The following is a 57,671-nucleotide window of genomic DNA, read 5'->3' on the forward strand; positions in this document are numbered from 1 at the left end:
TCTACAGCACCCCCGCCACCGAGTTCGTCGCGACCTTCATCGGCAGCCTCAACCGCCTCCAAGGCCGCCTCCAGGACGGCCGCATCATCCCCGGCGCCGGCGTGGTCGGCATCCGCCCCGAGGACGTCGTCTTCACCCCCGGCTCCGCTCCGCCGACGCCGCCAAGCACAGCACCGGCAGCGAGGGGATCCCCGCCACAGTCCACCGCGTCGTCCCCCGCGGCCACTTCACCGAGGTCCACCTCACCCGCGACGACGCCAGCCTGCGCAGCTACGCCACCGGCAACCCGCCCCCCGTCGGGACCCGCGGCCACGCGCGGGTCACCAAATGGCTCACCTTCGAGGACGGCAGGCTTGTCACCACGGGGGACGGCGCGTGAACGACGCAACGTCGCCCACGACGGCCGCCGCGCCGCTGGTGACCGCGCACCGCGGCGACGTGGAGCAGCACCGCGAGAACACCCTGGCAGCCGTCCGGGCGGCCGTCGAAGCCGGCGCGGACTTCGTCGAGGTCGACGTCCGGCTCACCCGCGACGGGTACGCAGTGCTCCTCCACGACCCCACCCTCGAGCGGATGTGGGAGGACCCGCGGGACATCGGGGACGTGGACTGGGCAGACGTCGCGGCCCTGGGCCGGGGCGAAGGCAAGGACCACCGCATCCCGCTCCTCTCCGACGCCCTCGACCTCGTCGCGGGCACCGGCTCCGTGCTGCTCATCGACATGGACGAGCCCGGCCCCGCCCAGGCGAGCGTCGCCGTCGTCCGCAGTCATGCCCAGGACGCGCGCGCAGCGGGCACCGAACCAGCCCGCGTCGCATGGTGCGGGAACCTCGAGGCCATGACGATCGTGCGCGGCCTCGACGCGGACGCGAGCGTGTGGCTCCCCTGGAACCGCCGCGACCTGCCGCCGGCCGAGCTCCTTGCACGGCTGCGCCCGCACGCCGTGAACTCCGACTACGCCGTCCTCAGCCAGGCGCTCGTCGACGCCGCCCACGCCGCGGGCGCACTCGCGGCCTGCTGGACGGTCGACACCGAGGACGGCATGCGCTGGGCACTCGCCCTCGGGGTGGACGCGGTCACCACCAACCGCCTCTCCGTCCTCCGGACCGTCATCGCCGAGGGCCCGGCCGCCTGGGCCTCGGCACCGCACCCGAGGCACCTCCCGGGCGATGAGCTCGCGGCGGCAGCCGCCGTGGCCCACGAGCTGGCCCTCTGGGCCATCGACTACACCCGCCAAGCCAACCTCGGCCGCGTCCGCACCAAGGCCAACCCCGCCGACCACGTCACCGAAGTGGACCTCGCCGTCGAGCAGCACGTCCGCCAGGTCATCGCCGCCCGTCTCCCCGGCCACCTCGTGGTCGGCGAAGAACTCGGCGGCACCCCGGCGCCGGGGGTGCCGTGCTGGTACGTCGACCCAGTCGACGGGACCGCGAACCTCGCCAACGGCATGCCATGGACCGCCTTCTCACTCGCCCTCGCCATCGACCACGAGCCGCTCGTCGCCGTAGTAGCCGACATATGGCGCGGGAACGTCCTCGCAGCCGTCGCCGGCTACGGCGCCGAAGCCGACGGCGACCGCCTCGACCTCTCCCACGGGGCGGGGATGCACGACGTCGCGTCGCCGGGGGACGCTGTCGCGGGCCTCGCTGGCACCGTGGTCGCCACCGAGCTTCTAGGCCACCTGCCATGGCCGGGCTTCGCCGCGTTCCTTGACGAAATGTCCAGGCGGTTCTGCACGGTGCGTGTCATGGGCTCCGGGACGCTCTCGCTCGCAGGGGTTGCCGTGGGGCGGGGCGCCGGCGGTGTCGTTGTGCGGTTCAGCCCGATCGACCATCTGGCCGCGGTCCTCATCGTGCGCGAGGCCGGAGGGGTCGTCCTCGACGAGGATGGCCGCCTGACGGCGTGGCCCGAGTCCGGAGGCGTCCTCGCGGCGCGGCCCGAGCATGCTGCCGAGCTGCACGAGGCATGGACTGCGGCACTGCGCGCCGATCTCGAGCCCGCACGTGTGGACTGACCCACCGCGGGACGGGAGCCTCTCCGCGGAGGTCGCCACCTGGACGCGGCGCACACGCTTCGAGCTTGTTCGCCGCGTCTAGCTGCCGTTCGCGACTCACCATCCTCAGGTCATGACCCTGGCGGCCGGCCGGGTGTTCCTCACGACCGTTGAAGTCCTTGATCCTCCGCATCCGCTGGCCGGCGCGGATGGGGACCCGTCCCTCCGCGTAGCTGGCCACGGTCGCTCTCACCGGACCCCGCCCCGGGAACGCTTTACGGGGCAATGAGCGGATCCTCCGGACGACTCGAGCGCCCAGTCGTCGGGACCACCCCGCAGCAGGGTGGGCTCAGGGGACCCGTTGCCTGGAAGCAACGGGTCCCCGTCACACGCCCGTGACAGCCATACGTCAGGCCGCAAGCCGTGTGCCGTTCGTGGAGCCCCAGCCCTTCACGTACGGCGCGCGGCGACAGGCCAGCTTCTGGCCGTCAGCGGACGGGTCTACGCCGTCGCGGACGCCCTTGCGCGACGACGGCTCAGGGCCAACCCCGTCCCGAGGCCGGCTCCGAGGCCGAGGCTCAGGGTCAGGGCTGCCAGCAGCAGGGTGAACGTGAGCGTCATGGTGCCGCTTGTTTCCTGCGAGAGCGACGCAAGGCAGGCTTCTGGTGCCGCGCCGCCTTGTGTCGGTGCCTGCGGTTGCGACGCAGCGTACGCCTGAGTCTGCGTAGCCGCTGGCGTCCACGAGGCAGCCAGAGGTCGAGCCACTGCAGACGTGCCTGCGTTGCTGCCGGGGGCGAGCGTCACGTAGACGACGAAGACAGCACGAGCGCCGCCAGTGCCGGGCGCGCTGGCTGCACGGGGCATCCCTGAGGTGCTGGGCATGCCTGGTGTGCCCGAGGCTCCTGGGATGCCGAGCTCGCCTGATGCGCCGGGCGTGGCGGGCATGCCCGACGTGCCGGGTGTACCCGAGGAGCCCGGTGTACCCGAGGCGCCACGAGTGCCGGTCGTGCCGCAGTCGCCCGCAACCATCGCGGCTGGTCCGCCGAAGCCCGCGGAAAGCGGCAGCGCGAGGCACGCCTTCGGGTTCGTCGCGACGTCGACGCCGCCAACCAGGCCGGTCCCCGTGCCCGTCCCTGTGCCGGTGCCAGTGCTCGTGGTGAGCGTGGTGGGTGGGGTGAGGGTGACGGCGGGGTCGGTGGCTGCGCTGAGTGCGCCTGTGGACCCGCCGACCTGGCCGGTCCCTGTGCCCGTGCCCGTGCCAGTGCTCGTGGTGAGCGTGGTGGGTGCGGTGAGGGTGAGGACGGGATCTGTCGTGGCGGTCAATGAGCTGACGGTTGCCGGGGTGACGATCACGCCGGACTGCGGATCGGGTGGGGTCGTGGCCGCACTTGCGGCGGCGTGGCCGAGGCCCAGCAGGCCTCCCGCGACCAGAGTTCCGAGCATGGCTCGGCGCACATAGATGTGCATGGTTCTTCTCCTGACGAGGTGATGGGGGCGCCGGTGGCGCCGGGGAACGAGTGTCTGCGCGAGGGCAGACCTGTCCCCTCCTAGTCGGGAGTCGATCCGGGATCGAACGAGGGCGAGGCCGGTAGGCGCGTGGCCGTGTGGCCCAGTCGGCCGCCTGCGCGGCTCAGGAGCATGAGCGAGAAAGCGCTCGCGCCCAAGGCGGTGGCGGCACCGGAGCCGCCTCCCGCACCGGAGGGCGAACTCTCACCCGAGGTGGGAGCAGGGGCTGGCGCAATGACGGGATCCCGGGGAAGGTCCGGCCACCCGCTGCCCGTGCCTGAAGCGACCATCGCGGCGCCATCGAGGACAAAGGCACCGGCCATTGCCGGGGGAGTGGGGCGTGCGGTTGCGGCCGCGGACAGCCCAGCTTCGCCCGCGAGCGGGTCCTGCCTCATCGGCTCCCCGGCGGGTGAGTCTCCGCCGGGGTGGTCAAGAGGCGTGGATGCCGCTGGTGCAGTGTCCATGAAGATGTCGGCTAGGCCGGGAACCGGCCGCGTGGGCGCCGGAGCGGTCGTGGTCTCGAGCACTTGACCCACGGGCTGTGCGACTGGGGCGAGCGCGTCCCCTGTTCCTTGGGCAACCGCGCCCACTGTGCCTCCGACAGCTCCCACCGCTTCTACGGCCAAGCTCGTGGTGCCCTCGACGACGGGTGTGATCACTGGCGCGAGGGGCGAGGCCGGTCCACCGGTGAGTGGCGCCACGGCCGTGGGCACGGCCCCGGCAAGCGAGGTGGCCGTCGACGTCGTCGTGGCTGTGAGGCCCGCGAGGGTGCCGCCCGGATCCGAGGCGAGCGCCGCCGTCGTGGCAGGTACCGAGCTCATGGGTCCTGAGGCGGTGGCCGAGGGTGCGGGCGCAACGATGCCGCCCACGAGGTCTCCTGGGGAGGGAATGGCGGCGTTCGCTGGGGCGCCCGAAAGGAGAATCCAAGCGGCTCCGAGGCCAGCGGCCGCGGCCGCGTGGCGGGCAACGGTGAGGGCGCGTGCGCGCCAGCGTCCACCAATGCGCATGGGTTCCCTCCTCCCCAAGGCAAGCCGCCGCCCCGCGGCGGGCTGTTCAAGCCTCATGCTAGGCGCGCTCCGAGTTCGGGTCCAGAGCTGGAGGACTTTGTCAGTGGATTTCGTCGTTCGGGTAGCGGATGCCGAGCTGCCGCCGCACGCCGTCGAAGAGGCGCATCGTGTCCACTGTGTGCTTCCACGGCATGGTGGGGCTCTCGACGGCGCCCTGCTGGATGCAGCGCACCACCTCCCGCAGCTCGTACACGTAGCCCCGGCCCACCACGTCAATCGTTTCGGTCCGCGCCGGGTCCCATCCGCGGCGCACCACGAGCTCCGTGGGGTTGTTGATGCTGCCGACGCTCGTGAGGACTCCCTCGGTGCCGGCCACCGTGGCGGTTCGGGGCCCGTGGGCGACGAACGAGGAGATGAGGGTCGCGAGCTGCCCGCCGCTGTACGAGAGGGTGAGGGCATTCTGCTCGTCCACGCCATCCTCGTTGAGGCTCCCGACGGCCGTCAGGGAGTCGGGGAAGCCGAGCGCACCCACGGCCCACAGGAGCGGATACACGGTCAGGTCCAGCAGCGCCCCGCCGCCTGCGGACACGTCCCAGATGCGGCTCTGCGGGTCCTTGGGCGCCGGGAAGCCCAGATCGGCGGAGACCCATTGGATCTCGCCAAGATCGCCAGATTCGATGATGTCCAGCGCCCTGAGCATGCCCGGCACGAACCTGCTCCACACGGCCTCCATGAGGAAGAGGCCCCGCGCCGAGGCGAGGTCCACGAGCGCCTGCGCCTCATGGGCGTTGACGGTAAAGGCCTTCTCGACGAGCACGTTCTTCCCGGCCTCGAGCGCTGCCTTCGCCACCTCGAAGTGCTGTCCGTGCGGAGTGGCGACGTAGACGACGTCGATATCAGGGTCCTGCACCAGCTGCGCGTACCCCGGAGTCGCCCCCTGATCGGCGTACGTGTGGGCCGCACCGAATTCGCGGGCGAAGGCGAGGGCGGTCTCGTGGTGCCTCGAGCTCACAGCATGCAGGGAGGCATCGGGCAGGAGGATCAGGTCGCGCGTCACGGTCCGGGCGATGCCGCCCGTCGCCACGACGCCCCAGCGGACCGTGCGGCCCGTCGGCTCGAGCGGGTCATCGGACGGCTGCAGTGAGAGCCACGGGCGCTGGATGTGACGCGTCATGCGCCCATCCTTCCACGCCCCTGGCGACACCATGCCGATGCGAGGAACGGAGGGTTGCGTGAGGCGAGCCTCCCCTCGCTGGACGGGGCGTGGCAGGACGGGCAGGATCGGACCATGGGGATCCTCCGTCTCGTGCGCGCCTATCCGCTCGTTATCGCCGCCATCATCGTTCTCGCGCTCTCGCTGCTCCTGGCCGGGATCGGGCAGGGCGAGGCGGCGCAGCTCGTGGCCAGCATCTTCGCGGGAGGCGTGGCGGCCTGGACGTTCGTGGGGATGGTGCGGGAGATCCTCCGGGGGCATTGGGGACTCGACCTCCTCGCTGTCACGGCGATCGTCGCGACCCTGCTCGTGGGGGAGTACGTCGCTGCGGTGATCATCGTGCTCATGCTCTCGGGCGGTGAGGCGCTTGAGGACTACGCCGCGGGGCGCGCGAAGCGGGAGCTCACGGCTCTTCTGGACCGGGTGCCGCGCACCGCACACCGACGCCTCGCAGACGGCACCGTGGAGGACGTGCCGCTCGAGGATGTGGCCCCCGGTGACCTCCTCGTGGTCCGTCCCTCCGAGGTGGTCCCTGTTGACGGCGTGCTGGAATCTGGGGCGGCCTCGTTCGACGAGTCCTCGCTCACTGGGGAGAGCCTCCCCGTGGATCGCGAGGCGGGGGAGAAGGTCCTCTCCGGCTCCGTCAACAGCACGACGGCGGCGCTGCTCCGTGCGAGCGCGACGGCCGCGGACAGCCAGTTCTCCCAGATCGTGGCCCTCGTGCGCGAGGCTTCCGCGAGCCGCGCCCCGGTGGTGCGCCTCGCCGACCGGTATGCCGTCCCGTTCACAGCCTTCTCGCTCGCGCTCGCGGCCGTGGGCTGGTGGCTCTCCGGCGACCCACGGCGGTTCGCCGAGGTGCTCGTCGTCGCGACCCCTTGCCCGCTGCTCATCGCAGCCCCCGTGGCGTTCATGGGCGGCATGAGCCGCGCGGCGAAGAACGGGGTGATCGTCAAGGGTGGCGCCGTCCTCGAGCTGCTCTCGCGGGTCAAGACCGCCGCGTTCGACAAGACGGGAACGCTCACCCGTGGTCGTCCCGAGCTCGTCTCAGTCCGCCCCGAGCGCGGGTTCGACGCCGCGGAACTCCTAGCGCTCACGGCCTCGGCTGAGCAGTACTCCACTCACGCGCTCGCCTCATCCATCGTCGAGGCGGCCGTCGCCCAGGGTGCCGAGCTGATTCCAGGGTCTGGCGCCGAGGAGGCCGCAACGAACGGCGTGCTGGCACAGCTCGAGGACCAGCGGGTCCTCGTGGGCAAGCGCGCGTTCGTGGGCGCTGAGACCGGGCGCGAGATCGCAGAGCCGCCGCTCGAGCCGGGGGAGCTCGCCGTCTACGTGGCAGTGGACCGGGCGTTCGCGGGCGTCGTCGTGCTTCGCGACCTGCCCCGCCCCGAAGCGAAGGCGACCCTCGCCAGGCTCGCCGAGCTCGGTGCGCGGCACACGGTCATGCTCACGGGCGACGGCGCACGGACCGCCCGCAGCATCGCCGACCAGCTGGGGGTCTCTGATGTGCGGCCCGAACTGCTGCCGCTGGACAAGGTCGAGATCGTGCGGGCGGCGGCGCCTCGGCCCGTGCTCATGGTCGGCGACGGCGTCAACGACGCTCCGGTCCTCGCGGCCGCGGATGTCGGCATCGCGATGGGTGCGCGCGGCTCGACGGCTGCGAGCGAGTCCGCCGACGCCGTTGTCCTCGTCGACGACATCTCGCGGACGGCGACCGCCGTCGAGATCTCCCAGCACACCGTCCGCGTTGCCCTCCAGTCGATCTGGCTGGGCATTGCGCTCAGCGTGGGGCTCATGATCGTGGCGCTGACCGGTGTGCTGCCCGCGGTTGCCGGCGCGCTCCTCCAGGAGGCCGTGGACCTCGCGACCATCCTCAATGCGCTGAGGGCGGTCCGCGGGGGCCGCCCGGCCGTGCGCGTGTCCGTGGAAGCCACCAGCCATCCCGTCAGGCTGCCCTGACCGGTCCTGTCGCAGCGCGGCGAGTGCAGCGCGACGGCGGCCGCCCCGGCGAGGGGACGGCCGCCGTCGTCAGTGCGGAGCGGGGCTACGGCGTGATCGTCGCCAGGAATACGTCCTCGTCGGGACCGGCCGCGCCGCTGTTGCGCGTGTCTGCCCAGACCGCGTGCACGAGGTTCGAGCCGGGCGCCGTCGAGGCCGCGATGCTCGAGTAGTCCCCGAGGAAGCCCCTCTGGCTCGCGTTGGCCTGCGGGCTCGGGTACGCCTGACCGTCGCTGACGCTGCGGTAGGCGGAGAAGCTGGTGGCACCCGCCGCGCGGGCGCGCAGTCCGTAGCCGAACGTGCCGCCGCCGACGGCTGTGCCGCTGTACGGGTTGGCGTTGTAGAAGCTGACCGCCGTCGTGCCCGTCCGGGTGATGGCAACGGACGGCTGGGACAGGGCTGCCCCGGTGACGCCGTCGAGTACGGTGCCCCCGCCCGCCGCGTCGGTCCAGGTCCGGCCGCCGTTGGTGCTGTCGGAGACCACGACGTTGTACGTCCCGCTCGCGTCCGCGGCATGACGACCGTCCTGCCAGACCGCGACGAGGTGGTTGGGGTTCGTGGGATCGACCGCGACTGCCGGGTAGTCGTTGGTCCTCACGTTGAGCGACTTCACGCACTCCTCCGGGCCTCGGCCGAAGTCGCAGAGCGCCACATGGCTCTCATCATCCTGGCCGACCTTCACAACCGGGCCCATCGTGCCGTCCGTGTTGATGCGACGGCCGAGCTGCTGGTTGAGCGCGGTCGGCGTGTTGCCGTTGCTCCACACGACGAAGACGCTTCCGTCGCTCGGGTCGACCACAGGCATGCTGCCCTGGTCGAAGTTGCACGCATCTGCGGCAGCCTTCTTGTCGAACGTGTTGCCGCCGGTGCACAGGGGGGAGGACCCGCTGACGTTCGCGATCGGGGACCACCTCTGGCTCGTGGCGTCCCACTTCGAGTAGAAGATCTCGGAGCTGCAGTAGGCGCCGGGGTTGTTGCCCGTGGAGCACTTCTGGTCGGAGTTGAACACCGTGAAGGTGACGTAGACGCTCTTCTGACCGGTACGCGGGTCGCCAGCCATGAACTGCTTGTCGTAGAAGGTGTGGCCGTCGTTGGCCTCGGCGACGACGAACTTCGAGGCGCCCGCGCCCACGTTCGCGTAGGCCGATCCCTTGAGCGCCGCGGTGGACGGGACAGCGAGGAGCCCTGTGGCGTTGCTGTTGACGTCGAAGACCACGCAGGAGTACCAGGCGACACCCGCTCCGTTGAAGGTCACGTTGGGGTCGCTCGCGGCGTCGTAGGTGTGGCCCGTGCCGGGATTCAGGTGCTGGAAGAACGGAGGGAGCCCGTCGCCGAACGTGGCCCCCTGGTCCAGTGAGTAGTCGAAGCCGCAGTGGTTGAAGCCGATGCGGCTGTCGTTCTGGCCTGCGATGACGTTGGTGGGGTCGAGGGGGTTGACGGCCACCTGCTCCTCGGCCTGCCGGCGCGCGGTGCAGTCCTGGTTCACCCTGCGGTTCGTGGGGGAGCCCCGGTTCGCGCAGCCGAGCGCGGACACGGCCGCGTCGGGAGGAAGGTCGGAGGACGCAGCGGACTGCGCATCGGCACCCAGCGCCCGCTCCTCGTCGAAGGTCACCTCCGTGCCGCCGGAGACGTGGGGAAGGGCCTTGCCGTTGTCGAGGTGGCCGTGGGCCTTCACGTCCAGACTCGGGTTGACCGCCTGGGCGCTGCTGACGAATCCGGCGCTCAACGACAGGGTTCCGACCAAGGCGACAACGGCGAGAGCACGACGAGCTTTCATTTCCGGTCCAATCGATAGGTCTGACGGGGGCCAAGAGCAGTGACAGTGTCCGTCCGCAGGATTGGGGCTGTAAAGACGCCAGCCGCCGCCTCCGGAAGAGGCGACGGCTGGCGTGGTGGTTCGGTGCAGGGTCCTACTGGGTGAGCTTGCTCAGCGTCGGATCGTTCGCGTAGGCGTCCTTGGCGTTCGCCTTCGTGACGATGACCGGCGGGAGCAGGAACGCGGGGACGACCTTGGTGCCGTTGTTGTACGACTTGTCGTCGTTGACGTCCGGCGTCTGGCCAGCCTGGAGCTTCTTGACCATGTCGATCGCCTTGTTCACGAGGTTGCGCGTGTCCTTGTTGATGGTCGAGTACTGCTCGCCCGCCATGATCGACTTGACCGACTCGACCTCGGAATCCTGGCCCGTCACGACCGGGATCGGCTTGCCAGCGCTCTTCACCGAGGTGATGATGGCGCGGGCAAGGGTGTCGTTCGGCGAGAGCACGCCGTCGAGCGTCTTCGAGTTGTAGCTCGACGCGAGGAGGGTGTCCATGCGCTTCTGGGCGTTCTCAGCCTTCCAGCCCTGGGTCACGGCCTGGTCGAAGGACTTCTGGCCCGAGACGACGTTGAGTGTGCCGTCGTCGATCTTCGGCTGCAGGACGCTCATGGCGCCGTTGAAGAACACCTTCGCATTGGCGTCGTCCGGGGAGCCGGCGAAGAGCTCGACGTTGTAAGGGCCCGTGGCCTTCTTGGCCTTCATGCCGTCCAGGAGCGCCTGGCCCTGGAGCACGCCGACCTTGAAGTTGTCGTACGCCACGTAGTAGTCCACGTTCGGGGTGTTCAGGAGCAGGCGGTCATACGCGATCACCGTGGCGCCTGCCTGCTTCGCCTGGGCGAGCTGGGTGCCGAGCTGCGATCCGTCGATGGCGCCGACGATGATGACCTTGGCGCCCTTCGTGACCATCGCGGAGATCTGGTTCTGCTGCTCGGAGACGCCGCCGTTCGCGAACTGGACGTCCGCGGTGAAGCCGGCGCCCTTGAGCCCGTCGTTGAAGAGGCCCTCGGCGAGGACCCAGTTCTCCGACGTCTTCTGCGGGAGCGCGACGCCGATCTCGGAGTTCTGCGCGAACCCGGCAGCGCCGCTGCTCGAGCCGCTTGATCCGCTGTCCGAGCGACCGCAGGCGGTCAGCGCCAGTGCTGCGATCGCAGCAATGGCTGCTGCCTTTCCTGCCTTGCCAAACTTTCGCATGGTGTTCGCTTTCTGTGGTTCTTCTCTGGTTTCCAGTGGGGAAATCGGGGGTGGTGATGGGCGACGGCGCGTGGCCGCCGCCGTCGTCAGCTTTCCTTGGCGAGGACTTCGCTGGTCTTGGTGGTCTCGTCCGGGCGGGAGGGCTCGCTCCTGGAGCTGTTGCGCAGGAGGAGGCCGATGATCGAGCGCTTGCCCTGGGACTTGTTGTAGACGTCGAAGGCGACTGCCGCGAGGAGTACGAGGCCCTTGATGATGGCGGTGCGGTCCGCGCCGATGCCCAGGAGCTGCAGTCCGTTGTTGAGCACGGCCATGACGAGGCCTCCAACGATCGAGCCGATCACGGTGCCGACGCCGCCGGTGACGGCCGCGCCGCCGATGAACACGGCCGCGATTGCGTCGAGCTCCCAGCCGGTGCCGTCGAACGGGCCGGAGGCGGTGGAGCGGGCCACGAAGACCATGCCGGCGAGGGCCGCGAGGATGGCCATGTTCATCATGACGAGGAAGTTGACCTTCTTGGACTGCACGCCGGAGAGCTCGGCCGCGTGCCGGTTGCCGCCGACGGCGTAGATGTGGCGGCCGACGACTGTCTTGGCGGAGATGAAGCCGTAGATGAGCACGAGGACGCCGAGGATGATGCCCGGGACCGGGAAGGAGGTGCCGGTGCGGCCTGTGGCGAAGAGGTACGTCGCGTAGAGGATGGCCGCGCAGATGAGCACGAGCTTCGTGATGCTCACCCACAGCTCGGGGACCTCGGCGCCGAGCTCCTTGGCCTGGCGGCGGCCGCGCACCTCGAACCAGATGACGGCCGCGGCCCCGATGAGCCCGAGGAGGAGCGTCAGGTTGTTGTACCCGAGCTTCGGGCCGATCTCGGGCAGGTAACCGGCGCCGATGTACTGGAAGTCCGTCGGAACGGGGACCGTGTTGGACTGGCCGATGAACTGGTTCACACCGCGGAAGATGAGCATGCCGGCGAGCGTGACGATGAAGGCGGGGATCCCGACGTAGGCCACCCAGAAGCCCTGCCACGCCCCGATGAGCGCGCCGATCGCGAGGCCGAGGACGATCCCGACCCACGTGGGCAGGTGCCAGTCGCGCATCGTGATGGCCACGATGATGCCCACGGCCGCGGCGATCGAGCCGACGGAGAGGTCGATGTGGCCCGCGATGATCACGAGGACCATGCCGATCGCGAGGATGAGGATGTACGAGTTGCCGTTGAAGAGGTTGATGACGTTGTCCGGGGTGAGCGTGAGCCCGCCGGTGAGGATCTGGAACAGGACGATCAGGGCCACGAGGGCGAAGATCATCCCGAATTGGCGGGTGTTGCCGCCGAAGAGCTTCTTGAGGGCGTCCATGATTGGTCCTTCGTTCTCTCAGGCTGCCTTGCGGGCCTGGGTCATGAGCTTCATGAGGCTCTCCTGCGTGGCCTCTTCCTTGGTCAGGACGCCGGTGATCGCGCCCTCGAAGATCGTGTAGATGCGGTCGGAGAGCCCCAGCAGTTCGGGGAGCTCGGACGAGATGACGATCACGCCCTTGCCCTGGCTCGCGAGGCGCTGGATGATCCCGTAGATCTCGTACTTCGCTCCGACGTCGATGCCGCGGGTGGGCTCGTCGAGGATGAGCAGCTCGGGATCGGTGAACATCCACTTGGCCAGGACGACCTTCTGCTGGTTGCCGCCCGAAAGCTTGGCGACCCCCTCGTCGACGTTCGGCGTCTTGGTCCGCAGCGACTTCCGGTACTCTTCCGCGACCTTGTACTCCTGGTTGCGGTCGACGACGAGGCCGCGGGTGATCTTCTTCAGCGCGGCCGAGACGGTGGTCGTCTTGATGTCGTCCAGCAGGTTCAGGCCCAGGGTCTTGCGGTCCTCGGTCACGTAGCCCAGCCCGGTGTCGATGGCCTGGGCGACGGTGTGCATCTTGACCTCCTTGCCGTGCATGAAGGTCTGGCCGCCGACGAACTTGCCGTAGGAATGGCCGAAGATGCTGCGGGCGAGCTCCGTGCGGCCGGCGCCCATGAGCCCGGCGAACCCGACGATCTCGCCCTTGCGGACAAAGAAGTTGGAGCCCTTGCAGACGAGGCGGTCCGCGATGACGGGGTGCTGGACGGTCCAGTTCCTGGCCTCGAAGAGCACCTCGCCGATCGTGGGGGTGTGGTCGGGGAAGCGGGATTCGAGCGTGCGGCCGACCATGCCCTTGATGATCCGGTCCTCGTCGACGCCGTCGCGCTTGACGTTGAGGGTCTCGATCGACTTGCCGTCGCGGATGATCGTGATCTCGTCTGCGATCTGCTCGATCTCGTTGAGCTTGTGGGAGATCATGATGCTCGTGACGCCGCGGCCCTTGAGGCCCACGATGAGGTCGAGCAGATGCTGCGAGTCCGCCTCGTTCAGCGCGGCAGTGGGCTCGTCGAGGATGAGGAGCTTGACCGACTTGTTCAGCGCCTTCGCGATCTCCACGAGCTGCTGCTTGCCGACGCCGATCTCCTTGACCTGCGTGTCCGGATCGTCCTTGAGCCCCACCCGGGCGAGCAGCTCGATGGAGCGCTTGCGCGCTTCCTTCCAGTCGATCACTCCCCGCTTGGCCGGCTCGTTGCCCAGGAAGATGTTCTCCATGATGGACAGCTCGGGGATGAGCGCGAGCTCTTGGTGGATGATCACGATCCCGGCCGCTTCGCTGGCCCGGATGTCCTTGAACTCCTGCGTCTGGGACTGGTAGACGATGTCGCCCGAGTAGCTCCCGTAGGGGTAGACACCCGAGAGGACCTTCATGAGCGTGGACTTGCCCGCGCCGTTCTCGCCGCAGATCGCGTGGATCTCGCCGGCCTTCACCTTCAGGGTCACATTCGAGAGCGCCTTCACCCCGGGGAATTCCTTGGTGATGGACCGCATCTCGAGGATCACAGGTTCGTTCGGCTCCATGTGCCGCTGGCCTCCTGGTCATCAAACACGAACTTCATTGTCCGGCGGCCTTGGAGCGGCGCCGTCTGAGTAGAAAGTAAACAAGCCCTCGGGGCTTGTCGTCAAGGCTTTAACGCAATCTATACCCGGATTGTTGTCTTCCGGGTCACCATTCCGCCTCAGGTGTGGCGGGCGATGTCCGCGTTCTGGAACACGAGCGCGGCGGCGCCGAGGACCTCCGCGCGGGCGCCGAGTGCCGACATCGCGACGGTCGTCGTCTCGCCGATGAGCGGCACGGCATGGCGCAGGAGCCCGCGCCGGATTGGCTCGAGGAGCAGCTCCCCGAGCTCGGCCAGAGGGCCACCGATGACGATCACCTCGGGATTGATCAGATTGGCCACGGCGCCGAGCGCGCGGCCGGTCGCCAGCCCGGCGTCGTCGAGCACCCTCAGTGCGGCGGGCGAGCCCCCGAGGGCGCGGTGCACGATGTCGTCGGGGGTGAGGGGCTCAGGTTCACCGCGGCTCAGGAGCTCGGACATCGTAGTGGTCGAGGATACCGTCTCGAGGCAGCCGCGATTGCCGCAGCGGCACATGAGCCCGTGCTCGGAGATGGTCATGTGGCCGATCTCGCCGGTGACCCCGACGTGCCCGTAGAACAGCGCGCCGTCGAGGATGAGGCCCGCTCCGATCCCTGATCCGATCTTGACGAACATGAGGTTCGAGACCCCGTTGTGCGGGCCCCACGTGATCTCGCTCAGAGCGCCGAGATTGGCGTCATTGTCTACGAAAACCGGGAGTCTGAGCCGTTCCTCGAGGTGGGAGAGGATCTGGAATCCGACCCATTCCGGGAGGATTGCGCCCTGGACCACGGTTCCCGTCCGGTGGTCGATCGGCCCGGGGATCCCGGCGCCGACTCCTACGATGTCCTCGCGGCGCACGCCGGTCTCCGCGATGAGGCGGTCGAGGACGTCGACGGCGGCCGTGATGCTCACATCGGCCTGATGCCCGAGCGGCAGGCTCATGCTCTCCTCGGCGAGCACCTCGTAGGCGAGGTTGGCCAGGACCACGCGGAGGTGCCGGCGTCCGAAGTCTATGCCGACGGCGACCGCCGAGTTGCTGTTGAGCCGCACCCTCAGGGCGCGCCTGCCGGAGCTCGTCGTCGGCTCGGTGGCGACCACGCTGGCATCGTGAAGGACCTTGACGATGTTGGAGACGGTCGCCGTGGAGAGCCCGGTGTGCCGGGACAGCTCAGCCTGGGTGGCAGGCCCCGCCATGAGGGCCTCCACAATACGCTGCTCGTTGAGCTTGCGGAGAGCAGACTGGGAGCCCGGATTGCCGGCGCCGCTCGTCATCGAGCGCAGGGTGGAGACCATGCCCTACAGCTTCTACCCGCCCACGGCTTGTCGTCAAGAAATTAACGCAACCGAGGACTTCGGGCCCCGTTTACCTACTGGCCACTAGTCTGGGCGCATGAGCCCAGTCATCGAGTTCGGGGGCGTGGCCCCGGACATCCATCCGAGCGCGTTCGTGGCGCCGACCGCGTCGATCATCGGCGACGCGCATCTGGCCGAGCGGTCGAGTGCCTTCTACGGCGTCTCGGTCCGCGCGGACACCGCGACGATCACCATCGGCGCCGGCAGCAACCTCCAGGACAACGTGGTCCTGCACGCGGATGCGGGCTTCCCCTGCACGGTGGGGGCTGGCGTTTCAGTTGGCCACAACGCCGTCGTGCACGGGTGCACGGTGGGGGACAACGTCCTCGTGGGCATGAGCGCGACCATCATGAACGGAGCCGTGATCGGAGCCGAATCCCTCGTCGCGGCCGGCGCCGTCGTGCTTGAGGGGACGCAGGTGCCTCCCCGCTCCCTGGTGGCCGGGGTGCCGGCCAAGGTGCGGCGTGAACTCACGGACGACGAGGTCGCGAGCCTCTACCGCAATGCCTCGCATTACGTGGACCTCGCCCGTGCCCACCGGCAGGCCAATCCCCGCTGACTCACCATGCCGCCGAGGTCACCCCGTGTGGGGCCGAGGTCACCGGGTGTGTGCGGCCGAGGTCATCGCGTGTGAGCGCGAGGTCACCCGGTGTGCGGCCGAGGTCACCGCGTGTGTGCGTGAGGTCACCCGGCGTGGGGCCGAGGTCACCGGGTGTGTGCGCGAGGTCAGGTGGTGTGCCCCCGATATCGGGTCGCGAGTGGCGCACGACGGCGACTGGTCACCTCAGGCGGCCATGGCACCGACGTGGCTATGGGCCGTCGTCCGCCCGCCCCGATGGAACAGGCGCCGGCACACGGGCTGTCCTGGACGGGGTGCCAGGCCGGGTGACTTCGGCTCCAGACGGGGTGATCTGGGTGCCACACGGGGTGACTTGGGCGCCACACGGGGTGATCTCGGCGCGAACGCCCAGCTGCTAGGGGAAGACGACCGTCCGGTGCCCGTCGAGGAGCACTCGGTGCTCGGCGTGCCACTGCACGGCGCGGCTCAGGGTGCGGCCCTCGACGTCGCGGCCCAGCTGGACGAAGTGCTCCGGAGTCCGAGAGTGATCCACCCGGATGACCTCCTGCTCGATGATGGGTCCCTCGTCCAGGTCCGCCGTGACGTAGTGCGCGGTGGCCCCGATGATCTTGACGCCGCGTGCATGCGCCTGATGGTACGGCTTGGCTCCCTTGAACGAGGGCAGGAACGAGTGGTGGATGTTGATCGCGCGGCCCTCGAGTGCCCGGCACAAATCGTCGGACAGGATCTGCATGTACCGTGCGAGCACCACGAGCTCAACCCCATGCTCCTCGACCAGGGCAAGGAGCCGCGCCTCCGCCTCGGCCTTTGTCGCTGACGTGACGGGCAGATGCACGAACGGCACCCCGTAGAACTCGGCCATCGGGGCGAGGTCCCTGTGGTTGGAGACGACCACCGGCACCTCGATGGGAAGGGTGCCCGCGCGCTGCTGGAACAGCAGGTCGTTGAGGGTACGGCCGTCCTTGGAGCACATGATGAGGGTGCGCACCGGCTCGCCGCCGTCGAAGAGTCCGAGCCGCATCGAGAACGCCTCGGCGACTGGCGCGAGCGCAGCCTCGAGCGCGGGCCGCTCGGACTCCGTCTCGACCTCGACGCGCATGAAGAAGGTTCCCGTGTCCGGGCTCTCATACTGGCGCGACTCGGCGATGTTGCAGCCGGCCTCGAGCAGCGCGCCCGAGACGGCATACACAATGCCGGGCCGGTCAGGGCAGGAGAGGGTCACGATGAAGGTGTTCCGTTGCACGGGGTCAAGCGTACCGAGCCGCCCACGCGCGGCTCAGCTCAGGGGTCGTCGCGGGCTTCAGCGGACGACGGCGCCGGCCTCCTCGCGCTGCAGGCTGCGGACGGCGGCGATCGCCGCGGCGCGCCCGGCGCGGGTGGCCCCGACCGTCGAGGCGCTCGCCCCGTAGCCGACCAGGAACAGGCGAGGTTCGCGCACGACGCTGACGCCGTCGTCGGCCATGAGGACGCCGCCGCCCGGCTCCCGCACGTGCAGGGGTGCGAGGTGTCCGAGCGAGGCACGGAAGCCGGTGGCCCACAGGATCGCGTCGAGCTCGAGCTCGGTGCCGTCAGTAAGGACGGCCCCTGTGGGGGTGATGCGGGCGAGCGGGCCGCGCGAGACGAGCACCCCTGAGCGGATTCCGGCGAGGTACTGCTCGGTCAGCGGCAGCCCGGTCGCAGCGGAGACGGAGAGCGGAGGGAGGCCGGCGCGGGTCCGCTCGTTGACGCGGCGCTCGACGTCGACGCCCCAGTCAGCATCGAACGCCTCCTCGGTCCACTGCGGCGCACGCCTCGTGGACCACGCCGTCTCGGCGCCGGCGTCGCGGAGCTGGAGGAGGAACTGCAGGGCGCTCGTCCCGCCGCCCACCACGAGGACGCGCTGGTGGGTGAACTCCTCGGCGGAGACGAAGTCGTGGGTGTGGAGCTGCCGCCCGCGGAAGGTCTCCCGGCCGGGGTAGTGGGGCCAGTACGGCGTGTCCCACGTCCCCGTCGCGCTGATGACCGTGTCGGTGTGCCACGCGCGACCGTCGGCCGCGCGCACGAGGAAGCGGTCGCCGTCGTCCGTCGTCCCGACCGACGCGACGCGCACCGGTCGGATCACCGGGAGAGCGAACTCGCGCTCGTACTCGCCGTAGTAGCGGCGCACGACGGCGGAGGCCGGCTCCTTGGGGTCCGGAGCCTCGAGCGGGAGGCCGGGGAGGGGGTGGAGGCCGTGCGCGGCGTCGAAGGTCAGGGAGTCCCAGCGGTGCCGCCACGCTCCGCCGGGGCCCTCGTTGGCATCGAGGACCACGTAGTCCTCCCACGGCGTGAGCCCGCGGCGGCCCAGCCAGTGCGCAGCGCTGAGGCCAGCCTGCCCGGCACCGATCACCACGGCCTTGAGGGTCTCCACCGCATCTCCTTTGTCTGACGTGTCAACTGCTCTATCCAACGCCCGGACAGCTCCGGGGATTCCCCGGCTCCGGGTTAGACTCGACACGTCGCAACTGGCGTTGGGTGGGTCACCACCGGGGAGCGGCGCACAGGGGACACCGCGGATCGTACGCCTGGGCCGAGGGTCGAGAAGCCGTGTCTTCATGCTCTGCCACGCAGTACCGGGCAGCGCTTGGGGCCGGTAGCCTGACCAGTAGCCTCCCAGCCAACGACCCCAGGAGATTCCGTGACTCCCGCCACTCCTACCGTGTCCGCCGTCAGCAACCTCCCGCTGAGCGAGGTCGATCCGGAGATCGCCGCCGTCCTCGAGCAGGAGCTCGGACGCCAGCGCAACACGCTCGAGATGATCGCCAGCGAGAACTTCGCGCCCCGCTCCGTCATGGAGGCGCAGGGTTCAGTCCTGACCAACAAGTACGCCGAGGGCTACCCCGGCAAGCGCTACTACGGTGGCTGCGAGTACGTCGACGTGGCCGAGAACCTTGCGATCGAGCGCGTCAAGGCCCTCTTCGATGCCGAGTACGCCAATGTCCAGCCGCACTCGGGCGCGCAGGCCAACGCTGCCGCGCTGTCCGCAATGATCACGCCGGGCGACAAGATCCTTGGCCTCTCGCTCGCCCACGGCGGGCACCTCACGCACGGCATGAAGCTGAACTTCTCCGGGAAGCTGTACCAGGTCGCCGCGTACCAGGTCGAACAGGACACCTTCCGCGTCGACATGGACAAGCTGCGCGAGCAGGCCCTCGCCGAGCGTCCGCAGGTCATCATTGCAGGCTGGTCCGCGTACCCGCGCCACCTCGACTTCGAGGCGTTCCGCTCGATCGCCGATGAGGTCGGCGCCTTGCTCTGGACCGACATGGCCCACTTCGCGGGCCTCGTCGCGGCCGGCCTCCACCCGTCGCCGGTTCCCCACTCGCATGTCGTGACCTCCACCGTGCACAAGACCCTTGCCGGACCTCGCTCGGGCGTGATCCTGGCCAAGGAGGAGTTCGGCAAGAAGATCAACTCCAACGTGTTCCCCGGCCAGCAGGGCGGCCCGCTCATGCACGTCATCGCCGCGAAGGCCGTGGCGTTCAAGATCGCGGGCTCCGACGAGTTCGCCGAGCGCCAGCAGCGCGTCCTCGAAGGCGCGAAGATCATCGCGGAGCGCCTCAACGCAAAGGATGTGGCCGACGCCGGAGTGTCCGTCCTCACGGGCGGCACCGATGTCCACCTCGTCCTCGTGGACCTGCGCAACTCTCAGCTTGACGGCCAGCAGGCCGAGGACCTCCTCCACGAGGTGGGTATCACGGTGAACCGCAACGCCGTCCCGTTCGACCCCAGGCCCCCGATGGTCACCTCGGGCCTGCGCATCGGCACCCCTGCCCTTGCGACGCGCGGCTTCGGCGCGGTCGAGTTCACGGAGGTCGCGGACATCATCGCGACGGCGCTCAAGGGCGGCGCTGATCTCGCCGCGCTCCGTGCCCGCGTGGACAGGCTCGCTGAAGACTTCCCGCTGTACCCCGGCCACGAGGCATGGTGACCAGGGAGATGCCAGCACAGACCGCCGTCGTCCTCGACGGGAAAGCCGCCTCGGCGGCCATCAAGGCGGAACTCGCCGAGCGCGTCGCCGCGCTCAAAGCCAAGGGTGTGGTCCCCGGGATCGCCACCGTGCTCGTGGGCGGCGACCCCGCGTCGCAACTGTACGTGGGGATGAAGCACCGGCAGTCCGAGGCGATCGGGATGAACTCGATCCAGAAGGAGCTGCCCGCGGACGCGACGCAGGAGCAGGTCGAGGCGCTCCTCGACGAGCTCAACGCGGACCCCGCCTGCCACGGGTACATTGTGCAGCTGCCGCTGCCGAAGCACCTGGACACGGACGCGCTGCTCACACGGATCGACCCCTCCAAGGATGCGGACGGGCTGCACCCGACCAACCTCGGGCGGCTCGTGCTCAACGTCAACGGGAAGATCACCACCCCGCTTCCCTGTACGCCGCGTGGAGTCATCGAGCTCCTGCTGCGCAACGGGTACGACCTCAAGGGCAAGCACGTGGTGGTCGTCGGCCGCGGTGTGACGATCGGACGGCCGATGCCGCTCCTGCTGACCCGTCGCGAGATCAACGCGACGGTGACGATCGTCCACACCGGCACCCCGGACATGGGCCGGTACCTGCGTGATGCGGACGTCATCGTGTCCGGGGCCGGCGTGAAGCACATCGTCAAGCCTGAGGACGTCAAGCCCGGTGCCGCCGTGCTCGATGTCGGTGTGACCCGCGAGGACGATCCCGAGGGCGGCAAGTCCAAGGTGTACGGCGACGTGCACCCCGACGTCGCCCAGGTTGCCGGCTACCTTTCACCCAACCCCGGCGGCGTGGGCCCCATGACCGTGGCGCTCCTCATGACCAATGTGGTTGAGGCCGCGGAGCGGGCAGCCGGCCTCGCCTGAACCAAGCCGCGTTGCGGAGTCAGCTCCCTGCGATGCGGGGTCATCCACCGCGGTGGATGACCCCGCGCCCGTTTCGCTTGAGCGGGGCGCGTCCGGGAGTCACGTCCTGGGGGTCACGTTCTGGAAGTCACATGACGTGACCCCCAGAAGGTGACCCCCAGACGTTGTCCCTCAGTAGCTTCTGAGGCGGGCCGTCAGGCCTTGGCCTGGACCTTCTTGGCGGAGAGGTTGGGGGCGAACATCGTGGCGCCGGATGCCTGCTCGTCCTCGTGGTCCGGGCCGAGCGGGATGCCGCGGCGGTCGCGGAGCATCAGGACAGCGGCGATGGACACGATGGTCGCGATGAGCAGGTAGACCGAGATCGACACAGTGCTGCCGGTGGCCTGAAGGAGCGCCTGGGCGATGGTCGGCGCGAACGCGCCGCCGAGGATCGCGCCGATCGCGTAGGAGATCGATACGCCGGAGAACCGCACGGAGGCCGGGAAGATCTCGGAGTACCACGCCGCCTGCGGTCCGTACGTCAGGCCGAGGCCGACCGAGAAGAGGACGAGCCCCGTGTAGAGACCGGCGACGGTTCCCGCATTGACGAAGAAGAACACCACGAACACCATGACCGACTGGATCGCGAAGCCGATGAGATAGGTGTTCCTGCGCCCGATCGTGTCGGCGAGATAGCCTGCGGCGAGGGTCGAGAAGAACCAGACGGCCGCCGCGACGGTCACCGCGAGGAGCACCGTTGTGGGGTCCATCTTGAGCTTGCCCGTCGCATAGCCCTGGAGGAAGCCGCCGGTCGTCATGTAGCCGGCCGCGTTGTTGCCCACGAAGACGAGGGCGGCGAGGATCACGAGGTGCCAGTGCTTGCGGAACAGGGCCACGATCGGGACCTTGGTCTGCTGGCCGCGCTCGGCGATCTCAGCGAAGACCGGGCTCTCCTCGACGGAGCGCCGCACGAGGAAGCCGACCACGATGAGCACGACGCTCAGGAGGAACGGAACGCGCCAGCCCCACTCGAGGAACGCCTTTCCGGGGGAGACGAGACCCGTCATGATCGCCATGACGCCGGAGGCGAGGAGCATGCCGAGGGGCACGCCGAGCTGTGGGAAGGCGCCCGCGCGGCCTCGGCGGTCGGCCGGAGCGTGCTCGACGGCCATGAGGACGGCGCCGCCCCACTCGCCCCCTGCTGAGACGCCCTGGAGGATGCGCAGGAGCAGCAGCAGGATCGGAGCGCCGATGCCGATCTGGGCGAACGTCGGCAGGACACCGATGAGGGTTGTCGATGCGCCCATCAGGATGAGGGTGAGGACGAGCATCGACCGTCGGCCGATCACGTCGCCGAAGTGCCCGGCCAGGAATGCGCCGAGCGGGCGGAACAGGAACGAGATGCCGACGGTCGCGAAGGAGAGGAGGAGCCCGATGTCCTCGCCGGCGGGCTTGAAGAAGAGCTGGGCGAACACGAGCCCTGCGCCCGTGGCATAGATGAAGAAGTCGTACCACTCGATGGTGGTGCCGATGATGGTCGCGAATGCGACCCGTCGCTGGGTGGCCGGGCTGCTCACGGCTCTAGTGGTGGTCATTGCCTGTCCTTCGGAGTGGCATCGACTGTGATGCCTCACGGGTGCGGGGGGTGCGGTTGGGTTGGCCCGGTGGGCCAGCTGTAGGGAGCACTGCGGTGACTCTATGGTGAGCTGCCCCACTTCCTCGTGTAAACGTCAGATAATTGCGGATAAAGTTCGGCTGTACTTAAGAAGTTGGTGGCGACGAAAGGAAGCGGCAATGGCGGAGGTGACCCTGAGGCAGCTCGAGCTGTTTGCTGCGCTGCCCGACTACGACACGCTCAGCGCGGCCGCGGTCCATCTGCACATCTCGGAGTCGGCGCTTTCGCAGGCCATTACCGGGCTTGAGAAGGCGGTAGGGGAGCAGCTGTGCGTTCGCCGCAAGGCACGCGGGCTGGCCCTGACACCCGCGGGCCAGCACTTCGCGATGCGTGCGCGCCGGATCCTGGCGGACACCCGGGAACTCGTGCTGGACGCGCGGCGGGGCGAGGACCTGCGGGGGCCGGTGAAGCTCGGCTGCTTCGCGAGCTTCGCCACGAGTGTGGTGCCCGAGCTCCTCGAGGGCTTCCCGCTCAGGCATCCCGGAGTGGACCTCGAGATCACGGTGGGGACCAACGATGACCTGCTGCCTGCGCTGGAGTCCGGCCGCCTCGACGTCGCCATCGTGTACGACATGTTCCTGCCTGCCGGGTACCGCCGTCGCGAGATCTATGCGACGGAACTCGAGGCGCACCTGCATCCGGACCATCCGCTCGCGGCGCGTAGCACGGTGGACCTCGCCGACCTCGCGGCCGAGCCGCTCATCCACTACGAGTCGAGCCCCAGCACGCTCAATACCGTCGAGGCCTTCGCTGCGCGCGGACTCGAGCCGAGAATCGTCGCTCGGGTGCCACAGATCATCCTCGTTCAGGCCCTCGTGGGCCGCGGCGTCGGCTACGGCTTGCTCATGTCCCGACCCAACGTGCTTCCGGTCAGCGTCGAGGGCCGGCCTGTCGCGGTGCGCCCGCTCGATCCGTCCGCGACAGCCTCGCACGTCGTCGCCATCTGGCCAGAGGACATGGCTCTCACCCCGCGGGCGGCCGCGTTGCTCGATTACGCAGTCGAGAAGCTCGGCTGCTACGGGCACGCGGTGCAGCCCGGCAGGGCGCACGACGCCGCCGGGCCGGCTAACAAGGGGACGTCGCCTCATGCGGGAAGCGGCACGAACCGCGAATAGGCCTTCAGATCGAAGGACGGGTCCGCCAGATCAGCGAGCGACGGCGTCCGGCCGGCCTCGAGGATCCTGCGGGCGGCCAGATGGTCGCCTGGACTGTTCACGCTCTCGACAGCGAGGAGCGCCGCGCCCGGGTGGGCCCCGTCGAAGGAGAAGACGGAGAACTTCCCCGACGAGCGGTCGCCCCGGACTATGCGGTGCACGCTGGGCCTGCCGATCCCGGCGATCTGCACCTTGGTGCGTCCCTGATGGGTCCAGAACCAGGGAAGCTCCCGGTACTGGCCGGGATCCTGCCCGAGGAGCACCGCGGCGAGGTGTCGGCCCTGATCGGTCGCGTTCTGGACGGACTCGAGGCGCACCCGGTGGCCCGCGTGCTCGCTCGGGAAGCTCGCGCAGTCGCCGATCGCGAACACGCGGGGGTCGGAGGTGCGCAGGGCGCCGTCGACCGTGACGCCGCCGTTGTCCCCGTCGACGGCCAGCCCCGCGGTCACGGCGATCCCCGTGGCAGGTACCACCCCGACTCCCACCACCACGAGGTCCGCGGGCAGCTCGCGGCCGTCATCGGTCACCACCGAGGCCACTCGGCCCTCCGTCCCGTGGAAGGCGGTGACGGCAGCGCCAAGCTCGAGTCGGACGCCATCGAGCCCGTGCCGCTCGGCGAGGAATGCCGAGACGTCGGGGGAGACGGAGCGGCGGAGCGGACGCTCGGCAGATCCGATCGCCGGTGTCCGCGATAACCTCGCGCGTGGACAGGTCAATGGAGTCCGCCGAGACGCCCCACAGCGCCCGGACGCCGCCCTTCTCGAAGAAGCGCGCACCGCGCAGCGGGAGGGGCTGGGCGTCGTCGTCGGCGGAGATGAAGTCTTTGGACAGCGGTGGGCGCTGGTAAGGCCGCTCGGCCTCGCGGGACAGGAGCGTGATGCGTCCCGTGAAGCCCCCGGTTCGGAGCGAATCGATCAGTTGGACGCCGGCGTGGCCCGCGCCGATGACCACCACGTGGTCGGACTCGGTCAGCACATCACACCTGTCCCTTCGGCACGTCGACGACGAGCGCGTCGGTGCTTCCGCACGTGATCTGGCAGCCGAGACGGCTCCGCGTGCCGTCGCGGGGCGTCGCGATGCAGTCGAGCATTTCGTCCTCGTCCTCGCTGACCTCAGGCAGCCAAGCCAGGTACTCGGGCCGGACGAGGACGTGGCAGGTGGCGCACATGGCCTGGCCTCCGCACTCGCCGACGATCCCGGGGACCCCTGCGGAAACCGCGGCGCGCATCACCGAGGTGGCGGGGTCGACGATCAGGACGGTCTCGGCGCCGTCGGGCTGGACGTATGTAATGGTGGGCACAGGTCTTCCTTCGTGGTTGTGGAGTCGGGGAGGGACGAACGCGTCAGTCCCAGTCGACGGGGAGCTCGAGCATGCCCCGGAATACCCAGCCGCCCTCGCGGGCAGGGCGCGTGGAGAGGCGCAGGTTGGGCAGCGCCGCGAAGAGCTTCGGCAGCGCCACGTGGGCTACCGAGGTCCGGGCCACCCACGTGCCGGCGCAGAAGTGGGCGCCGCCGCCGAACGCGAGGTGCGGCTTCTTCTCCCGATTGAGGTTGTACGCCTCGGGGTCCTCGAACTGGACGGGGTCGCGGTTCGCGGCGCCGATGTTGACCCCCAGCCGGGCACCGGCAGGCAGCGTCACTCCGCCGATCTCCACCTCCCGCGTGGTCTGGCGAGGGTACATGCCGATCGGCGCGACCCAGCGGACGGCCTCCTCGAACGCCACCGCCCAAAGGCCCGGGTCTGCCACGACCTGCGCGAGCTGTTCCGGGTTGGACAGGAGCGCCCACGCGGCCGTGCCGAGGACGTCGCGGGGCTCGTTGAGGCCACCGCCGATCGTCATCTTCATGTTGGCGCGGATGGCTGGCAGCGTCAGGCCCGCGTTGACGACGGCGGAGAGGAGCGTCGCGTCCGGCTCCGCGCTGAGAAGGGGGACGAGCTCGTCGATCGCGGCGTCCGCCTCGGCGCTGGAGGCGGCGGCCTTGGCCCAGACCTCCGGATCGTCGGCGTAGTTGCCGGTGCCGTCGATGAGGGTCTGGCTCCAGCGCTGCATGTCCTCCTGCGTCGCATTGCGGAAACCCATGATCTCGCGGAGGTTCTCGGCGGCGAATGGGGCGGCGAAGCCGAGGTGCAGGTCCGAGCCGGGTCCCTGCGCCGCGAAGGCGGCGAGGTACTTCTCTGCGTTCTTCTCGAACACGGAGGTCCACGTCTCCTTGATGGCCTTGGGCCGGAGCACCGGGCCGTATGCGGCGCGGTCCACCTGGTGCTCGGGATCGTCCTTGCGCAGCATCGAGTGGCCCATGGATCGCTTCATGAGCGAGCTCTCCTCGTCTGCTGAGAACGTCTCGGCGTCCTGCTCAATCTGGTGGCAGGCTTCGAAGCTCGTCACCATGTACCGGCCCACCGCGGGCACCCAGGCGACGGGGGATTCGGCCCGCAGCCGGGCGTAGATGGGGTAGGGGTCGTCGTAGAGGTCCTCGATGCGGACCCAGTCTGCGACGGGGGGCGCGTCGGACGCGGTCGGCTGTGCGGTCGAAGTCATGCATCGAGTGTGGCGCGGAGCATATATCCAGGTAAAGTTCAAAAATACTCATCGAATATGCAGTTCTCCTTGAGAAGAGGATGGCGAATGGTAAAGCTGAGCCCGGCCGACGAGCCAGGCGCCGCAGTCGTGAACATTCCGAGCCGCTTCACGCTGCGCCAGCTCGGATACCTCTTGACCGTTGCGGATGCGGGTACGATCAGCGCCGCGGCCCAGCGGCTCCACGTCACGCAGACGGCGGTCGGCGCCGCGCTGAGCGATCTGGAGCGTGCCCTCGGCGCGCAGCTGCTAGTGCGAAGGCGCGCGCACGGCGCCGTTCTGACCCCGGCGGGGGCCTATGTGTGCGACCGTGCCCGGGGCCTGCTCGCGGACGCCGTCGATCTGGAGCTGTCATCGCTCGACGCCGGTACGACTCTCCGCGGGCCCCTCGCCCTGGGCTGCTACTCGACGCTCGCGGTCACGCTCGTGCCGCCGATCCTCCAAGGGTTCGGCGACGCCTACCCGGAGGTCGGGCTCGACTTCGTGGCCGACCAGCAGGAACCGCTCGAGCGCCGGCTCCTCGGCGGGGAGCTCGACGCGGCGCTCCTCTACGACATGAACCTGCCCCTCGGACTCGAGACGACGACGATCCTCGAAGCCCGGGCGTACGCGCTCCTCGCAGCCGGACACCCGCTCGCAGGGGAACGGTCTGTGGCGCTCGAGGCGCTCGCAGACGAGCCACTCGTCTTCCTCGACCTCCACCCGAGCGGCGAGCACACCCTTTCGGTGTTCCGCGCCTCGGGCGTGACGCCGCGGATCCGCTATCGGACCACGGACTTCGAGCTCACGCGCTCCCTCGTGGGCCGCGGGCTCGGCTATGCCATCCTCGTGCAGCGGCCCGCACGCGAGGAGACGTACGAGGGGCTGCAAGTGGTCCCGGTCGAGATCACGCCGGCGCCAGCGCCCGTGCGCGTCGTGATGGCCTGGAACGCGGCCGTGCGGCCCACCCGGCGCGCCCGTGCCCTGAGGGAATTCATCACGAAGGAACCGTTCGCCCGGATGGCGCCCCGGCCTGGCGGGGAAACTTAACGAGAGTTGTCATCCCGTTGTGAAAGATTCGTTGCGGATGTGGGACCCCCGTACTAGGGTGCAATCTGTGTCACACTCCGCTTCAGCACCTGCCAGGGGGCCAGCCGTGAATGAAGCAGCTCGCAGAACCGTCATTGCGGCAGAGGACCTCGTCAAGACTTATGGGGAGTCCAATGCCGTGGACGGCATCACCTTCGACGTCCCGGCTGGCGAGTCCTTCGGCCTCCTCGGGCCCAATGGCGCGGGCAAGTCGACAACGATGCGGATGATCGGCGGCGTCACCCAGCGCACGTCCGGCCGCCTGACCATCATGGGCCTCGACCCCGAGGAGCAGGGCCCTGAGGTCCGGGCGCATCTCGGCGTGGTGCCCCAGCAGGACAACCTCGACGAGGAGCTCCGCGTCCGCGACAACCTCATCGTCTACGGCCGGTACTTCGGTCTGCCCATGAGCTACCTCAGGCAGCGTGCGGACGAGCTGCTTGCCTTCGCCCAGCTCGAGGACAAGGCCGGGGCCAAGGTCGATTCGCTCTCGGGCGGCATGAAGCGCCGCCTCACGATTGCCAGGTCGCTCGTCAACGACCCCAAGATACTGCTCCTCGACGAGCCGACCACGGGGCTGGACCCGCAGGCGCGGCACGTGTTGTGGGACCGGCTGTTCCGCCTCAAGGAACAGGGGGTGACTCTGGTCCTCACGACCCACTACATGGACGAGGCCGAGCAGCTGTGCGATCGGCTCATCGTGGTCGACAAGGGCCGGATCATGGCCGAGGGGTCTCCGTCCGCGCTCATCCGGCAGCACTCGAGCCGGGAGGTGCTAGAGGTGCGGTTCGGCGCGGAGCGGAACGCCGCCGTCGTGGGCGAGCTCGACGGGGTCGGGCATCGCATCGAGGCCCTTCCGGACCGCGTGCTGGTCTACACGGAGGACGGCGAGGCGTCCCTTGAGCAGATCCGCTCCCGCGGCCTGCATCCGATCACGTCCCTCGTCCGCCGGGCCTCGCTCGAGGACGTCTTCCTGCGTCTGACGGGACGGTCCCTCGTTGACTGAGACGTCGCGGCGGGCGAAACCTAGGAGGCTGTTGTCAGCGCACACCCCCGAGGTCTCCGCCGCGAAGGCTCGGCGCTGGGGCTCGTTCTACTTCGCCGAGCACATGCTCCGCAGCATGCGCGCCTACCTCGTCACGATCATCGTCACGAGCGTCGGCAATCCGCTCCTGTACCTCTTCTCGATGGGGGTGGGCCTCGCCTCGATCGTGGACCGCAGCTCCTCCGGGCAGGGCGCGGCGGCACACGGCGCGTTCGACGGCGTGGGGTACCTCGCGTTCGCAGCCCCGGCATTGCTGGTGTCGAGCGCCGTGATGACGAGCGCGAACGAGATGATGTTCCCCGTTATGGACGGATTCAAGTGGCGCCGGATCTACTACGGGCCGCACGTCACGCCGCTCGTCCCGGGCCAGCTCGCCGCCGGCCACATCATGGCGGTAGGGGTGCGGTTGCTTATCCAGAGCCTTGTGTTCTTCTTCATCATGCTCCTGTTCGGCGCGGCCCCCGGGCCGTGGTCCTGGCTGCTCGTGCCTCTCGGGGTGCTCACGGGGATGGCGTTCGGGGCGCCGCTCATGGCGTACTCGGCCCACATCGAGAAGGAGAACTTCCAGTTCTCGATGATCCAGCGCTTCATCGTGATGCCGCTCTTCCTGTTCTCCGCGACGTTCTATCCACTGGGCACGATGCCGATCGGCATGCAGTGGATCGGCTGGATCTCGCCCCTGTGGCACGGGAACCAGCTCGGCCGGATCGTCTCCTACGGGCTTGCGGAACCGGGCTGGCTCGTCGTCGTGCATGTGCTCTACCTCGCGGTGCTGTGGGGTGTCGGCATCTGGTGGGCGCGGCGTAACTATACGAAGAGGATGGGCAAGTGAGCGTCCTGACCGACGACGACTACGCGATCGCCCCGAGCCGCCGCCCGTTCGGGGCCCTGTACTCCGGGAACACGCAGGCCGTCGTCGAGCGCGGATTCCGCGTTATCAAGAGCCAGAACTGGATCATCCTCGTCTCCGGGTTCTTCGAGCCGGTCTTCTACCTGCTGTCGATGGGGATTGGGCTCGGGAGCCTCGTGGGTGCGGTCGAGGGGCCCGGCGGGGCGCAGATCTCCTACGCGGCGTACATCGCGCCAGCGCTCCTCGCTGTGTCAGCGATGAACGGAGCCATCTACGACTCGACATGGAACGTGTTCTTCAAGATGCACTTCGGCAAGATCTACCAGGGCATGCTCTACACGTCCCTCGGCCCGCTCGACATCGCTATGGGCGAGATCGTCATGGCGCTCTTCCGCGGGTTCCTCTATGCGCTCGGGTTCACGGGCGTGATGGCGCTCATGGGCCTCGTCACCACGCCGTGGGCGCTTCTGCTCGTGCCGGCATCGGTGATGGTCGCCTTCGGCTTCGCCTCGTTCGGCATGGCCGTGACGAGCTACATGAAGACGTTCCAGCAGATGGACATGATCACGTTCTTCATGCTGCCGATGTTCCTGTTCTCGGCCACGTTCTACCCGCTCTCTGTGTATCCGCTCCCCGTGCAGTGGATTGTGCAGGCGTTCCCTCTGTGGCACGGCGTGGAACTCATGCGGCAGATCAGCATCGGTGTCTTCAGCCCGGCAACCTGGGTCCACCTGCTGTACTACGCGGCGATGATCCTCGTGGGTGTCTCCTTCACGACCCGACGATTGAGGTCCTTGTTCCTCCGCTGACCGCCCATCCGCCGAGGTCACCCCGTGTGGCGCCGAGGTCACCCGGTGTGGCGTCGAGGTCACCCGGTGTGGACCACCCCGTGTGGCGCCGAGGTCACCCGGTGTGGCGTCGAGGTCACCCGGTGGCGCCGAGGCCGGTGTGGAGTCGAGGTCACGCCGTCTGACAGCCCGCAGGCCAGGTACGGTGGGCGTCGCCTGCCGATCAGGTCTACCCGTGTCTTCCGCTGCTCGCGATATCGGACGTAAAGACATTGATGCGGGGAGCAGGGGGCGATCTCGCTCCCACACGGGGTGACTTCGTGCCCACACGGGGTGACTTCGCGGTCCGGAGGGGTGACTTCGTGCCCACACGGGGTGACCTCGGCGGTGCAGGGGGTGATCTGGGTGGGTGCGGGGGGCCGCCGTCGGTCTGGGACAATGGAGGGCATGCAGAGTCTCGGCCACCAGAACCCGTCCCAGCAGCCCGACGCCGCGCCGGGGTCTCGCCGAGGAGGCGGCTTCAGGGTCGGCGCGCTCGGCCTCTCGGTGCTCGTGCTCGCGTTTCTCGTGGCGGTGGTCTTCGCGGCCAACCAGAGCCAGGTGATCGGCTGGATCGTGGCCGTCATCTCGTTCGGCTGGCTCGTCTTCGCCGTGTTCGTGTTCACCACGGTGCGCAGCGCAGGCCGCAAGGCCCAGGAACGCTTCGAGCGCATGGCGGGGCAGTTCGGCGGCCGAGCGCCCTCGGTGTCGGGCACAGCGGCCAGTGAGGCCCGCTCGGTCGACGACGTCCGCGACCTCAAGCTCGACCACTCCTTCAAGATCATCCAAGTCCAGGAACGGGTGGTCCGAGACAACCTCGGCAAGGACGACGAGCAGGTGGCCCGAGCCCTCGAAACCATCCAGATCACCGCGGCCAACGCCCGTGACATGCTTCGCCCCGACGACTCCGCACCCGTCTCCGGGACGGTCATCGACGAGGGGTAGAGTGGCTAGGTGACTTCTCCCGAAGCGGCCCCCAAGGACGGGGCCCTGCGCATCGCGACTGTCAACGTCAACGGCCTGCGGGCCTCGTGGCGCAAGGGCATGCAGGAGTGGCTTGCGCCGCGCGGGGTCGACATTCTGTGCCTGCAGGAGGTCCGCGCCCCGGACGAGATCGTGCACGAGTACTTCGAGGGGTGGAGCGTGCTGCACGCCGAGGCCGACGCGAAGGGCCGTGCAGGGGTTGCGATCGCCTCGCGCCAAATACCCACGGCGACGCGCGTCGGTATCGGCGACGATTACTTCGCCACGGCGGGCCGCTGGATCGAGGCGGATTTCGCGCTCGACGGCGGTCGGCAGCTCACCGTGGTCAGCGCCTATGTGCACTCCGGCGAGGCTGGGACCCCAAAGCAGGAGGACAAATACCGCTTCCTGGACGTCATGCTCAAGCGCCTACCGGAGCTCGCCGAGCACTCCGACTACGCGCTCGTCGTGGGCGACCTGAACGTGGGCCACACCGAGCTCGACATCCGCAACTGGAAGGCCAACCAGAAGCGTGCCGGCTTCCTCCCCGAGGAGCGCGTCTACTTCGATCGGTTCTTCGGCAACGAGATCGGCTGGAAGGACGTCCACCGCGAACTCGCGGGCCCGATCGACGGACCGTACACGTGGTGGTCGCAGCGCGGCAAGGCATTCGACAACGACGCCGGATGGCGCATCGACTACCAGATGGCGACGCCGGGCCTCGGCGCGGTGGCGCGCAACGCCGTCGTGGATCGGGCGACCGCCTGGGACACCCGATGGTCCGACCATGCCCCTCTCGTTATCGATTACAAGCTCTAGATATCGATGACAAGCTCCAGATATCGATGACAAGCTCCAGATGTCGACTACACGCTTTTAGACCCGGAAGCACCTACCTATGACCTCCACTGCCCCCACTTCCCGCCAGCGTCTCCTCTCGGGCATGCAGCCCTCGGGTGATTCGCTCCACCTCGGCAACTACCTCGGCGCGCTCGTCAACTGGGTCCGCCTCCAGGACGACTACGAGTGCTTCTACTTCATCCCGGACCTGCACGCCATCACGGTCCAGACCGATCCCGCCGAGCTTAGGCATCGTACGCGCCTCACCGCGGCACAGTACATCGCCGGTGGGATCGACATCGAGAAGTCCGCCCTGTTCGTCCAGTCCCACGTGCCCGAGCACGCTGAACTCGCGTGGGTCCTCGCCTGCATCACGGGCTTCGGCGAGGCCGCCCGGATGACGCAGTTCAAGGACAAGTCGGCCCGCTACGGCCAGGACTCGACGAGCGCAGGCCTGTTCATGTATCCGATGCTCATGGCCGCGGACATCCTGCTCTACAAGCCCTATGGGGTTCCCGTGGGGGAGGACCAGCGCCAGCACCTCGAGCTCGCGCGCACGCTTGCGCACCGGTTCAACACCCGGTTCGGCGAGGCATTCACGGTCCCCGAGGCGCTCATCCCGCCATCGTCCGCGAAGATCTACGACCTCCAGAACCCGACGGCGAAGATGTCGAAGTCGGCTGAATCGCCCAACGGTCTCATCAACCTCCTCGACGATCCGAAGGCCACGGCCAAGAAGGTCAAGTCCGCGGTGACGGACACCGAGACGGTCGTACGGTTCGACCGTGAGACGAAGCCCGGCGTGTCGAACCTGCTCACGATCATGGCGACGATCACCGGGCAGGACATGGACGAGCTCGTGGCCTCCTATGAGGGCAAGATGTACGGCCACCTCAAGGCGGACGTCGCTCAGACCGTCGTGGACGTGGTGGCGCCGATCAAGGCCCGCACCGAGGAGCTCCTCGAGGACCCCGCCGAGCTCGACCGCCTCCTCGCGCGGGGCGCCGCGAAGGCCCGCGAGATCGCATCGAAGACCCTAGCGGACGTCTATGAGCGCGTCGGGTTCCTCCCGCCGGCGGCGGCGACCTTCGCCTGAGGCCATGCCTGAGCTTCAGGACGGGAGAGAGGCGAGTCCGGAGGCGGCTGCGCCGTCGGGGAGCCCGCTTGTCGGCGTGATTCTCGAGTTTCCCGACCGGATCGCCGAGGACCTGCGGGGATGGCGCGAATCCTTCGGTGACAGCCTCGCCGACCTCATCCCCGCGCACATCACCCTCGTGACAACGACGGAGACCGACGACTGGGAGGCCACCGAGCGGCACGTGCGCGCCGTGGCGTCCCGTATGCACCCCTTCAGGGTGAGACTGCAGGGCACGGGGTCGTTCCGCCCGGTCTCCCCGGTCGTGTACGTCAACGTGGCCGAGGGCTTCGACGAGTGCGTGCGGCTCCACCGCGAATTGCAGAAGGGGCCGCTCGCACGCGCCCTCCAGTTCCCCTACCACCCGCACGTCACGGTGGCGCATGATCTCCAGCCAGAGCGGCTGGACGAGGCGCAGAATGCGCTGAAGTCCTACAGCGAGTCCTTCACTGTGGCTAGCATGGGCCTGTACGAGCACGATTCCGACGGGTTATGGCAGCTGAAGGAAGAGCTTGACTTTGGTACGCGACCGGAAGTTCCCCGCGAAGGGAAGCACGAAGGCTAGGCGCGACGACGAACCGCCCCTGCCCACAGAACGGGCGCTGCTCAAGCTCGAGGTGATCCACAAGCGGCAGGCGCTCGGCCGGGCCCGCCGTGATGGAAGCCTGCCGAAGACCGCGCTGGCCGCACTCCTGTGGCTCGTGGCCAGGCTCAAGGCCTTCCGGCCCATGCGCGCGTGGACTCACTACGGTCTCCAGCACGGTCCGCTCATGAGTGCCGGCATCGGCTTCAATATGTTCTTCTCGATCTTCGGGCTTCTGGCCACGGGCTTCTCCTTGGCCGCGCTCGTCCTGGCCGGGAACCCTGATCTCGTCGACCAAGTGGTGCACAGCGTCGCGAAGGCCGCGCCCGGCCTCCTGAAGGTAGACGGCTCGGACGGGCTCGTCGACCCCAAGACCCTGCTGAACCCCACGGGTATCGGGGTCACGGCCGTCATCGCGATCCTCGTGACCCTGTTCTCCTCACTGGGCTGGATCACGAGCCTGCGGGACGGGCTGCGCGGCGTGGTGGGCGTCCCTCCGCTCAAGGGCAACCCCATCATCGTCAAGGTCCGCGATATCGGAACGCTCCTGCTCCTAGGGGTCCTGCTCGTGCTGACCTCCGCAGTGAGTGTTGCGTTCACCTCGGCCGTGCACTTCCTCGCCGGCCTGCTGGGGATCGACGGTGCTTTCGTCGCTCCGGTCGGGTGGCTGATCGGCCTCCTCATTCCGCTCGTGCTCAATGTGCTCACGGCGCTCATCCTCTTCCGGCTCGCGGGCGGCCTCAAGCTCAGCCGCCGCGCGCTCTTCGAGGGGACGCTCCTCGCGGGGATCGGGTCATCGGTGCTCCAGGCCTTCAGCACGCAGCTCCTCGCGAGGGCCGGCGCGAACCCGCTCCTGGCACCTTTCGCGATCATCATCGGCCTGCTCATCTGGTTCAACCTCGTGAGTCAGGTGTATCTGGTCTCCGCGGCGTGGAGCGCGATCCGTGAGGCGGACCTCGCCGCCGCAACCCCGAAGCGCGTTGAATCCTTCGGATCGGCGCACCACGTGGCGCGTCCCTCGGCTGCGCTCACCCGTGCGAACGCCAGGTCCCAGACCCAGCACGAGTCGGCCCTGTACGGGTCCTCCCCGAACGCATCAGCCCCGGTGGCAGTGCCAGCCACGCACGACGGCGCGCGGTCGGCGCCGGGTGAGGGTCGCCGTCGAGCATCGGGTCCCTTCGCGTGGCTCGGCAGCCTGCGGCGTCGCAAGGACGAGGTCCCCACCGGCTGACGTGCCGCAGACCCCGCTCCGTTGGGGACGCCGAAGGGGGCGCCGCTCGCATGAGCGGCGCCCCCTTCGGCGCGTGGTCAGGACCGTATCAGACCTTGCGGGTCAGGATGGCCTGCTTGACCTCGGCGATCGCCTGCGTCACCTGAATGCCTCGGGGGCATGCCTCGGTGCAGTTGAAGGTCGTGCGGCAGCGCCACACTCCCTCCTTGTCGTTGAGGATCTCGAGGCGCATGTCACCGGCATCATCGCGCGAGTCGAAGATGAAGCGGTGCGCGTTGACGATCGCGGCCGGGCCGAAGTACTGCCCATCCGTCCAGAACACCGGGCAGGACGACGTGCACGCGGCGCACAGGATGCACTTGGTCGTGTCGTCGAAGCGCTCTCGCTCCTCGGCGGACTGCAGGCGCTCCTTGGTCGGCTCGTGGCCCTTGGAAATGAGGAACGGCATGATCTCGCGGTAGGACTGGAAGAAGGGCTCCATGTCCACGATCAGGTCCTTCTCGACCGGGAGGCCCTTGATGGGCTCCACCAGGATCGGCTTGGACGTGTCGAGGTCCTTGAGGAGCGTCTTGCAGGCCAGACGATTGCGGCCGTTGATGCGCATGGCATCCGAGCCACACACGCCGTGCGCGCACGAGCGGCGGAACGAGAGCGATCCGTCCTGCTCCCACTTGACCTTGTGCAGCGCGTCGAGCACGCGGTCCGTGCCGTACATGGTGAGCTTGAACTCCTCCCACGAGGACTCCTCGGAGACCTCGGGGTCGTAGCGGCGCACACGGAGCGTCACGTCGAACGTGGGGATCTCGCCCCCGCCGCCCACGCTTGCGGGCAGCTCGACCTTGGAGGCGGGCTCTACGGTTGGGGCACTCATCAGTACTTACGCTCCATCGGCTCGTAACGGGTGAAGATCACGGGCTTCGTGCCGAAGCGGAGGCCCCTGATGCCTTCGGTTTCCGCGGCGTCGTCCTTGTAGAGCATGGTGTGCTTCATCCAGTTGGCGTCGTCGCGGTCTGGGAAGTCCTCGCGGTAGTGGCCGCCGCGAGACTCCTTGCGGTGCAGGGCCGCAACGGTCATGGCCTCGGCAAGGTCCAGGAGGAAGCCGAGCTCCACGGCCTCGAGGAGATCGAGGTTGAAGCGCTTGCCCTTGTCCTGGATGCTGATGTTCCTGTAGCGCTCGCGCAGCTTCGCGATGTCGGAGAGCGCCTGGGCGATCGAGTCGGCAGTGCGGAACACCTGCATGTTCGCGTCCATGGTCTCCTGCAGGTCCGAGCGGATCGCGGCGATCCGCTCGGTGCCGGAGGCGGTGCGGACTGCGTCGAGCAGGGCGACGGTCTCGGCAGCCGGGTCCTCAGGGATCTCGACATACTCGGCAGTCTTGGCGTACTCGGCGGCGTTGATGCCGGAGCGCTTGCCGAAGACGTTGATGTCGAGCAGCGAGTTGGTGCCCAGGCGGTTGGAGCCGTGGACGGACACGCATGCGACCTCGCCCGCGGCGTACAGGCCGGGGATGATCGTGTCGTTGTCCTGGAGGACCTCGCCCTTGATGTTGGTCGGCACGCCGCCCATGATGTAGTGCGCTGTCGGGAACACCGGGACCGGCTCCGTGTAGGGCTCGACGCCGAGGTACGTGCGGGCGAACTCGGTGATGTCCGGGAGCTTCGCGTCGATGTGCGCGGGCTCGAGGTGCGTGAGGTCGAGGAGCACGTAGTCCTTGTTCGGCCCCGCGCCGCGGCCCTCGCGGACCTCATTGGCCATCGAACGGGCCACGATGTCGCGCGGCGCGAGGTCCTTGATGGTCGGCGCGTAGCGCTCCATGAAGCGTTCGCCCTCGGAGTTGCGCAGGATCGCGCCCTCGCCACGGGCGGCTTCCGAGAGGAGGATGCCGAGGCCCGCGAGGCCCGTCGGGTGGAACTGGATGAACTCCATGTCCTCGAGCGGGATGCCCCGGCGGAACGCGATGCCCATGCCGTCGCCCGTCAGGGTGTGGGCATTCGAGGTCGTCTTGAAGACCTTGCCCGCACCGCCCGTCGCGAAGATGACGGACTTCGCCTGGAAGACGTGGAGCTCACCCGAGGCGAGGTCGTAGCTCACGACGCCGGCCACGCGCTTCTGCTTGAAGGGGGTGCCGTCCGCGCGGGTTGCGTCCTCTTCGACCACGAGCAGGTCGAGCACGTAGTACTCGTTGTAGAACTCGACGTTGTGCTTGACGCAGTTCTGGTAGAGCGTCTGGAGGATCATGTGACCGGTGCGGTCAGCGGCGTAGCACGCGCGCCGCACGGGCGCCTTGCCGTGGTCACGGGTGTGCCCGCCGAAGCGGCGCTGGTCGATCCGGCCCTCGGGCGTCCGGTTGAACGGCAGGCCCATCTTCTCAAGGTCCAGTACGGCGTCAATGGCCTCCTTGGCCATGACCTCCGCGGCGTCCTGGTCGACGAGGTAGTCGCCGCCCTTGACGGTGTCGAACGTGTGCCACTCCCAGTTGTCTTCCTCGACGTTGGCGAGTGCTGCGCACATGCCGCCCTGGGCGGCTCCCGTGTGCGAACGGGTGGGGTACAGCTTGGTCAGCACGGCGGTACGGGCCCGCTGGCCGGACTCGATCGCCGCCCGCATGCCGGCGCCACCGGCGCCGACGATCACCACATCGTATTTGTGGACCTGCATGCTCAGATGCTCTCTTTCAGGGGGTTACGCCGCGGGGCAGAAGTCGGGGAGTCCGGTCGTGATCCCATGCGGACACGGATCGAACGTGAAGATCACGAGCGTGCCGAGGATGACGATGACGGCGCTCGCCGCGAACAGGACCATCTTCAGCCAGAAGCGGACGGAGTCGCGTTCGGCGTAGTCGTTGATGATCGTGCGGACGCCGTTCGTGCCGTGGAGCATCGCAAGCCAGAGCATCGCGAGGTCCCAGACCTGCCAGAACGGATCGGCCCACTTGCCCGCCACGAAGCCGAAGTCGATGCCGTGGACACCCTGGCCCAGCAGCAGGTTCACCGTGAGGTGGCCGAAGATCAGGACCACGAGGACCACGCCGGAGAGGCGCATGAACAGCCACGCAAGCATCTCGAACTGGCTCTTGGAGCCGCCCGAGCGCTTGTACTGCGGGGCGATGCGTCCCGTAGCGGAGGTAGTGCGCGGCGCGCGGATTTCAGGTGCTGTGCTCATGTCAGTGGGCTCCCAGCGAGAGTGAGAGGTGGCGGATCGCGAAGCCAGCGAAGGCGATGACCCAGATGACGACGACCGTCCAGAGCATCTGGCGCTGGTACTTCGGGCCGCTCTTCCAGAAGTCCACGAGGATCACGCGGAGGCCGTTGAAGGCGTGGAAGAGGATCGCGGCGACGAGGCCGGTCTCTCCGAGCGCCATGAGCGGGTTCTTGTATTCGCCGATGACGGCGGTGTACACGTCGGGGGACACCCGCACGAGCGAGGTGTCGAGGACGTGCACCAACAAGAAGAAGAAAATCACGACACCGGTAATCCGGTGTACCACCCAAGACCACATGCCTTCACGGCCGCGGTACAGGGTGCCAGCTGGTTTTGTCGGCACTGAATAAACCTCCCTGCGGGCACCGGTGCCCGCATGGGGCCCATGCGGTGGGGGCAACCGGTGCGGAGTGGCCCTGTTGTGCGCAGGGCACGCTCACCTAATCGAGCTCCAGCCTAAATCTAGACTTCGCCCACAGCTTACTCAATTCGCACCGGTCTTCGGTTCAGACGCGTGGGCATTATCACATCGGTGCGCCTTGCTTGCGGTCCGAGGCCGTGGAAGCCTCGCGTGCTCCATTACAGTTGGGCTCGATGACTGACTCTCCAGCCCCTGCCCGGGACGCCGTTCCCACCACTGCGGACCCGCTCGACCGGTTCGTCGCCGTGATCCCGGCAGGCGGCGTGGGAACCAGGCTGTGGCCCCTTTCGCGTGCCGCGGCCCCGAAGTTCCTCCACGACCTCACCGGTTCCGGCAGCACGCTCATCCGGGCGACGTATGACAGGCTGACGCCCCTGGCCCGCGGCCGCTTCCTCGTCGTGACCGGCGAAGCGCACCGCGCCGCGGTCTGCCGTCAGATCCCCGAGCTCGACGCCGCGGACCTCGTGCTCGAGAGCGAGCCCAAGGACTCGGGCGCAGCGATCGGACTCGCAGCTGCCATCCTGCACCGCCGCAACCCGGACGCCATCATGGGTTCGTTCGCCGCGGACCAGGTCATCTCCCCGGACAGCGTCTTCCAGGCGGCCGTGGTCGAAGCGATCCGCACGGCGGCCTCCGGCCCGCGGGGCAAGATCGTCACGATCGGCATCGAACCGACGCACCCCTCGACCGGCTTCGGCTACATCCGCCGCGGCGAGGCGCTCGAGGTCGAGGGCGCACCGAGCGCGCGCGCCGTCGTCGAATTCGTCGAGAAGCCCAGCCGCGAGGTCGCCGAAGACTACCTCGCCACGGGGGAGTACCTGTGGAACGCGGGCATGTTCGTTGCTCCTGTGGCGCTCATGCTCGAGCACCTCAAGGCCAACCAGCCCGAGCTGTTCGCCGGCCTCACGGAGATCGCCGAGGCCTGGGACACTCCTGCGAGGGACGAAGTGGCGGCCAGGGTCTGGCCGACCCTTCCCAAGATCGCCATCGACTATGCGGTCGCCGAGCCTGCCGCTGCGGCCGGGGACGTCGCCGTCGTGCCCGGGGCGTTCCGGTGGGACGACGTCGGCGACTTCGCCGCCATCGGCCGGCTCAACAGTGCCCGTGAGGTCGATTCGGTGACGGTGCTCGGCGAGGGCGCCCGCGTGTTCACCGAGGACGCCAGCGGGATCGTCGTGTCGGATACGAAGCGGGTCATCGCGCTCATCGGCATCCAGGACGTCGTGATCGTGGATACTCCGGACGCGCTCCTCGTGACCACGACCGAGCACGCCCAGAAGGTGAAGAACGCTGTGGCGGGTCTCAAGGCGAGCGGCGACACCGACGTTCTGTGACGGGCCCGTGCGCATGACGGCGGGGCCACAGCGTCGTGACGCTATTGTGAACAGGTGCGAAACTACACGACGGAGACCGAGCCCACACCGCTTGTGGGGCCCCGGCTCGAGGCGCTCCTTCCCGAGCTGATCGCCTTCCGCAGGGACCTCCATTCGCACCCTGAGCTCTCGTTCCACGAGTACCGCACCACGGACAGGCTCGCGTCCCGACTCGAGGCCGCCGGCCTCACTCCCCGCCGGCTCGAGGGAACCGGGGTCGTCGTCGACATCGGCTCCGGACCGATCGCGACGGCGGTGCGCGGCGACATCGACGCGCTGCCCATCATCGAGGAGACGGGCCTCCCCTTCGCCTCCCGCAACCACGGCGTCACCCACGCGTGCGGTCATGACGTCCACACAACGGTTGCCCTCGGCGTCGCCCTCGCCCTAGCGGAGCTCGACCGGGAGCGCCCGCTCGGCGCGACGGTGCGAGTCATCTTCCAGCCGGCCGAGGAGACCATGCCCGGCGGCGCCGTCTCGTGCATCGACCAGGGGGTCCTCTCCGGTGTGCCGCGGATCATGGCGCTGCACTGCGACCCGCGGATCGAAGTCGGCAGGATCGGCACGCGCATCGGGCCTATCACCTCCGCCTCGGACACCATCAGGATCTCGCTCACGGGCCGCGGCGGGCACACCTCGCGTCCCCACCTGACGGAGGATCTCGTCTTCGCGCTAGCCCAGATCGCGATCAACGTGCCCGCGGTTCTCTCGCGGCGTGTCGACGTGCGCAGCGGTGTGTCCATGGTCTGGGGACAGATCTCCGCCGGGGCTGCCCCGAACGCGATACCGGCCTCGGGATCGATGGCCGGGACCATGCGGTGTCTGGACCGCGAGGCATGGCACAGCGCCGGAGAACTCCTCGACGAGGTGGTCCAGCAGGTCGCAGCGCCCTACGGGGTCGACGTGAGCCTCGAGCACACCCGCGGGGTCCCGCCCGTTGTGAACTCCGAGCACGAGACCGCCCTGCTCGAGGCGGCCGCGCGCGCCGAGCTGGGGGAGGACGCCGTGGTGCTGACCCCCCAGTCCATGGGCGGGGAGGACTTCGCCTGGTTCCTCGCCGAGGTGCCCGGTTCGATGTTCCGGCTCGGCACCCACACACCCGGCGGCGAGGAGTACGACCTCCACCGCGGCGACTACATCGTCGATGAGGCCGCGATCGGCTACGGCGTGCAGGTGCTCACCGCTGCCGCCCTGAGGAGCATCAGGGACCTCTGAGGTGAAGGGCGGGCCGAGGGTCGGCTACTTCACGGTAACAATTCGCCAACGATTCCAGGACGGCGGGACGCCGCTCTATGTGAAGGACTTCTTTCCGAGTATCGTTGTGAGCTGTACCACGCGCCCGGACGCCGTCACACGCAGCCCGGGGCTGAGGATCATCTTCCCCTCTGGAGGACCACTTGAACCCCTTCCGTTCCCGCCTTCCCACGGCCGGACTTGCCGGCGTTGCCATCGCGGGGGCCGCAGCGCTCGCCCTCGTGGGCTGCGGCGCCGCACCCACTACGTCTGGCCCGTCCGGCACATCCGGCGCAGCGGCCTCCAACTACCTGGGCTGCATGGTCTCCGACTCCGGCGGTTTCGACGACAAGTCGTTCAACCAGTCCGGCTACGAAGGCCTCCAGAAGGCCGTGAAGGACCTCGGCATCCAGGAGAAGCACGTCCAGTCCAAGGCTGACACGGACTACACGCCGAACCTCACGTCGATGGTGCAGGCCGGCTGCAAGCTCACGGTCACCGTCGGCTTCCTGCTCGGCGACGCGACCAAGGCCGCCGCGACCGCGAACCCGAACAGCCACTTCGCGATCATCGACTACACCGACCCGGCGTTCCCGAAGAACGTCAAGCCGATCGTCTACAACACGGCCCAGGCAGCCTTCCTCGCCGGCTACCTCGCCGCAGGGGAGAGCAAGACCGGCAAGGTCGCCACGTTCGGCGGGCTCAACATCCCGACGGTCACGATCTTCATGGACGGCTTCGCCGACGGCGTGAAGTACTACAACCAGAAGAAGAACAAGACAGTCCAGGTCCTCGGCTGGGACAAGGACAAGCAGGACGGCACGTTCGTGGGCGACTTCAAGTCCATCGACAAGGGCAAGGTCCTCACGCAGGGCTTCCTGCAGCAGGGCGCGGACATCGTCCTTCCGGTGGCGGGCCCCGTGGGCTCGGGCGCGGGCTCTGCTGTCCTCGACGCCAAGAAGGCCGGCCAGGACGCGAAGCTCATCTGGGTCGACTCCGACGGCTACCTGACTGCACCCGACTACAAGTCGGTGCTCCTGACCTCGGTCCAGAAGAAGATGACCGATGCCGTCGCTGCCGTCTTCAAGGACGACACCTCGGGCAAGTTCGACGCGGCTCCGTATGTCGGAACCCTCGCGAATGGCGGCGTGGCCCTGGCACCGTTCCACGATCTCGACTCCTCGGTCCCAGCTGACATGAAGAGCGAGCTCGACCAGCTCACGAAGGACATCGTCTCCGGCACCGTCAAGGTCGAGTCGAAGTCCAGCCCCGTCACGGGTTAGGCACCGCACACATTGTTCCAGCGCCGTCCGCCCTCCACAGCGGGCGGCGCTGGCATGATGGGCACTGACGCTGGCCCCACCGCACGCACGCCCCACTGCACACTAGGGGATGGTTCCAGAAGTGAAACTCGAGCTCCGCGGCATCACGAAGCGCTTCGGCACCTTCGCCGCGAATGACCACATTGACCTCGTCGTCGGGGATTCCCAGGTCCACGCCCTCCTCGGCGAGAACGGCGCTGGCAAGTCCACGCTCATGAACGTCCTCTACGGGCTGTACGAGCCCACCGAGGGCGAGATCCTCGTGGACGGCAGGCCTGTCACGTTCCGCGGCCCGGCAGACGCGATGGCCGCCGGGATTGGCATGGTGCACCAGCACTTCATGCTGGTCCCCGTCTTCACGGTCGCGGAGAACGTGGCCCTCGGCGCCGAATCAACGAAGGCTGCTGGGTTTCTCGACCTCGACGCGACGCGCGCGAAGATCCGCGAGATCTCTGCCCGTTATGGGTTCGACGTTGACCCGGACGCCCTCGTCGAGGATCTCCCGGTGGGGGTCCAGCAGCGCGTCGAGATCATCAAGGCGCTCGTCCGCAACGCGAAGGTCCTCATCCTCGACGAGCCGACCGCCGTCCTCACGCCGCAGGAGACCGATGAGCTCCTCGAGATCATTGCCGAGCTCAAGGCCTCGGGCACCTCGATCATCTTCATCTCCCACAAGCTGCGCGAGGTCAAGGCGGTCGCCGATGTGATCACCGTGATCCGGCGCGGTCGCGTGGTCGGCGACGCCGCGCCGTCGGCCGCTGCCGCCGAGCTCGCGACGATGATGGTGGGCCGGCCCGTGAGCCTGACCCTGGACAAGGCCCCGGCGCAGCCTCAGGAGACCACCTTCTCCGTCCGCGATCTCACGGTCGTGGCGCCCACCGGGCAGCGGGTGGTGGACGGTGTTTCCTTCGAGGTTGCCAAGGGTGAGATCCTGGCCGTCGCAGGCGTGCAGGGGAACGGGCAGACAGAGCTGACCGAGGCGATCCTAGGCCTCCACAGGCAGGCGACCGGCTCTGTGATGCTCGACGGCGAGGAGCTCCTGGGCCGGTCGGTCAAGCACGTGCTCGAGGCCGGGGTCGGGTTCGTCCCCGAGGACCGTTCGCATGACGGGCTCGTGGGCTCCTTCAGCGTCGCCGAGAACCTCGTCCTCGACCTCTACGACCGCGCCCCGTTTGCCCGCGGGCTCGCGATGAGCCCAGGGCGCGTCGCCGCGCAGGCGAAGGACAAGATCGAGGAATTCGACATCCGCACCCAGTCGGCGGACGAGCTCGCCTCGTCGCTCTCCGGCGGCAACCAGCAGAAGCTGGTCATGGCGCGGGAGCTCTCGCGCCCGCTGCGGCTCTTCATCGCCTCGCAGCCCACGCGGGGCGTCGACGTCGGCTCGATCGAGTTCCTGCACCGCCGGATCATCGCGGAGCGGGACCACGGGACGCCGGTCATGATCGTCTCGACCGAGCTCGACGAGATTATGGAGCTCTCGGACCGCATCGCCGTGCTCTACCGTGGGCGCCTCATGGGCATCGTCCACGGCGACACGCCCCGGGACGTGCTCGGCCTCATGATGGCCGGCATGAGCGCGGACGAGGCGCGGGCGGCCGCCGCGGAGACCTACGAGCAGACCCACAGGGCCAGCGACGACACCCCAGGAGAGACCCATGCCTGACGTCCAGAACAGCCCCGAAGGGGCCCGGGCGCCGCAGCCCGTGCCGACGCCGGAGCCCGGAGGGAATCCCGGCTCCGCCGCCGGGAACGGCGAGTCGGTGTTCCGGCGCATTGCCACTGGCACGCCCATGGTCTCCGTGCTCTCTGTGGTCCTAGCCGTCGTGATCGGCGGGATCCTCATGGCCGTCACGAACCCCAAGGTCGCGACCACGGCGGGCTACTTTTTCGCTCGACCCTCGGACATGATCTCCGAGGTCCTCAAGCCGTATGGCGCGCTCATCCAGGGCTCGATCTTCAACTGGCAGGGGGTCGACCTCGTTGCGCAGCTCTACCCGATCGCCGAGACGCTGACCGTCTCGACCCCGCTCATCTTCGCCGGACTCGGGGTGGCGCTGGCCTTCCGCGCGGGCCTGTTCAACATCGGCGCCCAGGGGCAGCTCATCTTCGGAGCCTTGTTCGGCGCATACGTGGGCTTCACATGGCACCTGCCGTTCGGCCTCCACCTCCTTCTCGTGATCGTGGCCGGAATCGTGGGCGGCGGCATCTGGGGTGCGATCGTCGGCTTCCTCAAGGCCCGGACCGGGGCGCACGAGGTCATCGTGACGATCATGTTCAACTACATCGCGGTCTTCTTCCTCCTCTTCCTGCTCACCACTGCGGCGTTCCAGCGCAAGGGCTCGACGAACCCGATCTCGCCCTTCCTCGACCCCAGCGCACAGTTCCCCCAACTCCTCGGGCCGCAGTTCCGGCTGCACGCCGGCTTCATCCTCGCCATCCTCGTCACGTGGGGCGTGTGGTGGCTCCTGTCCCGCTCCACGGTCGGGTTCGAGTTCCGGGCGGTCGGGGCGAACCCCCACGCCGCGCGGACCGCCGGCATCAACGTGGGCCGCTCCACCGTGCTCGTCATGGCGATCGCAGGCGCGCTCTCTGGCCTGGCAGGCATTGCCCAGGTATCCGGCACGGAGAAGTACCTCTCGGCGGGCGTCGCTGCATCGATCGGCTTCGACGCCATTACGGTGGCGCTCCTCGGGCGTTCGACGCCGTGGGGGACCTTCTTCGCGGGCCTCCTCTTCGGCGCCTTCCGCGCTGGCGGCGTGTCCATGCAGGCCGTGACGCAGACACCCATCGACATCGTCCTCGTCATCCAGTCGCTCATCGTGCTGTTCATCGCTGCGCCGCCGCTCGTGCGTGCCATCTTCGGACTCAACCCGCGCCGCCGGCGGAGCGCGAAGGGTTCAGACCCCGGACCATCGACCCCCGCCCCAGCGCAGAGCGGAGCCGCATCATGAGCACCACGACAGCACCCGCTCCGCAGGGGGCTGCTCCGGCAGTGGTGGTCCTGCCCGTGTCCCGGAAGGCAGCGGTGGGTCTGAGCGTCCTCGCGCTCGTGGCACTCGTCCTCTTCGGGTTCCTCGCGGGTACCAAGAGCGCCTCGTTCGGCCTCGTCGACACCGGCCGCGAGGCTTCGGCGCTCGCGGCCTGGCTTGCGCTCGCCGTCACCCTGATCGCCTCCGCGTGGTTCGGCTACCTCTGGTTCCGGGCCCGCAGGGCCGGCCACGCGCCCGCCCGCTGGGTGCCGGGGACGCTCGCTGCAGCCGTCGTCGTCTTCCTCCTGTCGGTCCTGGGGGTGGCGGGGGTCACCGTCATCACGCTCAGCGCGCCCCTTCTCGGGTGGCTCACCGCCCTCGTGATGCTCGCGATCGCGGCGTACTCCGTGTGGCTCACCATCCGGCGACGCAGGACGCCGCGCTGGGCCACCGCCGTCTTCGCCGTCGCCTTCCTCGTGGGCTTCCTCGTGTGGATCGTGGCCGGCGGCCGGGACCAGACTCCATACATTTCTCTGGCAGGGCTCCTCGCGGGCGCGGTGACCCTCTCGGTGCCGCTCGTGTTCGGTTCGCTCTCCGGGGTCCTGTGCGAGCGCAGCGGGATCGTGAACATCGCGATCGAAGGCCAACTGCTCATGGGCGCATTCAGCGCGGCAGTCGGGGCCACGATCGCGCACAACGTCTATGTTGGCCTGGCGTCCGCGGCCATTGCGGGCGCGCTCGTCTCGCTCGTGCTCGCGCTCGTGAGCATCAAGTACCTCGTCAACCAGATCATCGTGGGCGTGGTCCTCAACGTCCTCGTGGTCGGGCTGACCAACTTCCTCTTCTCGACCCTCCTCACCGAAGACCCCGACGGGCTCAACAAGCCCCCGCATCTGGGGAGCATCGAGATCCCGATCCTCGCGGACGTGCCGGTGATCGGCCCCATCCTGTTCCGCCAGTCGCTCGTGGGCTACCTCATGTATGCAGCCGTGATCGTCGTGTACGTCGGCTTGTTCCACACCCGCTGGGGCCTGCGTGTACGGGCCGTGGGCGAGCACCCCCAGGCCGCGGACACCCTCGGCGTCAACGTCAACCGGACGCGGTTCTGGAACACGATCCTCGGCGGCGCGGTGGCAGGGATCGGCGGCTCGTTCTTCACCCTCGTGGCGGTCGACGCATTCAGCAAGGAGATGTCCGCGGGCCGCGGCTACATTGCCTTGGCGGCGCTCATCTTCGGCCGGTGGAACCCGATCGGGGCGTTCCTCGCCTCGCTGCTGTTCGGCTTCGCCGACAACCTCCAGAGCATCATCACGATCATCGGCTCGCCGGTGCCGAGCCAGTTCATGGCGATGCTCCCGTACGTCGTGACGGTGTTCGCCGTCGCGGGCCTCGTCGGCCGCTCACGGCCGCCAGCCATGGAAGGCATCCCGTATGTCAAGCAATGATCTGGTCGGAGACCGAGACGGAGACCGGGACCCAGACGGAGACCGAGACCGAGACGCGGCCGGAGCCCGACACAGCGTCCGGCCCGGCGATGTCGACTGGGACGCGCTCACGGAGGCCGCCACGCTGGCCATGCGCGCCGCGTACGCGCCCTACTCGAAGTTCCCGGTCGGCGCCGCGGCGCTCGTCGACGACGGCCGGGTCATCACGGGCTGCAACGTCGAGAACGCCTCGTACGGCCTCACCCTGTGCGCCGAGTGCACCCTCGTGGGCCAGCTCCGGCTGGGCGGCGGCGGCCGCATCGCAGCGTTCGTGTGCGTCGATGCCGGGGGCGCAGTCCTCATGCCGTGCGGGCGCTGCCGCCAGCTGCTCTACGAGTTCCGTGCGCCCGGAATGCGCCTGCTGACGGTCAGCGGGGTGCGCACCATGGACGAGGTCCTCCCAGACGCCTTCGGCCCGCAGAACCTTGACCACTGAGAAGGAGAAGCCCATGACCACCGCCGAGCCCTTCGACGCCGTCGACGTCATCCGCGCCAAGCGTGACCGCCGCGAGCTGGCCGATGCCCAGATCGACTGGGTCATCGACGCGTACACGCGCGGCGCCGTTGCCGACGAGCAGATGTCCGCGCTTGCCATGGCGATTCTGCTCAACGGCATGACCCATCGCGAGACGGCCCGATGGACGACGGCGATGATCGCCTCGGGCGAGCGCCTGGACTTCTCGTCGCTCCGGACGCGCTCGGGGGCCAGGGTGCCCACGGCGGACAAGCACTCGACCGGTGGAGTGGGCGACAAGATTACCCTTCCGCTCGCCCCCCTCGTGGCGGTGTTCGGTGTCGCCGTTCCACAGCTCTCCGGCCGCGGTCTGGGCCACACGGGCGGCACCCTGGACAAGCTCGAATCGATCCCCGGCTGGCGGGCGTCGCTCACGAACGAGGAGATGATGTCCCAGCTCGGCGAGGTCGGCGCCGTCGTGTGTGCCGCCGGGGCCGGGCTCGCGCCAGCAGACAAGAAGCTCTACGCCCTGCGCGACGTGACCGGGACGGTCGAGGCGATCCCGCTCATCGCGTCCTCGATCATGAGCAAGAAGATCGCGGAGGGAACGGGCGCGCTCGTCCTCGACGTGAAGGTCGGGTCGGGCGCGTTCATGAAGGACGAGGCGAGCGCGCGTGAGCTCGCCCAGACTATGGTGGCGCTCGGCCAGGACGCGGGCGTGCACACGGTGGCGCTCCTGACCGACATGAGCACTCCGCTCGGCCTCACGGCCGGCAACGCGATCGAGGTCGAGGAGTCCCTCGAGGTGCTCGCTGGCGGGGGGCCCGAGGACGTCGTCGAGCTGACCGTGCGCCTGGCCGAGGAGATGCTCGTAGGCGCTGGCGTGCACGGCGCCGACCCGGCCGCCGCGCTCCGGGACGGCCGCGCGATGGACGTGTGGCGCCGTATGATCGCGGCCCAGGGCGGAGACCCCGACGCGGCGCTGCCCCAGGCGAAGGAGTCCGAGACCGTGTACGCACCCGCAGACGGTGTGCTCGTGGGGCTCGACGCCCTGTCCGTGGGGGTCGCCGCGTGGCGGCTGGGTGCGGGGCGGGCGCGCAAGGAGGACGCAGTGCAGGCTGGAGCGGGGGTGCGGCTCCACGCGAAGCCCGGAGCGACCGTGCGCGCGGGGGAACCGCTCATGACCCTCCTGACGGACACGCCGGAGCGGTTCGAACGGGCCAGTGAGGCTCTCGAGGGAGCCGTCACGATCGCGCCCGAGGGTTCTCGACCGGCCCACAGGCTCATCCTCGACAGGATCGCCTGAGGCCTCGCTGCGGCGGTGCCGGAGGCGCCCGCCCCGGGAGCGCGCGCCGTCGTCCCGGAGACGACCCTGTCCCAGGGGTTGGCGGCCCGACTGCGGATAGGAAGCGCGGATAGGAAGCAGGGGCTGTACCGTGGGACACTGGTGAGGTCTATACAGTCCGAGGAGCCCGCACCGCATGCCGCTTGAGCAAATCAACGAGGTGATCCTGCACGCCGCCGGGCAGTGGTGGGTCTATCCCGTACTGCTCGTCTTCTTCTTCGTTGACGGCTTCGCCATGATCGCGCCGAGCGAGACGCTCATCGTCGCGCTCGCGGCGTACTGGCGCCATTCGGGCCAACCAAACCTGTGGCTCCTCGGCGCAACCGCGCTTGTCGGCGCCATGGCGGGCGACAACATGGCCTATTACCTCGGCAGGAAGATCGGCACCGACCGCTGGAAGTGGATGCGGCGCCCCCGTGTGCAGAAGGTCTTCGGATGGGCCCGGCACGAGCTCGACAAGCGGGGCGCTGTCCTCATCTTCACGGCCCGCTACATCCCGTGGGGCCGTGTGGCCGTCAACTACGTGTCCGGCAGCACGGGCTTCAGGCACCGGACGTTCTTCTGGCTCGACGCGTTCGCATGCCTGACCTGGGTGGGCTACTCGATCGGGATCGGCCTGCTCGCGAGCTCCTTCCCGTGGCTCCACCACAATCCGCTCCTGAGCGTGGCAGTGGCGGTTGCCTTCGCGGTCGTCCTGGGCATCGGGCTCGACCACGCCATCACGGTGTTCCACCGGTGGCGGGACACCGTGGACGCCCGCAAGGCCGCCGCCGAGGCCGCGGCAGAGCACGAGCGCGAGCGGCTCCTGAACCCCCATGCGCCGGCAGACGACTACGCACCCCGTGACCGCGGCGTCGGCGCCCCGCGCGAGACGACACGGGCCACAGGCGACTGACCCTTGGCTCCCCGGCCCGTCCAGTGGCCGGATGCCTCGGCGTTCTCTAGAGTTGTGGCGTGACTGAGCCCTACATCAACGACGCCCCCGACCTGACCTTCGACCTCCGGGCTCTGCCCAAGGTCTCCCTCCACGATCATCTGGACGGTGGCCTCCGCCCCGCGACGATCATCGAGCTTGCCGCCGAGATCGGGCACGGGCTCCCGTCGACGGACCCCGTGGCCCTCGGCCAGTGGTTCCGCGACGCCGCCGACTCCGGCTCGCTCCCGCGGTACCTCGAGACCTTCGACCACACCATCGCGGTCATGCAGACCAACGCCGCGCTGCGCCGCATCGCCAGGGAATTCGTCGAGGACCTCGCGGACGACGGCGTTGTATATGGGGAGGTGCGCTGGGCACCCGAGCAGCACCTCACCGAAGGTCTCACGCTCGACGAAGCCGTCGAGGCCGTCCAGGCGGGGCTCGAGGACGGCATGGCGGCGGTCGAGGAATCGGGCCGGGTCATCGCGGTGGGCCAGCTCATCACGGCGATGCGGCATGCGGACAACTCCCAGGAGATCGCCGAGCTCGCCGTGCGCCACCGCGACGCTGGCGCCGTGGGCTTCGACATCGCGGGCGCCGAGGATGGCTTCCCGCCCTCGCGCTTCGCCGAGGCATTTACGTACCTCGCCCGGAACAACTTCCCCGCGACGGTCCATGCCGGCGAGGCCGCGGGTCTGGACAGCATCCAGTCTGCGCTCGTGGACGGCCGCGCGCTCCGCCTCGGCCACGGCGTGCGGATCGCCGAGGACATCACGGTCGAGTCCACGGACGAGGTCGACGAGGATGGCGTGCCGATCCTCGACGTGACGCTGGGCCCTCTCGCGGCGTGGGTCCGCGACCGCGGCATCCCGCTCGAGCTGTGCCCGTCCTCGAACCTCCAGACCGGCGCGATCGCCAAGTGGGGCGAGGACATCCTCGACCACCCGATCGACATGCTCTACGAGCTCGGCTTCAACGTCACCGTCAACACGGACAACCGCCTCATGAGCGGCGTGACCCTCACCGACGAGTTCGAACTGCTCGTGGAGGCCTTCGACTACGATCTCGACGACCTGCTCGAGCTCACACTCAACGCCGCAGAGGCCGCGTTCCTGCCGCTCGAGGACCGCGAGGACCTCGTGGAGTACATCAACGAGGCCTACGCGAATCTCGCCGAGTGAGCAGGCGCTGAGGTGAGTGCCGCCGTCGACCGTCTCGTGGAGGTGGTGCGCCTCCTGCGCGAGCACTGCCTGTGGACGGCGGCACTCACGCACGCCTCGCTTGTCACCTACCTCATCGAGGAGTCCTACGAGCTCGTCGAGGCGATCGAGGACGGCCATCCCGAGGAAGACCTCAAGGGCGAGCTCGCCGATGTGCTCCTGCAGGTGGTGCTGCACTCCGAGATTGCCCGCGAGCGGGACGCATTCGATCTCGACGGCGTGGCGGCGGCGCTCACGGACAAGATGGTGCGGCGCAACAGGCACGTCTTCACGGCCGACGGCGCCCTGCAGCCGAGCTTCCCCTCGACCGTCGAGGAGATCATCGCCTCGTGGGACGAGGCGAAACGGCAGGAGAAGCACGACGGCGGTGACTCGCCGCGTCTGGTCGGCCCCGGCGCGCTCGAGGGGCTTCCCCGACACCTGCCGGCGCTCGCGCTCGCGCAGAAGGCGCTGGGCCGGGCCGAGCGGCGGCGGGCGCTGGACGGGCTGGCCTCGGCCGAAGGTGCCCCAATCCCGCGCGCAGACGACCCGGTCTCCGGCACACAGGCCCCGGTCGCGCCGGCCTTCGCGACGGAAGAGGAACTGGGCGAGTTCCTCCTCGGCGTGGTGCGGGAGGCCCGTGCCCGCGGCCTGGACGCCGAGCGGGCGCTGCGCACCGCCGTCGCCAGCCTCTGAGCCGGCCGTCCGCGTCACAGGTCGCGTGCGCGCGCGTGGGGCGGTTAGGCTGGGGCCGACACCGTGGCTGCGCTCGTGCCCTCCTGCGGGCTGCGCCACAGTCCTGAGTCGTTCCATCCATCAAGGAGCACATTCATGGCGCTTATCGATGCCATCCACGCCCGCGAGATCCTCGATTCCCGCGGCAACCCGACGGTCGAGGTCGAGGTCCTGCTCAGCGACGGCTCACTCGGCCGCGCAGCGGTGCCATCGGGCGCGTCGACGGGCGAGTTCGAGGCCGTGGAGCGCCGTGACGGCGACAAGGGCCGCTACCAGGGCAAGGGCGTCCAGCAGGCCGTCGAGGCCGTGCTCGACCAGATCGCCCCGGCCCTGACGGGCTTCGACGCGACCGACCAGCGCGCGATCGACCAGGCGATGATCGACCTGGACGGCACCGCCAACAAGAGCAACCTCGGCGCCAATGCGATCCTCGGCGTCTCCCTCGCCGTCGCCAACGCTGCCGCGGACTCGGCGAACCTGCCGCTCTACCGCTACCTCGGCGGCCCCAACGCGCACGTGCTTCCCGTGCCGCTCATGAACATCCTCAACGGCGGCTCGCACGCCGACTCCGACGTGGACATCCAGGAGTTCATGATCGCTCCGATCGGCGCGGAGACCTTCTCCGAGGGCCTCCGCTGGGGCGTCGAGGTGTACCACAACCTGAAGAGCGTCCTCAAGGACAAGGGCCTCTCGACGGGCCTCGGCGACGAGGGCGGCTTCGCCCCGAACCTGCCGTCCAACCGCGCGGCGCTCGAGCTCATCACCGAGGCCATCACGAAGGCCGGCTACACCCCGGGCAAGGACATCGCGCTCGCGCTCGACGTCGCCTCGTCCGAGTTCTTCACGAACGGCACCTACCAGTTCGAGGGCAAGTCCCTCTCCGCCGCCGAGATGAGCGCGTACTACGCGGAGCTCGTGGCGGACTTCCCGCTCGTCTCGATCGAGGACCCGCTCGATGAGAACGACTGGGATGGCTGGAAGATCCTCACCGAGGCGATCGGGGACAAGGTCCAGATCGTCGGCGACGACCTCTTCGTGACCAACCCGGAGCGCCTCCAGCGCGGCATCGACGCCAAGACGGCCAACTCGCTGCTCGTGAAGGTCAACCAGATCGGTTCGCTCACTGAGACGCTCGACGCCGTGTCCCTGGCCCAGCGCAGCGGCTACACGACGATCACGTCCCACCGCTCGGGCGAGACCGAGGACACGACCATTGCGGACATCTGTGTGGCAACCAACGCCGGCCAGATCAAGACGGGCGCCCCGGCCCGCTCGGAGCGCGTGGCGAAGTACAACCAGCTCCTCCGCATCGAGGAGGAGCTCGACGACGCCGCCCGCTACGCAGGGCGCAGCGCCTTCCCGCGCTTCAAGGGCTGAGTCTGGCGGTCTATGCCGGGCGGGCTCAGCCCCGCCTGCACGGAAGAGGCTCCCGCGGCGGCTATCGTTGAAGACGATGGCCGCCGCGGCCCTGTTTCCGGCGGCAGACCACCCGGCACCGAACCGCGAGGAGCTCCCATGGCGACGCGTCGACCGGCCGTGCCCCGCACGCCGGCCACGAAGCGGCCAGCACCGTCGGAGCTGGCGCGGCAGGACGCTGCCGGGCCTGCGGCCGCCAAGCCAACGGCCAAGGCCATGCCGAACGCCCAGCCTCCGGGCGCGCCGAAGGAGGTCAAGAAGGCCTCGAGGAAGGCCAAGGCCACCGCGCCCGCGAAGTCGAAGACGCAGCTGCGCACTCCGGTCCCCACGGACGAGGTCCCTGTTCCCGCGCGGGCGTTCTCCGGACGCATCGTCGCCCTCGCCGTCGTCCTGGTGGCCATCACGATCATGCTCGCCCCGACCGTGCGGATCTTCATCGGGCAGCGGGCCGAGATCAGCGCGCTCCAGGGCGATATCGCCGCCAAGCAGGCCGAGCAGGATTCCCTCAGGCAGTCCATCGCGCGGTGGCAGGACCAGAACTACGTCAAGCAGCAGGCACGCGACCGCATTAACATGGTCATGCCCGGCGAGACGGCGTACTGGGTGTTCGGAGACACTGGGGCGGCGACCACGGGCACGAGCAGTAGCGGCACGGCTCCCGCCAGCGCCGAGAAGCCCTGGACCCAGGGCTTCTGGGATTCGCTCGTGCGGGCGGCAACCGACTGAACCGCCCGGCACTCACGCAGCGTGAGGCTGACTCGCGAGGTGGGCGAGCGCCGTCGTGCGTGGCACCGAAACGATCAAGGACAGTGAACATCGTGACCGAGACCCCCTCGACACTGGGCGACGCCCCCACGGCGCACGACCTGGACACCCTCAGCCGCCAGCTGGGGCGGCCGGTGCGCGACGTCGTCGCCATCTCGGCCAGATGCGTGTGCGGGAACCCGCTGGTCGCGGCCACGGCGCCGCGACTGTCGAACGGGACTCCGTTCCCGACCACCTTCTACCTCACGCACCCTGTGGTCACGGCCGCTGTGTCGCGGCTCGAGGCCGGGGGCCTCATGACGGAGATGAATGAGCGGCTCACTGCCGACCCCGAGCTGGCCGCGGCGTACCGTGGCGCGCACGAGGCCTACCTCGCGGCGCGCGAGGAGATCGGCCACCGCGCCGGAACCGGGCCCGTGCCCGAGATCGACGGCGTCTCGGCCGGCGGAATGCCCACGCGCGTCAAGTGCCTCCATGTGCTCGTGGGCGAGTCCCTCGCGCTCGGGCCGGGGGTCAATCCGCTCGGTGACGAGGCGATCGGGGCCCTTGCTGAGTGGTGGACCACGGACCGCTGCTACTGCGCCGGCGCGTGGGACACACAGGGCACGGCGCCGGACAGGGACCTCTCGCGGCACGGTCCCCAGGGACTGCCGGCCATGACCGGGCGGCCCGCACCGGTGCGCAAGTCCGAGGGCGGGCCTGAGAACACCGGGCCAGAAACCGCGTCACCACGCGAAGGGGGCGCATCGTGAGGGTCGCCGGAATCGACTGCGGGACGAACTCCATCCGTTTGCTCGTCGCGGACGCTGTGACCGCCGACGGCGCACGCGCTGACGCGGCACGCACAGACGCGGCGGCGGCCGGCAGCACCACACGGCTCGAGGACGTGCATCGCGAGATGCGGGTGGTCCGGCTCGGGCAGGGAGTCGATGCCACGGGCATGCTCGCCCCCGAGGCGCTCGAGCGCACCTTCACCGCGGCGGACGACTACGCGGCCACCGTGCGGAGCCTCGGCGCCGAGCGGGTGCGCTTCGTCGCGACCTCGGCGATGCGCGACGCCGGCAACCGCGACGAGTTCGTCGAGGGAATCCGCGAGCGCTTCGGCGTGGACCCCGAGATCGTGGCCGGCACCGAAGAGGCTGCGCTGAGCTTCGCGGGCGCCGCAAGCGTCCTCGCGCTCGAGGAGGGCAGGCCCGTCCTTGTCGTGGACCTCGGCGGCGGCAGCACCGAATTCGTCCTCGGGGACGCGCGTGGGGTCATCGCCGCGGCGTCCATCGATATGGGGTGCGTGCGCCTGACCGAGCGCCACCTGCATTCCGACCCGCCGACCCCCGACGAGATCGCCGCTGCGGAGCGCGACGTCGACGCGGGCCTTGCCCGGGCCCTCGCAGGGGTGGCGCTCGGCGAAGCGACGGCCATCATCGGCGTCGCGGGCTCGATCACGACCATCACCGCCCACGCCCTGCGCCTGCCCACGTACCAGCCCGAGCGGATCCATGCCGCCGAGCTGACGATCGGCCAGATCACGGACGCCTGCGCGGATCTTCTCGCACTCACCCGCGGCGAGCGCGCCGCCCTGCCGTACATGCACCCGGGCCGGGTTGACGTCATCGGCGCGGGAGCCCTCGTGTGGCGCCGCATCCTCGCTCGCGTGAGCGAACTGACCGGAGGCGCGATCACAACTGCCGTGACGAGCGAGCACGACATCCTCGACGGCATCGCCCTGAGCACCCTGGCGGAAAGCGCTTCGTGATCCGACGCCCGCTCCTGACCGCGCTGTCGCTCGCTGCAAGCCTTGCCACGGCCTTCGCCGTCGCGGCCCTCGGGCTCCTGCCGGCGGCGCCGAGGGCGTTTGCCGACAGTATCCGGGACCGCGAGTACTGGCTCAGCGACTACGGGATCCAGAAGGCCTGGGAGGTGTCGAAGGGCGCGGGCGTCAAGGTTGCGGTGATCGACAGCGGGATTGACGGCAGCCACCCGGACCTGCGCGGCGTCGTCGTCGGCGGTCACGACTCCTCTGGGGCGGGCCAGCCCGACGGGCAGAAGCCGATCGGGGCGAAGCCCGAGCACGGGACGCTCGTCGCGACGATGCTCGCGGGGCGGGGCCACACCGGCAACGCCCCCGGCAACCCGAGCGGGGATCCCGCGAGTGCTGCCGGCGGACCGGACGGGATCGTGGGCGTTGCACCCGAGGCGCAGATCCTCTCGGCCTCCACGTGGCTCGGCTCGCCCAATCCGGCTGGGCGGCCGGACACGGACCAGATCCCTGATGCCGTCCGTTGGGCCGTGGGCCAGGGCGCCAAGGTCATCAACATCTCGCTCGGCAGTTCCTCGCCCGTGTGGCCGGAGAGCTGGGACTCGGCCTTCCTGTATGCCGAGCAGAAGGATGTCGTCATTGTGGCCGCGGCCGGCAACCGGGGTGGCGGCAATGTCGAGGTGGGTGCACCGGCCACCATTCCGGGGGTTCTCACAGTGGCAGGGCTCGACCGTCAGCAGAATGCCAGCCTCGACTCGTCCTCGCAGGGCATCAGCATCGGCGTCGCTGCGCCGGCCGAGCAGCTGGTCGGTGGCCTCCCCGGAGGCCAGTATGCCGAGTGGGCCGGGACCTCCGGCGCGGCCCCGATCGTGTCCGGGGTTGCTGCGCTCATCCGTTCGAAGTGGCCGCAGATGAGCGCGGCGCAGGTCATCAACCGGATCGTGTCGACGGCCAGGGACGCCGGCGCCCCAGGTGTGGACCCGATCTACGGCCGGGGCATCCTCGACGCCGCCGCGGCGCTCACGGCGGATGTTCCCGAGACGGCAGCCAACCCGCTGGGATCCATCGCCGACTGGATCCGGGTCCACCGCAAGGGCGGCGCCGCGGATGGAGCAAGCGCCACGTCGGCGCCGGGGGAGACCGCCGCGCCGACGACCCCCGTCCAGGCTGCTCCCGAACCGACGGCGCCCACTCCGCGGATCGATTCCGTCGACAGCCCCTGGCCCGCTGTGACCGTCCTCGGCTCGGCCGCCGTGGTGGTCGCCGTGGCTGCGGGCGGTGCCCTCCACCTGCGCCGGAGGGCACTTCTCGAACGGGCGCACGACGGCGCGCAGGCGCCTCTCGAGGGGCGCGGAAGAGCGGTGGAGAATCCTCTCGAAGACCGCTAGTGAATTTTTTCACAAACTGGTATCTTTGGATCATGCCTTCCTCCCTGCAGCTTGTCGATCGCCCCCGCGTCCTCGTCGTCGGCGGCGGCTACGTCGGCCTCTACGTGGCCCTTAGCCTCCAGAAGAAGATCGCCACGGCCGGCGGCATCGTCACGGTCGTCGATCCCAACCCCTACATGACGTACCAGCCGTTCCTGCCCGAGGTTGCCGGCGGCAACATCGAAGCACGGCACGCGGTCGTCTCCCTGCGCGAGCACCTCAAGGGCAGCGAGGTCATCCAGGGTTCCGTCACGAGCGTCGACCACGAGAACCGCAAGGCCGTCGTCGAACTCCCGGGCGATCAGGGCTTCGTCGAGATCCCCTACGTCGATGTGGTCCTCGCAGCCGGTTCCATCACGCGCACCTTCCCGATCCCGGGCCTTGCCGAGGCCGGCATCGGCAACAAGACCATCGAGGAGGCCGTGGCCCTCCGCAACCAGCTGATCGAGCGGATCGAGTTCGCCTCGACCGCCACCGATCCGGCCGAGCGCAAGCGTGCGCTGACCTTCGTCGTGGTGGGCGGCGGGTTCGCCGGCATCGAGACCATCGCCGAGCTCGAGGACCTCGCCCGCGAGGCCGTGCGCAACAACGGCCGCCTCCGCCAGGAGGAGGTGCGCTTCGTCCTCGTCGAGGCCATGGGGCGCATCATGCCAGAGGTCACCGCCGATCAGGCCGAGTGGGTCGTCAAGCACCTTCAGAGCCGCGGCGTCGAGGTCCTCCTCAACACGTCTCTCGCGAACGCCGAGGGCTCCCTCAAGCTCATCAACATGCCGGACAAGACCCCGGCGGACGAGTTCGAGGCGGACACCCTCATCTGGACCGCCGGTGTGCAGGCCAACCCCATGGTCCGCTCGACGGACTTCCCGCTCGAGCCTCGCGGCCGCGTCCGGGTCCTTCCGGACCTCCGCATCGCAGGCGACGAGGGCATCATCGACAACGCCTGGGCTGCTGGCGATGTTGCCGCCGTCCCGGACCTCACGGGCAAGGGCCTTCCGGACGGCACATGTGTCCCCAACGCCCAGCACGCGCTGCGCCAGGCCAAGGTCCTCGCGAAGAACCTGTGGGCCAACCGCTGGGACAAGCCCCTCGTCGACTACAAGCACAAGAACCTCGGTGCCGTGGCCGGCTTCGGCCCCTGGAAGGGCGTCGCGAACATCAACGTGCTCGGCCGCATCGGCCTCACGGGCCCGCTGGCGTGGGTTGCCCACCGCGGCTACCACGGCCTGGCGATCCCGACCGCC

At 69.0% G+C, this 57,671-nt stretch carries 50 protein-coding genes and 1 pseudogene (1 of these 51 running past the window's edge); 32 read left to right on the top strand and 19 right to left on the bottom strand.

The genetic code is table 11. The features are described 5' to 3' along the window. Nucleotides 1–375: 375 nt before the first annotated feature. Nucleotides 376–2,013, top strand: coding sequence for an inositol monophosphatase family protein (locus RBS60_RS08405; protein ID WP_307957102.1), 1,638 nt, complete (start codon nucleotides 376–378; stop codon nucleotides 2,011–2,013). Between the two features lie 480 nt (nucleotides 2,014–2,493). Here the strand turns inward: RBS60_RS08405 and RBS60_RS08410 are convergent, their stop codons facing one another. The 3 genes from RBS60_RS08410 to RBS60_RS08420 form a co-directional block, all read right to left on the bottom strand. After that, nucleotides 2,494–3,459, bottom strand: a complete 966-nt coding sequence (locus RBS60_RS08410) for a hypothetical protein (RefSeq protein WP_307957103.1) — start codon at nucleotides 3,457–3,459, stop codon at nucleotides 2,494–2,496. 80 nt (nucleotides 3,460–3,539) lie between these two features. Continuing rightward, on the bottom strand, nucleotides 3,540–4,505 hold the full coding sequence (locus RBS60_RS08415; protein ID WP_307957104.1) for a hypothetical protein: 966 nt from the start codon (nucleotides 4,503–4,505) through the stop codon (nucleotides 3,540–3,542). Nucleotides 4,506–4,605: 100 nt separating this feature from the next. Next, the gene (locus tag RBS60_RS08420; protein ID WP_307957105.1) at nucleotides 4,606–5,679 is read right to left on the bottom strand and encodes a Gfo/Idh/MocA family oxidoreductase; all 1,074 of its coding nucleotides are present in this window, start codon (nucleotides 5,677–5,679) and stop codon (nucleotides 4,606–4,608) included. A 114-nt stretch (nucleotides 5,680–5,793) separates the two neighbouring features. Here RBS60_RS08420 and RBS60_RS08425 point away from each other — a divergent pair, with 114 nt between their 5' ends. Next, nucleotides 5,794–7,674 (top strand): heavy metal translocating P-type ATPase, encoded by a 1,881-nt coding sequence (locus RBS60_RS08425; protein ID WP_307957106.1) that lies wholly within the window; start codon nucleotides 5,794–5,796, stop codon nucleotides 7,672–7,674. A gap of 85 nt (nucleotides 7,675–7,759) precedes the next feature. Here the strand turns inward: RBS60_RS08425 and RBS60_RS08430 are convergent, their stop codons facing one another. The 5 genes from RBS60_RS08430 to RBS60_RS08450 form a co-directional block, all read right to left on the bottom strand. Then, nucleotides 7,760–9,490 (bottom strand): sialidase family protein, encoded by a 1,731-nt coding sequence (locus RBS60_RS08430; protein ID WP_307957107.1) that lies wholly within the window; start codon nucleotides 9,488–9,490, stop codon nucleotides 7,760–7,762. A 133-nt stretch (nucleotides 9,491–9,623) separates the two neighbouring features. Further along, nucleotides 9,624–10,721, bottom strand: coding sequence for a substrate-binding domain-containing protein (locus RBS60_RS08435; protein ID WP_307957108.1), 1,098 nt, complete (start codon nucleotides 10,719–10,721; stop codon nucleotides 9,624–9,626). Between the two features lie 86 nt (nucleotides 10,722–10,807). Then, nucleotides 10,808–12,076 carry a multiple monosaccharide ABC transporter permease gene (mmsB, locus tag RBS60_RS08440; protein ID WP_307957109.1) on the bottom strand — a complete coding sequence of 423 codons (1,269 nt, stop codon included), beginning with the start codon at nucleotides 12,074–12,076 and terminating at the stop codon, nucleotides 10,808–10,810. 18 nt (nucleotides 12,077–12,094) lie between these two features. Then, nucleotides 12,095–13,639, bottom strand: a complete 1,545-nt coding sequence (gene mmsA, locus RBS60_RS08445; RefSeq protein ID WP_307957110.1) for a multiple monosaccharide ABC transporter ATP-binding protein — start codon at nucleotides 13,637–13,639, stop codon at nucleotides 12,095–12,097. 158 nt (nucleotides 13,640–13,797) lie between these two features. After that, nucleotides 13,798–14,991 (bottom strand): ROK family transcriptional regulator, encoded by a 1,194-nt coding sequence (locus tag RBS60_RS08450; RefSeq protein WP_307957111.1) that lies wholly within the window; start codon nucleotides 14,989–14,991, stop codon nucleotides 13,798–13,800. Nucleotides 14,992–15,088: 97 nt separating this feature from the next. Between RBS60_RS08450 and RBS60_RS08455 the strand changes: the two genes are divergently transcribed. Then, complete coding sequence (locus tag RBS60_RS08455; RefSeq protein ID WP_307957112.1) at nucleotides 15,089–15,610, top strand: gamma carbonic anhydrase family protein; 522 nt, start codon at nucleotides 15,089–15,091, stop codon at nucleotides 15,608–15,610. Nucleotides 15,611–16,025: 415 nt separating this feature from the next. Here RBS60_RS08455 and purU read toward each other — a convergent pair whose 3' ends face one another. After that, nucleotides 16,026–16,874 carry a formyltetrahydrofolate deformylase gene (gene purU, locus RBS60_RS08460; protein ID WP_307957113.1) on the bottom strand — a complete coding sequence of 283 codons (849 nt, stop codon included), beginning with the start codon at nucleotides 16,872–16,874 and terminating at the stop codon, nucleotides 16,026–16,028. Between the two features lie 57 nt (nucleotides 16,875–16,931). Further along, complete coding sequence (locus RBS60_RS08465) at nucleotides 16,932–18,020, bottom strand: NAD(P)-binding domain-containing protein (RefSeq protein ID WP_307957114.1); 1,089 nt, start codon at nucleotides 18,018–18,020, stop codon at nucleotides 16,932–16,934. A 267-nt stretch (nucleotides 18,021–18,287) separates the two neighbouring features. Between RBS60_RS08465 and glyA the strand changes: the two genes are divergently transcribed. Together glyA and RBS60_RS08475 are read left to right on the top strand one after the other, a co-directional pair. Further along, the gene (gene glyA, locus RBS60_RS08470) at nucleotides 18,288–19,580 is read left to right on the top strand and encodes a serine hydroxymethyltransferase (protein ID WP_307957115.1); all 1,293 of its coding nucleotides are present in this window, start codon (nucleotides 18,288–18,290) and stop codon (nucleotides 19,578–19,580) included. Nucleotides 19,581–19,588: 8 nt separating this feature from the next. Further along, on the top strand, nucleotides 19,589–20,485 hold the full coding sequence (locus tag RBS60_RS08475) for a bifunctional methylenetetrahydrofolate dehydrogenase/methenyltetrahydrofolate cyclohydrolase (protein ID WP_307957116.1): 897 nt from the start codon (nucleotides 19,589–19,591) through the stop codon (nucleotides 20,483–20,485). A 194-nt stretch (nucleotides 20,486–20,679) separates the two neighbouring features. On the opposite strand, the gene RBS60_RS08480 is transcribed toward RBS60_RS08475, so the two are convergent. Next, nucleotides 20,680–22,059 carry an MFS transporter gene (locus RBS60_RS08480; protein WP_307957117.1) on the bottom strand — a complete coding sequence of 460 codons (1,380 nt, stop codon included), beginning with the start codon at nucleotides 22,057–22,059 and terminating at the stop codon, nucleotides 20,680–20,682. Between the two features lie 199 nt (nucleotides 22,060–22,258). Here RBS60_RS08480 and RBS60_RS08485 point away from each other — a divergent pair, with 199 nt between their 5' ends. Then, on the top strand, nucleotides 22,259–23,254 hold the full coding sequence (locus RBS60_RS08485; protein ID WP_307957118.1) for a LysR substrate-binding domain-containing protein: 996 nt from the start codon (nucleotides 22,259–22,261) through the stop codon (nucleotides 23,252–23,254). On the opposite strand, the gene RBS60_RS08490 is transcribed toward RBS60_RS08485, so the two are convergent. The 4 genes and pseudogenes from RBS60_RS08490 to RBS60_RS08505 form a co-directional block, all read right to left on the bottom strand. Further along, nucleotides 23,224–24,009, bottom strand: a complete 786-nt coding sequence (locus tag RBS60_RS08490; RefSeq protein WP_307957119.1) for an FAD-dependent oxidoreductase — start codon at nucleotides 24,007–24,009, stop codon at nucleotides 23,224–23,226. The genes RBS60_RS08485 and RBS60_RS08490 overlap by 31 nt on opposite strands. 31 nt (nucleotides 24,010–24,040) lie before the next feature. Next, nucleotides 24,041–24,268 (bottom strand): annotated as a pseudogene (locus RBS60_RS08495) (FAD-dependent oxidoreductase); the annotation flags it as partial. Nucleotide 24,269: 1 nt separating this feature from the next. Then, nucleotides 24,270–24,593 carry a 2Fe-2S iron-sulfur cluster-binding protein gene (locus tag RBS60_RS08500; protein ID WP_307957120.1) on the bottom strand — a complete coding sequence of 108 codons (324 nt, stop codon included), beginning with the start codon at nucleotides 24,591–24,593 and terminating at the stop codon, nucleotides 24,270–24,272. Between the two features lie 43 nt (nucleotides 24,594–24,636). Continuing rightward, nucleotides 24,637–25,833, bottom strand: a complete 1,197-nt coding sequence (locus RBS60_RS08505) for a cytochrome P450 (protein ID WP_307957121.1) — start codon at nucleotides 25,831–25,833, stop codon at nucleotides 24,637–24,639. Between the two features lie 87 nt (nucleotides 25,834–25,920). Between RBS60_RS08505 and RBS60_RS08510 the strand changes: the two genes are divergently transcribed. The 9 genes from RBS60_RS08510 (at nucleotide 25,921) to RBS60_RS08550 (ending at nucleotide 34,414) form a co-directional block, all read left to right on the top strand. Next, nucleotides 25,921–26,901: a LysR family transcriptional regulator gene (locus tag RBS60_RS08510; RefSeq protein ID WP_307957122.1), complete on the top strand. Its 981-nt coding sequence runs from the start codon at nucleotides 25,921–25,923 to the stop codon at nucleotides 26,899–26,901. A 106-nt stretch (nucleotides 26,902–27,007) separates the two neighbouring features. Further along, the gene (locus RBS60_RS08515; protein ID WP_307957123.1) at nucleotides 27,008–27,946 is read left to right on the top strand and encodes an ABC transporter ATP-binding protein; all 939 of its coding nucleotides are present in this window, start codon (nucleotides 27,008–27,010) and stop codon (nucleotides 27,944–27,946) included. Between the two features lie 31 nt (nucleotides 27,947–27,977). After that, a complete protein-coding gene (locus RBS60_RS08520; RefSeq protein ID WP_307957124.1) occupies nucleotides 27,978–28,817 on the top strand; it encodes an ABC transporter permease in 840 nt (279 codons plus the stop codon). After that, nucleotides 28,814–29,644 (top strand): ABC transporter permease, encoded by an 831-nt coding sequence (locus RBS60_RS08525; RefSeq protein WP_307957125.1) that lies wholly within the window; start codon nucleotides 28,814–28,816, stop codon nucleotides 29,642–29,644. Before RBS60_RS08520 ends, RBS60_RS08525 begins: the two co-directional genes overlap by 4 nt. A gap of 426 nt (nucleotides 29,645–30,070) precedes the next feature. Beyond that, nucleotides 30,071–30,607 carry a hypothetical protein gene (locus RBS60_RS08530; protein ID WP_307957126.1) on the top strand — a complete coding sequence of 179 codons (537 nt, stop codon included), beginning with the start codon at nucleotides 30,071–30,073 and terminating at the stop codon, nucleotides 30,605–30,607. A 9-nt stretch (nucleotides 30,608–30,616) separates the two neighbouring features. Further along, nucleotides 30,617–31,444, top strand: coding sequence for an exodeoxyribonuclease III (locus RBS60_RS08535; RefSeq protein WP_307957127.1), 828 nt, complete (start codon nucleotides 30,617–30,619; stop codon nucleotides 31,442–31,444). Nucleotides 31,445–31,523: 79 nt separating this feature from the next. Further along, entirely contained in the window at nucleotides 31,524–32,561 is a 1,038-nt protein-coding gene (gene trpS, locus RBS60_RS08540; RefSeq protein ID WP_307957128.1) for a tryptophan--tRNA ligase, read from the top strand. 4 nt (nucleotides 32,562–32,565) lie between these two features. Next, entirely contained in the window at nucleotides 32,566–33,165 is a 600-nt protein-coding gene (locus RBS60_RS08545; RefSeq protein WP_307957129.1) for a 2'-5' RNA ligase family protein, read from the top strand. After that, the gene (locus tag RBS60_RS08550) at nucleotides 33,113–34,414 is read left to right on the top strand and encodes a YihY/virulence factor BrkB family protein (protein ID WP_307957130.1); all 1,302 of its coding nucleotides are present in this window, start codon (nucleotides 33,113–33,115) and stop codon (nucleotides 34,412–34,414) included. The genes RBS60_RS08545 and RBS60_RS08550 overlap by 53 nt, the downstream gene beginning before the upstream one ends. An 88-nt stretch (nucleotides 34,415–34,502) precedes the next feature. On the opposite strand, the gene RBS60_RS08555 is transcribed toward RBS60_RS08550, so the two are convergent. From RBS60_RS08555 to sdhC, 4 genes are read right to left on the bottom strand one after another with little or no spacing between them, the layout of a single operon-like run. After that, the gene (locus tag RBS60_RS08555; RefSeq protein WP_307957131.1) at nucleotides 34,503–35,285 is read right to left on the bottom strand and encodes a succinate dehydrogenase iron-sulfur subunit; all 783 of its coding nucleotides are present in this window, start codon (nucleotides 35,283–35,285) and stop codon (nucleotides 34,503–34,505) included. Further along, on the bottom strand, nucleotides 35,285–37,072 hold the full coding sequence (gene sdhA, locus RBS60_RS08560; protein ID WP_307957132.1) for a succinate dehydrogenase flavoprotein subunit: 1,788 nt from the start codon (nucleotides 37,070–37,072) through the stop codon (nucleotides 35,285–35,287). The genes RBS60_RS08555 and sdhA overlap by 1 nt, the downstream gene beginning before the upstream one ends. 24 nt (nucleotides 37,073–37,096) lie before the next feature. Continuing rightward, nucleotides 37,097–37,576 carry a succinate dehydrogenase hydrophobic membrane anchor subunit gene (locus RBS60_RS08565; protein WP_307957133.1) on the bottom strand — a complete coding sequence of 160 codons (480 nt, stop codon included), beginning with the start codon at nucleotides 37,574–37,576 and terminating at the stop codon, nucleotides 37,097–37,099. Nucleotide 37,577: 1 nt separating this feature from the next. Beyond that, a complete protein-coding gene (sdhC, locus tag RBS60_RS08570) occupies nucleotides 37,578–37,958 on the bottom strand; it encodes a succinate dehydrogenase, cytochrome b556 subunit (protein ID WP_307957134.1) in 381 nt (126 codons plus the stop codon). Nucleotides 37,959–38,209: 251 nt separating this feature from the next. Here sdhC and RBS60_RS08575 point away from each other — a divergent pair, with 251 nt between their 5' ends. From RBS60_RS08575 to RBS60_RS08655, 17 genes are all read left to right on the top strand, one after another. Beyond that, nucleotides 38,210–39,370 carry a sugar phosphate nucleotidyltransferase gene (locus RBS60_RS08575; RefSeq protein WP_307957135.1) on the top strand — a complete coding sequence of 387 codons (1,161 nt, stop codon included), beginning with the start codon at nucleotides 38,210–38,212 and terminating at the stop codon, nucleotides 39,368–39,370. A gap of 54 nt (nucleotides 39,371–39,424) precedes the next feature. Continuing rightward, on the top strand, nucleotides 39,425–40,624 hold the full coding sequence (locus tag RBS60_RS08580; protein WP_307957136.1) for an amidohydrolase: 1,200 nt from the start codon (nucleotides 39,425–39,427) through the stop codon (nucleotides 40,622–40,624). A gap of 182 nt (nucleotides 40,625–40,806) precedes the next feature. Beyond that, nucleotides 40,807–41,925 carry a BMP family ABC transporter substrate-binding protein gene (locus RBS60_RS08585; RefSeq protein ID WP_307957137.1) on the top strand — a complete coding sequence of 373 codons (1,119 nt, stop codon included), beginning with the start codon at nucleotides 40,807–40,809 and terminating at the stop codon, nucleotides 41,923–41,925. Between the two features lie 121 nt (nucleotides 41,926–42,046). Beyond that, nucleotides 42,047–43,627 carry an ABC transporter ATP-binding protein gene (locus RBS60_RS08590; protein ID WP_307957138.1) on the top strand — a complete coding sequence of 527 codons (1,581 nt, stop codon included), beginning with the start codon at nucleotides 42,047–42,049 and terminating at the stop codon, nucleotides 43,625–43,627. Then, nucleotides 43,620–44,915, top strand: coding sequence for an ABC transporter permease (locus RBS60_RS08595; RefSeq protein WP_307957139.1), 1,296 nt, complete (start codon nucleotides 43,620–43,622; stop codon nucleotides 44,913–44,915). The genes RBS60_RS08590 and RBS60_RS08595 overlap by 8 nt, the downstream gene beginning before the upstream one ends. Beyond that, nucleotides 44,912–46,378, top strand: a complete 1,467-nt coding sequence (locus RBS60_RS08600) for an ABC transporter permease (protein WP_307957140.1) — start codon at nucleotides 44,912–44,914, stop codon at nucleotides 46,376–46,378. The genes RBS60_RS08595 and RBS60_RS08600 overlap by 4 nt, the downstream gene beginning before the upstream one ends. Then, complete coding sequence (locus RBS60_RS08605) at nucleotides 46,365–46,853, top strand: cytidine deaminase (RefSeq protein ID WP_307957141.1); 489 nt, start codon at nucleotides 46,365–46,367, stop codon at nucleotides 46,851–46,853. The genes RBS60_RS08600 and RBS60_RS08605 overlap by 14 nt, the downstream gene beginning before the upstream one ends. A 13-nt stretch (nucleotides 46,854–46,866) precedes the next feature. Then, the gene (locus tag RBS60_RS08610) at nucleotides 46,867–48,177 is read left to right on the top strand and encodes a thymidine phosphorylase (RefSeq protein WP_307957142.1); all 1,311 of its coding nucleotides are present in this window, start codon (nucleotides 46,867–46,869) and stop codon (nucleotides 48,175–48,177) included. A 175-nt stretch (nucleotides 48,178–48,352) separates the two neighbouring features. Then, nucleotides 48,353–49,111: a DedA family protein gene (locus tag RBS60_RS08615; RefSeq protein WP_307957143.1), complete on the top strand. Its 759-nt coding sequence runs from the start codon at nucleotides 48,353–48,355 to the stop codon at nucleotides 49,109–49,111. A 59-nt stretch (nucleotides 49,112–49,170) separates the two neighbouring features. Beyond that, entirely contained in the window at nucleotides 49,171–50,313 is a 1,143-nt protein-coding gene (locus tag RBS60_RS08620) for an adenosine deaminase (protein WP_307957144.1), read from the top strand. Between the two features lie 12 nt (nucleotides 50,314–50,325). Next, nucleotides 50,326–51,027 (top strand): MazG nucleotide pyrophosphohydrolase domain-containing protein, encoded by a 702-nt coding sequence (locus RBS60_RS08625; RefSeq protein ID WP_307957145.1) that lies wholly within the window; start codon nucleotides 50,326–50,328, stop codon nucleotides 51,025–51,027. A 135-nt stretch (nucleotides 51,028–51,162) separates the two neighbouring features. Then, the gene (gene eno, locus RBS60_RS08630) at nucleotides 51,163–52,443 is read left to right on the top strand and encodes a phosphopyruvate hydratase (RefSeq protein WP_307957146.1); all 1,281 of its coding nucleotides are present in this window, start codon (nucleotides 51,163–51,165) and stop codon (nucleotides 52,441–52,443) included. Nucleotides 52,444–52,581: 138 nt separating this feature from the next. After that, nucleotides 52,582–53,208 (top strand): septum formation initiator family protein, encoded by a 627-nt coding sequence (locus tag RBS60_RS08635; protein WP_307957147.1) that lies wholly within the window; start codon nucleotides 52,582–52,584, stop codon nucleotides 53,206–53,208. Between the two features lie 92 nt (nucleotides 53,209–53,300). Beyond that, complete coding sequence (locus RBS60_RS08640) at nucleotides 53,301–53,999, top strand: DUF501 domain-containing protein (RefSeq protein WP_307957148.1); 699 nt, start codon at nucleotides 53,301–53,303, stop codon at nucleotides 53,997–53,999. Beyond that, on the top strand, nucleotides 53,993–55,000 hold the full coding sequence (locus RBS60_RS08645) for a Ppx/GppA phosphatase family protein (RefSeq protein WP_307957368.1): 1,008 nt from the start codon (nucleotides 53,993–53,995) through the stop codon (nucleotides 54,998–55,000). Before RBS60_RS08640 ends, RBS60_RS08645 begins: the two co-directional genes overlap by 7 nt. Beyond that, the gene (locus RBS60_RS08650) at nucleotides 54,997–56,391 is read left to right on the top strand and encodes a S8 family serine peptidase (protein ID WP_307957149.1); all 1,395 of its coding nucleotides are present in this window, start codon (nucleotides 54,997–54,999) and stop codon (nucleotides 56,389–56,391) included. Before RBS60_RS08645 ends, RBS60_RS08650 begins: the two co-directional genes overlap by 4 nt. Nucleotides 56,392–56,423: 32 nt before the next feature. Beyond that, on the top strand, nucleotides 56,424–57,671 hold the 5' portion of the coding sequence (locus tag RBS60_RS08655; protein WP_307957150.1) for an FAD-dependent oxidoreductase. The gene runs 207 nt beyond the window's last position; only the first 1,248 of its 1,455 coding nucleotides appear in the window; the start codon lies at nucleotides 56,424–56,426; the stop codon falls past the right edge of the window.

The sequence above is a fragment of the Sinomonas sp. ASV486 genome (assembly GCF_030908215.1).
Taxonomy (GTDB): Bacteria; Actinomycetota; Actinomycetes; order Actinomycetales; family Micrococcaceae; genus Sinomonas; species Sinomonas puerhi.

Coding starts and splice junctions, on each gene's coding strand:
- RBS60_RS08410 (WP_307957103.1), bottom strand. CDS start 3,459: ATGCACATCTATGTGCGCCGAGCCATGCTCGGAACTCTGGTCGCGGGA.
- RBS60_RS08415 (WP_307957104.1), bottom strand. CDS start 4,505: ATGCGCATTGGTGGACGCTGGCGCGCACGCGCCCTCACCGTTGCCCGC.
- RBS60_RS08420 (WP_307957105.1), bottom strand. CDS start 5,679: ATGACGCGTCACATCCAGCGCCCGTGGCTCTCACTGCAGCCGTCCGAT.
- RBS60_RS08425 (WP_307957106.1), top strand. CDS start 5,794: ATGGGGATCCTCCGTCTCGTGCGCGCCTATCCGCTCGTTATCGCCGCC.
- RBS60_RS08430 (WP_307957107.1), bottom strand. CDS start 9,490: ATGAAAGCTCGTCGTGCTCTCGCCGTTGTCGCCTTGGTCGGAACCCTG.
- RBS60_RS08435 (WP_307957108.1), bottom strand. CDS start 10,721: ATGCGAAAGTTTGGCAAGGCAGGAAAGGCAGCAGCCATTGCTGCGATC.
- mmsB (WP_307957109.1), bottom strand. CDS start 12,076: ATGGACGCCCTCAAGAAGCTCTTCGGCGGCAACACCCGCCAATTCGGG.
- mmsA (WP_307957110.1), bottom strand. CDS start 13,639: ATGGAGCCGAACGAACCTGTGATCCTCGAGATGCGGTCCATCACCAAG.
- RBS60_RS08450 (WP_307957111.1), bottom strand. CDS start 14,991: ATGGTCTCCACCCTGCGCTCGATGACGAGCGGCGCCGGCAATCCGGGC.
- RBS60_RS08455 (WP_307957112.1), top strand. CDS start 15,089: ATGAGCCCAGTCATCGAGTTCGGGGGCGTGGCCCCGGACATCCATCCG.
- RBS60_RS08475 (WP_307957116.1), top strand. CDS start 19,589: ATGCCAGCACAGACCGCCGTCGTCCTCGACGGGAAAGCCGCCTCGGCG.
- RBS60_RS08480 (WP_307957117.1), bottom strand. CDS start 22,059: ATGACCACCACTAGAGCCGTGAGCAGCCCGGCCACCCAGCGACGGGTC.
- RBS60_RS08485 (WP_307957118.1), top strand. CDS start 22,259: ATGGCGGAGGTGACCCTGAGGCAGCTCGAGCTGTTTGCTGCGCTGCCC.
- RBS60_RS08505 (WP_307957121.1), bottom strand. CDS start 25,833: ATGACTTCGACCGCACAGCCGACCGCGTCCGACGCGCCCCCCGTCGCA.
- RBS60_RS08510 (WP_307957122.1), top strand. CDS start 25,921: ATGGTAAAGCTGAGCCCGGCCGACGAGCCAGGCGCCGCAGTCGTGAAC.
- RBS60_RS08530 (WP_307957126.1), top strand. CDS start 30,071: ATGCAGAGTCTCGGCCACCAGAACCCGTCCCAGCAGCCCGACGCCGCG.
- trpS (WP_307957128.1), top strand. CDS start 31,524: ATGACCTCCACTGCCCCCACTTCCCGCCAGCGTCTCCTCTCGGGCATG.
- RBS60_RS08545 (WP_307957129.1), top strand. CDS start 32,566: ATGCCTGAGCTTCAGGACGGGAGAGAGGCGAGTCCGGAGGCGGCTGCG.
- RBS60_RS08555 (WP_307957131.1), bottom strand. CDS start 35,285: ATGAGTGCCCCAACCGTAGAGCCCGCCTCCAAGGTCGAGCTGCCCGCA.
- sdhA (WP_307957132.1), bottom strand. CDS start 37,072: ATGCAGGTCCACAAATACGATGTGGTGATCGTCGGCGCCGGTGGCGCC.
- RBS60_RS08565 (WP_307957133.1), bottom strand. CDS start 37,576: ATGAGCACAGCACCTGAAATCCGCGCGCCGCGCACTACCTCCGCTACG.
- RBS60_RS08575 (WP_307957135.1), top strand. CDS start 38,210: ATGACTGACTCTCCAGCCCCTGCCCGGGACGCCGTTCCCACCACTGCG.
- RBS60_RS08595 (WP_307957139.1), top strand. CDS start 43,620: ATGCCTGACGTCCAGAACAGCCCCGAAGGGGCCCGGGCGCCGCAGCCC.
- RBS60_RS08600 (WP_307957140.1), top strand. CDS start 44,912: ATGAGCACCACGACAGCACCCGCTCCGCAGGGGGCTGCTCCGGCAGTG.
- RBS60_RS08605 (WP_307957141.1), top strand. CDS start 46,365: ATGTCAAGCAATGATCTGGTCGGAGACCGAGACGGAGACCGGGACCCA.
- RBS60_RS08610 (WP_307957142.1), top strand. CDS start 46,867: ATGACCACCGCCGAGCCCTTCGACGCCGTCGACGTCATCCGCGCCAAG.
- RBS60_RS08615 (WP_307957143.1), top strand. CDS start 48,353: ATGCCGCTTGAGCAAATCAACGAGGTGATCCTGCACGCCGCCGGGCAG.
- eno (WP_307957146.1), top strand. CDS start 51,163: ATGGCGCTTATCGATGCCATCCACGCCCGCGAGATCCTCGATTCCCGC.
- RBS60_RS08635 (WP_307957147.1), top strand. CDS start 52,582: ATGGCGACGCGTCGACCGGCCGTGCCCCGCACGCCGGCCACGAAGCGG.